Here is a 46,474-nt window from a genome sequence, read left to right on the forward strand (position 1 = left end):
AAAATCTACTTTGGCTCATTATTTGCTGCAAAGTTTTATTTCGCTTTTTCTCGTAAGGCTTATTTTGTCGTTACTTATGGCTCGTTTTATGGTTCACAATTTGGCTCATTTTTTCGTTCAAGTCATAATTAGAAAGAGTAAATTTAGCCAGTTATTGAGGTAGGTCATGGAAAACATTAGAGCAGCAATTATCGAAGACCATAATTTGACCAGGGTAGGTATCAGTAGTTGTTTAAACGAGCAAAAAAATATTCAAGTTGTAGGAGATGCTGAGAATGCTACTGCTGGTTTACAACTACTTCAAGATACAAAGCCAGATATTGCCATTGTTGATATTGGTTTACCGGACATGGATGGGATAGCACTGGTACAAAAGTTTCGACAATCTGTGCCATCAGCAAAAGAAACAAAAATCATTATGTTGACTTCTTTTGCTGATGAGCAGATGGTTTTAGCAGCGTTTGCAGCTGGAGCAGATTCTTACTGTATCAAGACTATTAAGTTTGAGTTACTGTTAGAAGCACTGTACATGACTTATGAAGGGTATTCTTGGATTGACCCAGTAATTGCGCGGATTATTCTCAAGAATATTCGTCGTTCAGTGAATACAAAACAAAATATTACTTCCAAAGCGATTATCTCTGCTGTTGAACAGGAGCAAGTAAGTATTTTGGCAGCAGATCCATTAACAGACCGGGAAATGCAAGTATTAGAGTTAATTGTCCAAGGTTTCGGCAATCAAGAGATTGCTGATCAACTGTATATTAGTTTGGGAAGTGTAAAAGTATATGTGCGGGGTATTTTGAGTAAACTTTGTGTTAGTGACCGTACTCAAGCTGCTGTTCTAGCATTGCGGGCTGGTTTACTCAATTAAGAGTGAATCATAAGCATTCAGCCGTCAGTAGTCAGCTATCAGCTAGAAAGAAGAAAACCATCAATTATCAATTGTCCATTGATAAATTGCTCTCATTAACACGCTGTGTAATTTTACAAAACGAGAGCATTCTTATTATTAACTCAATCTTTCTCTAGAGAATAGCTGTTAGCGTAGCGTGGCGTAGCCATTTACTGATTACTGATAGCTGAATACTTACTACTTACAGTGAATCTTTGAAGTCTTGAATTGCTGTCGCTGTTAAAGCATAAACAACCCGACGCTTACGTTCAACATGAGTACCATTCACAGGAATTCCTTTCTTCCAAGCGGCAATAATCGCTTTCTTATCTGCTGAGTAAACTGTCTTTTCTCTGCGATATTTTGCTGGTAATTTTTCTGCATCTACCAGTACATCACAACTCGGTGGATTTTCTTTAATTGTAATCCGCAATGAATTACCAATCATTTTTTCAGGTAAAATCCCTGTGGCATTTTGTTCTAAAATTGTTTCATCTAATTTCTGTCGCCACCGTTCTAGTCTTAATAGTGCTGATTGATGTACTGCTTTGAGATGTTCTAGTCGTTGCTTAATAGCTGTTATTTCTGCATCTAGTTGTAATGCTAATTCGGCTTGAATATCAACTGCTTCTGATTGTTCTTCTTGAGTGTCCCAAATCGCATTGATGATCTCAGCTTCTTCTTCAGGAGTCTGACAATTGGTTAATTGTTCCCAAAGATGAGCAGCAGTTTGGGATAGTCCGGCTAAGGATTGTTGAGCGAGTGTTATATTCATTATTACCACTTTCCACAAGTTTGATAGTATTCTTTTTCAGCTTCAATTTGATTTACAATAGCTAATGTACCTGTATCTAAATCAGTATCGAGGAATAAGTTTGCAGTTAGTTTTTGTGTACCTTGATGATTTGGCTCAGGACTGGCAGTAAGTTTAGGTTTCAGTGTTGTTACATTTTCTGTTACAATTACTGTTGGTTGTTGCATTGTTTGGGTTGCGTAACGCCATTAATTTGAGCGCGTTAGCGCATCTATTCATGTTGATATTCAAGTGACAATTCAAATTTGTGAGTTAACTTGTTGTCAACTATTTATTAGTTAGTCAATATCAAAATTTCAACCTAATACCAGATATGAAACTCATCAAAAAATCTGACAAGCTTCTTCAAGAAACACAAATAACAGAGGAAACAAAAGAGCAAAGTTTACAAAGTAACTTCAGTTATATAGAAAACCCAACAGGTGTGGAGCAGCTAAAACAAGATATAAAGTATCAAGAACCTAACTATGTTCCGATACGTGATAATCCTATAGTTTTATCTGTAGGTAATACAGGATGGCAGGTTTCTGAGATTTGGAAAGATATTAGATTGGATAATTTTTAATTATTACTTAATTGGTTGATTAAAAATTAAAATATTTTTTCTTATGTAATAAAAAAAAATGGATTTATGTCTAGTCCTTATTATCCAATGATTCTTTATCCACCTTTAGTAAGGCAGTTAAGAAATGGTAATTTAGAACAGAAGTATCTCAAAGCTCCGTTTCAAGGCTGCATTACATTACCAGATGAAAATAGTATAGCCCAACAAGGAGTGAGTGCAAAGGAGTTTTTTCGGCATCTACTGCCGGCCTTTCCTGGAAGTACAATCTGTCAAGCGGTTGAGTTTGAAATTTCCGGTTATCCTCTACATTACTCAACTGATTTTATTTTTTATCATCACTCATCTGGGTTAGCTTTGGATATTGAAATTGATGAACCTTATATTGGAAATACAGGTAAACCTCATCACTGTATTGATGTTGATGATGATAAAATTCGTAACCGATTTTTCTTAAAGCATAATTGGGGTGTAATTAGGTTTGCAGAAATTCAGGTGGTGCGTCATCCTTGGAGTTGTTGTAAGGTAATTGCTCAAACAATTGCTAAGTTAACAGGAGATGATAGGGTGTTCATGTTATTGAAAAGATTGGCTGATTTACCTTTACAAAAACGTTGGACAAGGTGTGAAGCTAGGTTGATGGCAAAGAACAATTATCGTCTATCTTATCTGCCAAAAATGTTAAAGTAGGGCTTGCTGAAAAAAAAGCAGACAAAAACCTTTACCTTACGCTCTTACTTAACTTGTGCGTAAGTCCCAAAAGTGTAAAAGGTTCGGCTTAAATGTGAACCGTGGGTCACAAAATCGAATAGCTCCCCCTAAACTCACTATTCCGGTTCTACTTTAGGCAAGTATAAAACCAAACTTCGCTTAACCTCATCATGAACCTCCTTCGGCAACACAGATATCAAACAATCCATTAAAAAAGCTTTGATTTCTCGACAAGCTGCATTCACAGCCTGAGAAAACCCCTTCCAACCAAGATGTTCAGCAAACGTGATCACCTGTTCAATCACTACTTCCGCTGATTCATTACCCACTTCCCTATCGTGTTTAAGAATAGGCAAATACTCATCAATCAGCCACTTTTGCTCTTGAGTCAAAATCTCTAGAGAATTATTACTACCCCTATATAAAGAGTTATATAGGAGCAGTAATAATTTTCTGAAACTATTCCACCCACCCCAATACTTATTAGCAATTTTACTGATCCATTCTTGAGAAATACCAGCAGCCTTACCCAGCATCTCCTGAGTAACTTTCTCCCACTCTGTCACCCCATCTGCTATCAATTGCTTAAACCCTTCAAAAATACCCCTGCGAGTTTGCTGTATCTGCGTTCCTGCTTCTGGGCAAATATCAAAAGCATCAGATTTAATAAACCTAGCATTAGGGTAGTAATCCGCTAAATAGGACAAATCTTTGTCACTAACCACATAAAAAGTAACCTCCTCCGTCCTGCGGTTAGCTCTAGTTCTACCTGCACACTGAATAACTTCAGTTTGAACCAAATGGTTAATTACATCTTGAAAAGCCTTATTTTCTTTACCAACACTTCTATCTCCTGTTAAAGTTATATAAACTTGTCCAGATGCTCCAATATCCTGATAAGGAGTGCCAAAACTGCAAATAGCTTGCTTATCTTGATAGGCATTACTGCCGCGATTGTCAGCAAACCAGTGTCCATCACCCTGATTTTTATGTGCTAAGTGGTCTATGTAAGCAATATTGCCATCATGACGCTGGTTTAATTCTTCTCGCAAAGCCGCAATTCGTTCTTTCAATTTGTGACCTCGGTCTTTATTCAGCAACCCAAAGCCTGTAATTTGGTGAATGGTAAGGTTACTGTAATCTGGTGGGATTTCCGAAATCACCAGTATTTCCTCTGGATTAATGCCCAACTGCATAGCTACATTGTCACGGTTAGCAGTAGCATCCATCAAGAAAACAAAGTCAAAAGCTTTGAGGACATCAACTTGACGGCTGTTTTTAGTAGCAATAATTAAATGTTTGTTTTTAACCCGTAAAGCCCCTGGTTGAATTTCTCCAATGACTTCTAGAAGGGGAATCAACCATCTCACGGGTAAATCGTTGATATTCCTGTAAGTCTCTTGGGCAGCTTGTTTATTGAGGTAACTACGGATAAATTTTAAAGTTTTTCTGTTGATATTTTCGCGATCGCTCTTATCAACCCCATCCAATGTCACACTATCAGCCTGTTGTACCAATTCCTCGATATCTGGAGCAATAGTTTCCAGTTCAGCGATAATTTCCGGTATATCTGTGGGAATTTCCCCTAATAAACCCCTGATTAACTCATCATTGTACCCATGATATGTTTCCTCAACAGGGGGAATTTCACCAGTTAGCAGTACCCGCAGTGGTAGAACTAAACTTCTAATTTTGTCATACACTGTCGGTAATTTAGTTTGCACCTCCATCATTGAGGAGTCAAAATCTCGTAAACTAACTTTAATAAAGTCAACTGGTTGTAGTTGTCTAGAAGCTTCGTCAACAAAAGCACCTGCCTTCATGCTAGTGATATCTGTAGCTTGGGGTAAGGAGTTGATATTGGCACGAATCCGCTTAGATGCTAGTGCATCCCTTCTATCACGTCGGAAGGTAGCACCATTGACTTTCGGGAGGACATTACCAGCAGCATCTCTACCCGCACAATTAGCCCTGAGTCTACAACCGTTACAGATAGGGTTGAGGCTTGCTTCTGCGGATGTTTCTTTTTTGTATCCTTTGGTTGCAAGAGCATTAAAAAAATCTGTCAGAGGACAAGTTCCCTCAATATTGGGTTCTTCCCCCAGTTGAGGCCAGTGTATTTGTGGGTTGCCCAGTGGTGTGAGTTTAGAATAGTCTGCTACTAATCCATTGTGGCGTACTGGTAAGTCTGTCCACTGTTCAATAGTTGCTACAGTGGGATTACGGTGTTCATTGCTGAGGTAAAAAAGTGTATGGACTCCCAACTGTTCTGGCATAAATTCACCCACAGTGTGAGATTTACCAGCACCTGCGTGTGATAAATCTAAGATGAATTTTTTACCGTAATTGGCAGCATCTAGGTAAGTCTGGGTGCGATTGTTCGGTTCAAACCAGATATCAACATCTAGGTTATTGGTTGGTAAAAGTATAGTTGGTTTTGGTTGGTAAACAACGTTACCTATAAAACGTTTGGCTTTATTAGCAACAGTGATTAAAGTTTGAAGGAATTCTTGAAAGTCTCTGTTTATACCGTATTTAGCTTGCCATTCTTGTTTGTTGATTGTGGGATCTGTTACGGTGGGATGTAGGTTATTACCAGAGTATTTTCTGCGGTAATCTTCAAATATCTCCCTTTGATAATTGTTTAACTCTTTTTGTTGGTAATCTTGGAATACAGCACTTTGGTAATTGTTTAACTCTTCTTGTTGGTAATGGAATATAGCACTTGGGTAATTGTTTAATTCTTCTTGTTGGTAATGGAATACAGCACTTGGGTAATTGTTTAATTCTTTTTTACGGTAATTGCTGAATCTCTTTATTTGGTGTTTGTTATACTCGTTATCCTGGTAATTACTATTAAAAGTTGTACCTTCAACTTTTGGAAATCTAAATCCATACTGTTTAGCAATGTGAAATAGCGTACCAATCGAAATACCAGAACGACCGCGAAAACTCTTAATTTTAGCTCTAATATTCCAACTCGTTCCCTTAATTGATGGACTCCACTGTTCTGCAATAATTTCTGCATCTACAGGTCCATAATGAGAATTGAGCGCCATTAATACCTGTAAGCACTCATGATAATTATTGCTACCAGGACTACGGGAAGGAATGTAAGTTAAAGCTTGTTGAATTAGCTGGTCAATATCCCAGTTGTTAGCTTCTGCACGCTCTTGAAATTGTATCCGACGGGCTGTAATTTCAGCTATGCGTTTTTCGTACTCAATTTTTTCTTGGTGAGCGGTGGTGACAGCTTCATCTATCCAAGATTGCGGTAATCTAGCGTTAGGGTTGATTAGTGGAAATGTTGCCTCTGTTGATCCGTAAAACACCCGTGAAGCATCTTTACAAGCGGGGTCATGGGGCAGGTGTTTCATTAAGTACCGTGTTAGCACTTCTACAGTTTCTGTACCCTGAACGTATTCAGGTAGTACGAAGACTAACCGGAATTTATGCCAATCTGGTTTATGGCTGGCTGTGGTGTAGATTAAAGCGCAATATTGCTTAATGAATGCGTGTTCTATTGCTTCGTCTAATGTGAGTTGATGTTGATAGATTTTCTGGGCTTGTCTGCCATCTGATTTTTCAATGACATTACCGTTAATGTCTACCCAAGCCTTATTAATTTTGATTGGTCTACCATTTTCATCTAGTGGATTGCCATTTTCATCTGTCCAAGTTGTGGAGTTGTCAATATCTAGTAGTACCCATTGAGAACCAATAATATTGGCTTTACTTCGCCATTGACCACCCAGTAAACCAGCACATAAGGCGTGTCCTGCTCTTACATGGCTGATAATGTCCCAAATAGTGCCTTTTGTATCTTGGAAGTTGCCTGCTAGTTTGCGAAAATCCCAGTCTTTATTTTTACCAGTGGCGTTAAAAGCGAATTTGATTTTGTCGTTCTGGATAGGCTCTGGTTGTAACCGTGGTGTAAATTGAGCCTGTTGTACGGTTGGTGATTGTAGTTTTGGCTGCTGTTTGAACTTGGTGGTAGATTCAACTTGTTGACTGGTTGGTGGTTGTAGTTCTGACTGGTTATGAAATTGCTGTTGATCCGTCAGGTGTTGCGGTTCTGACTGGTTGTTAAATTGTTGTTGTTCGGTTTGATGATGTGTTGCTAATGGGTTGTAAAAATGCTGTGGACTGCTTGGTTGCTGCGGTTCTTGTTTGATTTCACTGGAAAATTGAGTTTGTTGATCAGCTAGGTGTTGCTTCTCCCACTGATTGTTAAACTGCTGTCGAGTGCTTGTTTGTTGAAGGTTGGACTGGTTGTTAAACTGTTTTTGTTCAGTTGGGTGTTGCGTTTCGGACTGGTTGTAAAAATGTTGTTGCTCGCTTGGATGTTGTGATTCTGACTGCTTGTTAAATTGCTGTTGTGACATGAGAGCCAATCCTCCTAAGTGTGTTGGAGGAATTGAAGCTATCCAGCATTAGTAATCTTTTAGACGAATACTCAGAAATGTAAGAAGATAAAGATTCTGAATCGCTTTTTTATCTGTAAAATCAGTGTTCTTCTGGTTTTACATCTCAACTTTTTTGAGATAGGATTACTAATAGGGATATTTAAATTAGGCTTCGACAACCCAATACCCTGCTCCAATTCCGATGATGGAATGTATTTTGAAAACCTTGCTGTCCATACAGGACGTGGGGTTTTCGCCTTTTAATTTAGTTGCACGTAGCTAACCAAGATTTGATAAACTCAGTTACTTCATCCTCTTGAATAACAAACATAGTGCCTTTTCTCCTGAGAGCTAGAGTTTTCATGCTTTCCACCTCACTATAAAGGTGTTCATTGAGATTTGAAGCTTTTATAGTAGGATGCCACAAAACTAAAACTTTTGTGGTGCGTGTTTTTGTGGCCTCTTTTGAAGACATATTAAACAGGTTTCGGTTTTTGTTAAGCCACTTTTCATAATCTGCCAACTCAAGCAGTGGACAGGGTTTCCAAGTAGTTAAACCACCTTTATTTTTCTTTCTGACTTGGAGAATTTCTCTAGCTTCGTTGTATACTACCTCCCTATCTCCAAAAGAGCGAATGGAGATAAACAGGTGAGTTGTGCGCGGAAACCTGATAAACAAGTCAATAGGGTTCTTGTCTTCAACCTGAAGCACTGGAAAGACCTGTATTCCTTTGCTTTTAAACTCCTCTAAAAGTATGGTTGTTAATTTTTCCAGTCGTGCAATTTTTTCAACCCTGACCGATGGCTTGTAGGCCAAGCCAAAACGTGACCAACCAGCTGGACTTGTGCTTGTAGCGATTTCTGAATCACTAGCAGCTAGAACAGCAGGGTCAACGTTTTTCGCCTCCCTAAGCCCCTCTAAAGCCGCTTCGTTGTGCGGCGGTAGCTGAAAATCAGTAGGTGGGTCTTTCACGGTCAACATTGGCGACATCAACAATTAATGATGTGAAAATAGCACTTCCTTTTCAAATCCTAATGCCTGATACGACATTTTGAACCAATGGCTATTTAATGCTTAACAAAAACAACACGGTTAAATAAATATTTGCTGTCTGAACAAAGATTAATCGTAGTGAATTATTATCTGATGTTAGTAAAACAAGTAACAAGCTACTAAGCCTACATAAACTTAAAGTTCCCAATCTAGAGTTTGTGTAAATTGGTGCTTTGTGACTGGTTGTTTCCTGTCAGTCAACAGCTGATTCCAACCAGCTTGACCGGGAGACACTCTTTTGGCTTGGGGGAGTTCAGTCAATAGGTCAGATATCAAGTCTTCAACTTTTTCATGATCTTTAAAAGCGATGACCACTGTATCAAGCGAGTCTAAAAAATCTAAAGGTATTTGAGCGCGATCGCAAATCTCTTTGTAGGAATCGCCTTCAGCAGTGCGATCCGCGCGATCGCTGAAAGCGGGCGTTTCGCCATCGCCTATACTCCAATACAATGTCGGTTGTCGTTTTCTCTTGTCAATAGTTGACTCTAAAGCAATAACAGAAAGAACTTCAATAGGGTCACTGAGTAAAACTGCTCTTGTGACTGTGGTATCCGTAGCAATCCAAAAACTACCGTTTTTTGTTGTTTCAGAGTTGAGAGGAATAGCAGTAAAATCACCAGTAGGTTCTAACTGTTTGGCAAGAGTTGGAACATCATCAAGCGTGCGTTCTACAAAAATTGGTTGACCTGTTTGACTGGGATACAGCCAACCCTTTTGATACAGTTCATTGAGCAGAGAAACGGGTAAATTGTACTGCTGGTTTAAGTTTTGGCGTATTTGTTTCCAGTTTGCGGGTTTTGGTGTAGGTAAGTAATTTGTCTGTGTTGCAGATGGTGTGACATTTTCAGCAATTCGCTCTGTTATATTTTCGATATCCTGATCATCCCGCGCTACTTTTAGCGTTGGTGTAATATTTTCAACTGGTTGCCTTATTAGTTTTTGGATATCCTGATCATCTTTCCTTGCTTTTACTGTTGATGCAATATTTTTTACAGGTGGATCTAGAAGTTTTTGGATAAGCTCAATATCCTGTTCTGTTTCTACTGCTGATGTTGAAGGGTCAACAGTTTGTTGGTTTTGAATACGGTTTTTATTGTGTTTTTGAGAAACAACTGATATTGGAGTTTCAGTAGTTTGCCCAATTTGAAGCCGGTTGTTATCTTCTTGTAAAGAAATCAATGCTATGTTATTTGTTACATTTTTATCTGGTTTAATTTGTTGTTCATCTTGTTGAGTTTTGGTGAATGCAGCATTGACAGTAGTTTGCTTGGTTATTTTTTGCGTGTGCTTATTATCGTGTTTCTCTTGATTGGATGTAGTGTTTTCAATATTTCGCTTCATTAGTTCTTGAATGCGTTTATCATCCTGTTTAGGAATATAGCTAACACCACGATGCTTTTGTAAACCAGGAAAAGTGTATGCTTTACCTAGATGCGTACCACTGAAAGCTACTCCATCAAGTTGGTAGCTGATGCCTTTAACTTTACCTGTGCGAGTATAACCAACACAGACATTAATACCTTGTTTTTGCGCTCTTTCTATCAACTCTGGCATAGTTGGGCGGTCATGGGTTGCTTCATCGAGCGATCGCTGAAGTTTGACTCTAACGCTTTCTTCCCCAGTTCTAGCAAGCTGTCTGCGTTCACCAGTAGTAGGACTGTGTTTATCTTTTTCCCAACTAGGTTGTACTGATTGTAGATTGTATTCTTTTTCTAATTTACGGATGATAATTTCACTTCTGGGGTTGTCCCACCTATCAGAGACTGTAGTTCCATCTAATTGAATGCGACTGGCTGCAATATGTGCATGATCATGAGTGCGGTCAGTGTGTCGCACTACAATATATTGATTCATAGTGAAGCCCATTGCTTGTAGATATTTTTGGGCGATTTCATCCCAAGTGTCATCATCTAAACTTTCGTGGTGAGGCAAGCTGAGAGAAGCGTGATAAACAGCCCTGCTTACCTTCGGATTTAATCTACGAGATATACCAAATTCAGCCGCTAATTCCCGTGGGTTTGTTCCTTCCATATTCCCACCGATTTGTCTTGCTCCTTCTTTGCTAAAAAGGTAGTTTAGTAGTCCCCTGAAACTTTTACCTTTGATGTGTTTGCCGATCATATTAATTTCCTAGCAGTCTTTGTTTATACTTAGCTTGGCAAGTAAGTAACTCCAGAAAATAAAATATACAGATTCTGTAATCAACACAACTGTTTCTTAACCTGCTTCCTTATTATCAAAACAATGGGATATTTTTGATTTGGAAGTCCCTCAGTGGTGCTGAATTTACGCTTCATCCTGGATATCAGTAATTAAATCAACCTCCGTGATTTCTCGCCGCACTTGTCTTACCAAATTTCTCACCTCTTCTAGTAATGCTCGATCTACAACCACTGGTTCACCCATAAGTACCGATGTGTTGATAGCTTTAGCGATTTGGTTAAGGTTGTTACCGATTTTTCCCAACTCCCAATAAGTTTCACCTGCCACTTTAGTGACACGCCTGGGTAATCTATGTTTGATAGTCTTGGCACGAAATAACTCTGCCATCGTCAAACTGTTTTCCTCTGCCATTCGTCGCACCTGTTCTTTTTCTTCTGGTGTGAGGCAGATATGAAACCTGATTGTGCGCTCTTTTGGAGGCATGGCTGAATTGCTGAATTTCTTAGTGACCTTATGTTGTATTTCTAGTTTGAAATATTTAAGCTAATCAGTCATTAGCCAAGTGGATATTTTTTTCTTGTTTTTTATGACTGATGTTTAAACTGAATTCAGTTTTCGTTGAGTTTGATTTTTTTCGTATCGTCTCCCCCTCCGTCACGGTGGTTTACCTACTTAGGTAGGGGAACCGTGAAAGGAGGGCAAGTTTGTCGCTGTTTCCCTGAAAATTACAAAATTTTTTGTCATAGAGATGCACATTGCGACATAGCTTGCTACGCGCCAAACGTTTTTTTGGGCTACTCAAATCAAAAATTTGAGTGGCGTTCAATTGGCGCTCAGTTGGCGTAGTATTGGCGTGTACTTGGCGTATTATTTTATCAATAAGCTGTTTTATTGCAAGTAAATTATATACATAGTGTACTTATTTTTGTAGTATTGGCGTGTACTTGGCGTATTATTGGCGTTCAATTGGCGCTCAATTGGCGCTCAATTGGCGTATTATTGGCGTATTATTGGCGTAGTATTGGCGTTGAAATGCCACATTTTTCAAATTGAATTCAATAACATAAAAATAATTCGTTGATCAACGGTTGTGAAAAAAATAGCCAACTGGATAAAAATTTTGGCAAAAAAATAGTCAGTAGGTAGATAGGCATAATTTTTATTTGCACTTAACTTAAAAAGAAGTTGTTAGGCAAACCAGAATCAATGTCAAACTTGATCGTCAGTTTTGACCCTGGTGCTTCCTTGACCAAGATTGTTTATGAACTAGCAACTGAAGGCAAACCATGTTTGATGACAATGGAACCAGAAATGCTGAGGTTGCCGCAAAGTTCGATTGACGCTTATATGTCAAGTCGCAAGGGTCTAGAATCTTCTCATCCAGTAGATGAAGCCTGGGTATCTTGTACAGCAGATGGTGATACACAATGTACAGTAGTGGGATTTTTAGCACGTCAGTTTTCAGCATCCGCCAGACTAGATAAACTCAAGTACGAAACTTCCATTGACAAAGCTTTAGCGGTTGTTGGTGCGATCGCTCAACATAACAAATTACCCAACAGATTCTCCCTATCACTGACTTCACTGCTGCCCTACGGTGAATATCAAAATCGTCAAGCCTTTGAAGAACAGTTGCGGGTTGCACTCAAGGATTTTAGATTTCGGGGTCAAAGGTTGCGGGTGAAACTGGAACGATTCGAGTGTTTACCTGAAGGTGCAGGATTGGCCATGATTCGCCAACGCCAGAACGGTAAAGCATGGTTCAACGCTCAAACCATTGCGGTGCTGATGTTTGGACATCGCAATAGCAGCCTTCTCTTATTTGAACGGGGCAAGATGACGGCGGGTTATACCAATGGATTGGGCTTTCACCAAATGGTAAAACGAGTTATTGAACGCACATCTGGACAAGATGCCACTACTTTAACTGCTGCTATCTATGCTGCCGGTGCAGATATCACAGCAGATAATCCAGCAATCCGCGCTTTGGTCAAAAGCAAAGACCCGAAAAATATTGATTATGAGTTACAGATGATTGTTAATGCCATTGCTACTGCTAAAGCTGAGTATTGGTCTAGACTTTACGACTGGCTGGAATCCACTTTACCTGCGGTGAATGAAGTGATTTTAAGTGGTGGTGCAGCGTTGTACTTAGAGCAAGAATTACAGGAATGTTTTGAAGAGATTTCCACTTACTGGGGTACAGATTTACAAAATCAGGTACAGGAAGCATTTAAGAATGTCAATAATGATGATCACCATACATTTCGAGAGCAGGAAACTTTGTCCTTTAGGTTAATTGATGCTTTTGGTTTATTTATGCGATTTAGAGCGCAAATGGAGAAAGTAGCATGACTAACAAGAAACAAGGAAAAAATAATGGTAATCATAGAGAACGCAGCACTAATGGTAAGGGTAGATTGCCTCAAGAAACTGAAACTGACAAACAATATAAAGATTTGAATTATCGGTTTCGTGCTTACTCAAATACTTCCGATGGTAAGTTAATTACATACTTACAACAAGGTAATGGACTTAGTACCACCAAAGAAATGATATTGCAGGCATTAAGAATGTGCTGGTTGCCATTAGCATATAAAGCACAAGCAGATGCAGGTATTAGTGAGCAAGAAGTACGTCGAATAGGGTTGACTTGTTGTCATGCCTTGGAGCAACATTTGGCTTATTTACGAATGGAGTTAAGATTACCACTCAAATCAAGTGATGCTTTGCCTATACCTCTAAGTACAATGACTAATCCTCAAACCCTTGCTGCTATGTTTGGTTTGGATGTTGGTAATTCTAGTGATGAAGATACCACTAATAAAAATCAAGATAGCACCAATAGTAATAGTGGTAGTGGTAGTGAGTCACAAATAATTGATTCGGACTCTTTTATTCCTGGAAAAGGGTCTTTTCATGATGACGATGACGATATGTTCGCAGATATTTAATTAAGTTTTGCTGAGAAAGTATTTTCATGGAGGCAGGGAAAAGGGAACAGGGAACAGTTTTAGCTATCTGTCATCTCCAATTTTTCTGATTTATTCAACCCAAAATGCACACTTTTGAGGCTACATTCTTTAAAAACCGTATGGCTAAGGCCACGCTACTCTATCGGCTGACGCTCACGGCGAAGCCTTGTACCTACTTCCCTATTTATCAACCTCAAACCTTTTATTTATTTTGGGTTTGCATTTATATGCCTGACGGCACGCTCCGCGAACAGCCAGCCCTAATTATCTATTAAATCAAATTTAGTTAAATAATAAAGGAGGAAATAAAATGGCTGCAATTCACTTCATTGATGGTGAAAAGGGTGGTGTTGGTAAGTCTTTGTTTGCGCGGGTAATGGTGCAATATTGCATTGATAACAAATTACTTTATGAATTGGTAGAAGCTGATCAAAGTAATCCAGATGTCGGTGCATTTTACCCAGACAATCATAAAACAGCCGTTTTTAGTGAATCAGAACGCAAAGCTTATGAAGCTGATGAAATCTTTGATTTAGCACTGGACAATTCTGTGATTGTTAATTTACCTGCTCAAGTATACCCAGCAGTTACCGATTGGATTGAGCGCAATCAGATTTTAGAAATTAGTGGTAAAAACAAGGTCAAGATACATAAATGGTTTGTTTGTAGTGGAGGATATGACAGTTTACAGTTATTCATGCAGTCTTTAGAAAGATTTGAAAAGAAAATTAAACATATCTTTGTCCGTAATTTTGGTTTATGTGATGACTGGAAACACATAGATGAAAATCAGGAATTAAAGGATTTAATCAAGACTTACAAAGTTCCAGTAATTGATTTTCCTAAATTTAGCTACCGAGAGAGGAATATCCTTGATGCCAAACGGATAAACTTTTCTGAAGCTAAAAATTATAAAGATTTAGGAATATTAGGTAAACAGAGATTGCATAGGTTTCTCAAACAAGCTTTTGAAGAAATTGAAAAAGCTAAAATTTGGAATCCACCAGCAGCTTCAATTACTCCCCCATCCGAAAAAGTTGATAGTGCTAATAGTAATGGGAAAGTCGCTACTAAGAAGTAATGTAGGTTTTGCTAAACAAGATGAAAATTTAGGTTTGTGTAGCCTTTGCTAATAGTTCAATGCTTGCTTAAAATCTTGGATTGCTGACAGTTAAATTCTCAGGAATTAATCTACATGAAAACCAGTAAAGATATGACTCATTATCAGACTGAAGAACTCGATTTAGATGATGATTTTTTGGATTCAGTAGCAGCTAGAGGTAAAGGTTTAAGTCGCATTCCTTACCCTACTTTATTAGATTTAGCCATTCGCGGTAAAGATGATAATTTCAAAGCTAGGGTTTGGGAAATAGTTGTTCAAACTGGACTAGATCCTGATGACCCAGCATTTTTAATGATGATTGCTACTGGTAGACTGCAAGTGCTGTTAGAAGACAGTCCTCAAGAAATGGAGGCCATGTTTGACCAATGGCAAACCCAACTATATGACCATCTTCAAAGCTATGAAAAAGCAGCAGTCAAAGGTCAACAGAAAGCGATCGCTCACGCAGTCACAGCATTAATCAAGCGTACAGAATTTGAGCGTGCTATTCATTCAGTTCCATCATTAATTGCAGCTGGTGTTTTGTTATTAATTGCATCTTGTGTGGGTGGATTTCTGAGTATAGGTGCAATGCTTTGGTATCAATCTAGCAATTTAGATCCAACTGGTCCACGTCAACTGACTCAACAAGAAGCTAATACTTTAGCATGGGCAACTACTAATGAAGGTAAATTTGCTCGCAATTTTATGGAATGGAATCGAGATTTATTGAGCAGAGATAGTACCGGTCAACTTGCCTGTACTAGAGAAGTAAACCGCTTGGGAGTGACATTAGAAATAGGACAAAGCAACAGAAAAGCTGTATCAGGTTTTTGTACTCTTTGGGTACAACCTCCTAATCAACGCAAGTTTATTTCGCAGTAAGTATCCAGTCATCAGCAATCTTGTTTTTCAACGTATTTGATATTAGTTGTTCAATTGTAAAATAGGAGTAAATCAATGTTGAAGAGAAAAGTAAACTGTTTTTGGTTAATGATAACCGGAATAATTCTAGCAGCTTGTACTCCTGATACTGTAGATACAAATAGCAAAAGTGAAAGCAATATTGCCAAAGCACAAGCTCCCTCTATCCCCGAATATCCACCAATGTATAATGTTAAAGTAAATATTTGTGGTAATATCATTGCCCCAATTAAAGATGGTAAACGCTGTATCAAGCACAATCTGCGTTTGTGGGGACCAGTAGAAGAAGCGAAATTGGTTCAGACTGGTATTCCTCTGGCAGCCATGTCTGCTGTAGATCATAAATTAGCAATTAGCTCTAGAGGCTGTTATCCTGAATATTCTCAACCTTCTAATCAGCAGTTTTATTGGGCGGATCTCCTTATTTATGTGAATAAAACAGGAAAAAAACCAACAATTGAAGTAAACACAACTCAAATGTCAAACCAAGAAATTTTCAGTTTAATAAATAGTCGGTTTTCTACTCCAACAATTGCCACGTTTGGTGGTGTCGGCTGTAAACCTCTACCTGTTAAAAAATAGTTACACCGGATTCCTTTGTTATCAATTGATAATTGACAATTGATAATTGTTTAATTCAAGTTTAAAACCTCTCCTTTCAAGGGGAAAAACCAAAAAAATCTGCTTTTTCAATCCTCTGACTTTAAGGTAGAGGTCACAATACTGCTCGGTTTACGAAACTAAATAAGGCTGAACCCCTTGAAATATTGTTATTTGTGATGCCCAAAAATGCTTAACCGAGTAGTATTAGTAGAGGTCATTGTTGATTGTCCATTATTGAACTGTTCTCTGTTCTCTGTTCTTTTTTTTGTAACAGGATATTCTGTATTTTGAATACTTGCCGATAAACATCAAAACTCAAAACTGCTTTTTTTCAAGGCAATTTTGAGTTTTTATTTGGAGAATTGAAGAGATTATGCAAATTTTGTTTGTACTTTGTTCTGAAGTAAGTTGATAATTGCAGCTTTTTCTAAAATTCCGACTAACAACCCATTGTCACGAATTACAGTCAGTGCTGATAATTTTTGTGTTTCGAGTAACTGTACTACTTCTAGCAACGGTTGATCCGATTGTACAGTGGTAGACTGCTCAATTGGTTTCATCACTTTGAGGACTTGAGTTTCTGCCCACAATGTATTCGGGATAGTTCGCAAGTCATCAACTGATATCGCTCCTAACAATTGTCCTTGTTCATCTGTCACCAAGAAACGACGGTATTCTTGAGCATTTAAGAGTCGTTGATCTGCAAACTCTCTTAAATTCAAATTTGCTTTGACAATTGGGCTATCATTGGTTAAAACATCCGCTGCTGTTAAACCTGTGAGTTTTTCTTGCACTCTAGCAAATTGGGCAGCATTTCCAGCATTTTGTAGTAAAAAGAAGCCAATTAACAAGTTCCAAAAGTTAGCAAAACTACCCAACAATAGTAGAGGAATTAAACCAGAGGCAATCGCTAACCAACCAAAGATTTGTCCAATTCGGCTGGCAACAACCACTCCTTTATAGGATTTACCAGTAATTTTCCAAACTATTGCTTTAAGTATATTTCCTCCGTCCAAAGGCAAGCCAGGAATGAGGTTAAATAGAGCTAATGTCAAATTAACAGAAGCTAGTAGATCAAGGATAGCAGCCAATGGTCCAGATGCAGCAGTCGCAAAACCAACTGTTGTCGCTGTAGCAAATAGCATCAAACTAACTATTGGTCCGGCAATAGCTACCCAAAAAGCTGCTCCTGGAGTTGGCGATTCTTTTTCTAAGCTTGCCAGTCCACCAAATATAAATAGTGTAATTGATTTAACATCAATTCCTTGGCGAATAGCGACAAAGCTGTGTCCTAATTCATGAGCGACAACTGAGCCAAATAACAACAGTGCCGTGATCAATCCTAGTACCAAAGGTAATCCCCCACCTAATTGGGGAAATTGAGCCGCTAGTCCGCTGCTATAGCTCCAAGTTACCAAACCTAGAACTAAAAACCAGGAAGGATGTATATAAAAAGGTATTCCAAAAAGGTTGCCAACCCGAATTGTGCTATTCATGGTATTCACCTGTGACATGGGCATTGAGAAGTGTGTTCTTTCTCTCAATGCCCGTATCGTAACGAAATATTAAGTAAATTGAATCTGTGTAACGGTAGTGGTGTCCGTCCGTGCAGGTGTGGTTATGCGAATTTAGCCTCTAAAGTAGAGTTTTTATGGGTGAGGGTGGGTGGGTAAAAAGTTACCCCACTTAAATGTGGGGCTGCTGTTTTCAGTAGTAGATATAGCTGTAGCTATTCAGAAAAAGAACATTATTGATCCTTAAAACCTAATCATAGGAGGGGTTTCACTCTCAAATAAAATGCCCCGATTTTAGATAATTCGGGGCTTTGTAATTAGTCTTCAATTTCTAAATCTTCGTCATACTCATCTGATTCAAAATCCTCATCAGTTGCATCATCAAAATTGCCGTTTAAGCTATTTAATCCTTCGATACGTTTAGAACGAGCAGCTTTATGAGCAGCACGTCTATCTCGAATTTCATCCAAATTGTTTAATCCGTAAAGTTTGCGGGCATAATTCACCAATTCTTTTAATGGTGTGTTTGCATAATCTTTGCGGAATTGGTAATTATGTTTATCCCAATCAAATTCTTGACCATTAAATCGGGCTGCGGCTGCTAATTCTCTACTTGATTCTTCTCGTAATACTTCAATTACCATCAGGTGTACTTTTTCCTGATAGGTAGTGACTCGCTCTAAAGCTGGAATGTGCTTTTCAATTTTCCGTACTGTTTTGGCTACTTTGCGAGCGTTAACCATGAGAAATACTCCTTTCTATTTTCTATTTTTCTCATAGAAACCGCATCGAAAGATGCCATTTAAAATTGATACTTTTCAATTGTTAATTGACAATTATTTCCATAATTTCTTGTCGTTATGCTTATACAAAGTATATTTTCTGAAATTAAATTTTGGGATTTTCAAATTCAATAAAAAAATAACCTGTATTGTTGGTGGCAATACATGGTTATTTTAGATGATTATTCTGTCAATCTCTGAGAATCAATTATTCGTCGTCATCATCCTCATCTAAGTCGTCATCTTCATCCAAATCTTCATCGAGTTCTTCTTCGTCATCCTCATCTAAATCTTCATCTTCGTCTAAGTCCTCATCAAGTTCATCATCTAAATCATCCAATTCTTCCTCTTCCTGTTCTTGGAATGAATTGCGACGTTCCAAAGATGCACGGTTGAATTCAACTAAATCAGCTATTGCTTGTTCTGGGTCGGTGCTAATTGTGTCGTATAGCATACTCATGAAAATAGCAACTACTTCTGGTGGATATTTCATTGCATCCGGGTGTCCAAACAATTTAGGAAATAATTTGCTATTCCATTTCTGCCAATCAAACTTTTTATTACCGCCTTTCTTTTTTACTTGTGCTGCAATATCAAGTCCGAGTTTTTCACGGGCTGCATGACCGATTTTAGTAGAAATTCTTGAGTCCCGTAGCTGTAATTTAATCCCGTATTCTTTGAAGATTAAATTCCGCAATTCTTTCAATAAAGCTAATGCTTCTTCTTGTGGTGAAGCCGTTACTGTCTTAGATTTAGTTGCGGAAGTTGCATTATTTGTTTTTGCTGATGCTTTACCGTTAGTTGTATTGCGAGTGTTGCCGTTAGTACGAGTTTTGGCTGTTGCCATTTTACTTTCTTCCTTTCATGAAGTGAATTTTTCACTTCCTTGCCGCAGTCGCGGCTTTCATCTCCATTTATTTCCAATTTCATGATTGAAATTTCAAATCTATCTTTGCTGTCACAACCATTTAAACTACTCGAATGCCAGCAAAGTGCTATCATTTAGGTAATGATCTGGTAGTAGACCAGCACTAGCAAAGGAGGCAGTATGGCAACAATTACGATTCGCAATATATCTGATGAGTTGCTTGAGCGCATTAAACGCTTGGCGGCACAAAAGGGGGTTTCGATGGAGCAAGAAGTCCGCGATTTGTTGCAAAAACGTTATGGGCAAAGGGATGAAGTGCTTGCTCGTATTCGTCAACGGGCGGAGGTATTGCCGATGGAAGCAGAAAGTCGGGTACAGTCTTGGAAATCAGAAGGACGACCTTGATGGTAATTGATACGATGGTTTTCGCCTATGCCCTCTTGCACGTAGAGAATAAGTATGAACAGGCGATCGCTGCTTTAGAAAGTGTAGATCAGATTGTGGTGCCTGATTCGTTGTTTGTTGAGTTGGGCAATGTGATTTGGCAATGGATTCAATTTCGACAACTGCCATTGCAAATGGGATTAGATGCAATGCAAGATGTTGAGGCATTAGTTGATGTGATAATTTCCAGTTCTCAAATTCGAGATGTTGCTTTAAAACTAGCAGTTCAAGCCAATCATTCCTTCTACGATACGTTATTCGTGGCAGCAGCAATTCAATCTGATACTCAGGTGCTGACTTATGATCGGAAACTGGCTGCTAAGTTTGGTGATAGGGTTCTATTACTAGAATAGATATCGCTGTTATTCAGGTAACAAATATAGCCGATTGGTTAGCAATAATTGTCCAAAAGGCTAAGGCATTAGTAATCAATTTACTTTACAAGGGGAAGTAAGTTGTCCAAACAAGATTGGATTTATGAAATTGACAGACTGGCCTATTTTAGCTAACCAAAATACGGCAATTGTAGCTGTGGAATATCATACCCCTGACAGAATGCAGATTTTACAGCATTTTTACCATTGGGGTGAGGAGAGGTCTTTGTCAGTTTTTTTTTGGAATCCCGGTTACTGTGAACTACAGCAATTAATTCAGCATCAATGTCAGTATATTTTACAGCCAATTGACAGGGGTAAAAACCAGGATATTCTTGAGTATCTTTTGACAGATTATCAACCAGGTATTTATTTATTGGAAGGGATGCTACAGGAAGATGAAAATAGCAAAATTAGTCAAAAACTGAGTTATCAAATACTTAATGTTTATCATCAAGCTTTGTGGAGTCAGCAAGATATTTACTTTGTATTATTAGAAACTTATGTTCAACTACCTTTAGAATTACAGCCTTTCATTCCGGTGCTGTCTTATCCACTGCCAGACCAAGAGCAGGTACAACTGATTGTACAGCAGTTTTTTGATTGTTGTTCGCATTCGGTTTTAAATACACATTCAAATTTAGATACGCATTCAGATTTAGATACGCATTCAGATTTAGATACACATTCAGTTTTAGATACGCATTCAGTTTTAGATCCACATTCGGTTTTAGATAATAGTCATTCTTCATCAAATACAGTTTCAAGTTTTAACGGGAGTAATGCCAATTTTCAAGTTTCAAGAAACCAAACAATGCAAATGCTTATTCGTGCTTGTCAGGGTTTACCTGTAGGTGAAATCAGAATGCTACTAAAGCAAAGTTTAGGTTTTACAGAGCAACTTGAGAACATCGCTCAATTAGTTCTAGATCATAAAGTTAACAAATTAAAGGGACGGGGTTTAGAGTATATTGCCCAACCTGATATACCTTCAGCCGGGGGTTTAGATTTACTCTCAAAAAGGTTAGAAACTATTACTTGTTTACTACAACCAGAAGCACAAAAATATAACTTGAAGTTTCCCACAGGAATGCTGTTATGGGGACCACCAGGAACAGGTAAAAGTTTATCTGCCAAGTTAGCAGCTAAGAAAATGGGTTTGCCATTGTTAGCAGCTAATTGGGGTGTACTATTGGGTAATCCTCATCCTGACCGAGCTTTAAAGGAATTTATCGCTTTGGTAACATCCCTTGCTCCCTGCGTTCTCTACTGGGATGATTTTGATAAGGGTTTTGCTGGCTGGGACTCAAATGCAGATGGAGGTGTAGCAAGGCGTTTATCTGCGGCTTTGTTAACTTGGATGCAGGAACATCAAGAGCCTGTTTATACTGTTGCTACTATTAACCGTTTGGAAATGCTACCTGCGGAATTGGTGCGTCGTTTTGATGATGTGTTTTTTGTAGATTTACCCCATGAGGGGGCAAGATACGAAGTTTTCAATTTGCATTTAGCTAAGTATTTTCCAGCTTTCCGAGGTAATGATTCGCCTTGGAGTGATGAGCAATGGCGCAGGTTGTTAACTGAGTATAGGATTTGTACTCCCGCAGAAATTGGTAATGCTGTACGTCGTTGTGCTGAGAGGGCTTTTGCTCAAGGTAAACCGGGGCAAATTGATTTTGAGGATTTGTTGCAGCAGCGATCGCATTTTACCCCGGCTATGGAACGAGAATCTGAACAAATGCAAGCTATTCGCAATCAGGCTATTTACGCTCAACCTGTATCAAGTGAGGATTTTTCTCGGTTTGCTTATCAACATCGGGAGTTATTTGAATAAGCTGATTGTGTGCCTTTAGATTGAGTGTTGTAGAGGATGGTTAATAATTTTATTTGTGGAGTAGCCAAAATTAATCTAAAATCAATCCTCTTGAGAGAGAATTAAATTTAAAATATTCATTTCTTTCGATTGAAATATTTGATTTTCATTAAATAAACTTTTTCCTAATTTATTCATCGCTGAACTATTAAAGACTACATAGGGAATATTTTCATAATTAGAGTCAATTGGCAAAATATTGTATGCTAAAGCAAGTGTATACACATACTTTGCCAAAATATCTCTAAAAGATACATTAGATACTCTCCTTTCATTTTCAAAATAATCTTCTAAAGCTGGAAATGAGATAAATGTCTGTATAGGCAAGGCGTAATAACGGTCTGATGAACGTGAAGTCTGACTTAGTTTTTGAGAACGTTCTAACTCACTAAAAAGTGTTCTTGCTAAGTCTATTAGGGAATAAGCAGCACTAGTAATTTGTTTTGGATACCTCCCAGATTTGACCAAAAATCCAAGTTTATTGATAAAGTCTTCATTTCGCTCTGGGTCAATAATCTTTTCTAAATCGATATAATTGGTTTCCTTTACCAACTTTTCTGATAACGGTACAATTAGCAAACTTCCTCTAACATATGTTGGCTCAATTGGTGAGAGACTAAGTAATTTATCAAGACTAGTCTCCATTTGTGATAAAACGTGAAAGCCTATTGAAAAATAGGATACTTCTTGATTTTCCGAGAATGATTCTTTTTGAGAATAAGGAATAATTTCAGTTTTTTGAACAGAAAGCAATTCATATAAAGTATGTTCGATATCTTGTAACAAGCTATCTTCAGGTTGCTTTTTAAACTCCTTACGGATTTCCCTTAATAAAGTAGCCAATGAGCCAATAAATGTTTCTCCTGCTTGGCTAATTGATTTACCACCGATAGGAATAATAACATATCGCTCTCTGCCTATTTGTCCTGAACCCAAAATTCTGGTCATAATAGAGGCTTTGAGAATAATCAGAATGTTTAGTACATTCAAGCAAGCTTCTTGCAATGAAAGATTTGCAAGTTTTTCCGATTCATCAGCACTTAAACGGTTTCCGTCCTCATCAATTTTTTTAGGGTAATATATTGCTTTATCAGATAAGTAAAAAGTCAAAAATTTCTCACCTTTATCTAGTTCACCTCCTCTTCCTCGGTAAATTACTTGTATTATTTCCATCAAGTTTTGTTCAATTTGAAAACCTGGAATCTGTACCAGAATATGTTTAGTCTTGGGGAAAGACAAGCCACGAGATGCTGAAGCAGTCATAAAGACTACTTTTATTTGTTCTTGATTTTGATATCTCTGAATCTCAGCTTCTTCCCTATCTGACAAACTAGCGTGTATTTCCAGATACTCTTGATATAGCTTAAAGCTCGGTCTTTCTTTGGAAATGTTGCTAATTAATTGCTTAAGGCTATCCTTATTTTGAATATAAACTATAATTTGACCCTCATCGGCTTTCAGTAGCTGCAAAATATCACTTTTTATTTTTTCAGCAACATTAGCATCTAACTTTAGATTGTCATCGGCAACTTTTTCTGAGTTTAATGATTGTATAAACACTTCATAATTAATGGTCAGCTTTTCAGCAGGATAGGAATTTGCATTAATTAGAGTTGCAGGCTGACGTAAAAATTCAAATTCTTCAATTGATAAACATTGACCCATAGAATCTGCAACTTGCCTAACAAATATTTTGTCCCCTTGAACCTGGTTGTTAGCAAGATGACTGTTAACTACGTCTTGTATTGTCAGTGATGCGTCAGCAGTAATGACTTTAACATTAAAGCCATATTCAGGATTTAATAAATCATATTCTTCAATAAACTCTAAAATCCCATGCAAAAAAGCTACTCCTTCTTGGGAACCTGTAATTTCATCAATCATAATGAAAATATTTTTCATCCGACTAGCGATTGCTTTCATTCGGTTTTTGATAATTCCAGGTGGCTTGCTTGAGGAATTATAAGCACTGCTAAATATTCTGCTGAAATGCTTTAAAGTATTACCGTAGCGAGTTTCTTTAAGTGATTGAATTGACGCAGTAGCAACAATATTGTTAGGTAAATCCAGATTAATAATACAGGTATGAATCGCTTCACATAAACTTGCTAATACTCCAACTTTGTTACGTCTCTCCACTTGTATCAAGTTATCTGCATATCTAACCAAATCACTTGAAAGCTCAAATGGGTTGTCTTTTAAAGTATTAGCATCTAAGAATTGAACCTGTCCTATTGAATGATTTCCGTGAAGTTTATTGCTATGGTATTCAACAGCATAGCGCCCTTTTGCATAATCAATTATTCTTTTGTTTGCATTAATACAAATCAAATTATCGTCAAATAATTTTAGGTCTGGTTTTTCTCTAAACTTCTCGATAATATCCTTGTTTACCTGAATCCGAGGACTGATATATATCAGGAGCGAACCTTCATTTAGCTGTTCAATAATTTGCTCTGCAACTGCTGTAGTTTTACCAATTCCGGGATTCCCGGTTAAAAACAGAAATGCTATTCTAGAATCTGCCAGCGCCCGATGTATTAACTCTGCATGAGCATCTCTGAATTTTGTTTCTGTTAGTTGTAGGGATTGCTTTACTGATTCAGGTACAATACCAGCAGTATTAAAGAAGTGTTTTCCCGCCTCAAATACCTCAGTATTATGGATGTAGCTAATTGTATCCTTTCTTGCTTCAACTATATCTGTAACGAACCTTCTACCATCCTGAAAGTTTCTAGCCGCATTGCTTTTAATCACTTCAAGTACTTTGCTGCGGCTCTCATTAATATCTTTGAAACTTTTATCTTTGTAGATTTTGTAACAAGTTTTTAATATTTCTAGGCTATCTTGACCATCATCTTTTTCTTTAGTGAGGGTAATACCGTTAATCATCCTGTCACTATACCCAAAACAGTTAAACTTAACTGGATCTGTGTCGGATATTTTACCTGATGCCTGTAAAAATTTATAAAAGCTCCAGGCGTAACTACAGGCTTGGATAACCTTAACAGCTTCTTTATCTTTCGTCTTGAAAGCAGAGAAGTATTGCACCAATTCCTTGGAGTAAATCTCGTTAAGCTTATTGTCCTTGTCGCTACTATTACCAGTATCTATACCAAGTCCACAAAAGCTAGATTTGGAGCGCACATAGTTCAACTCGGTACGCAATGAATCTTGTAAAGTTTGGATATTATTTAAGTCAGTTACAGAATGAATAGCTGAAGTGGTAAAGGTGGATAAGTCTACAGCCAAGATTCGATATTTACCAAAATACCGAGTCAATAACAGGGTATCAGCTTTGAGAAATTCACCAGTCTCTTTGTAGCGAGTGATATCTACATTTTCAAATCCCTGGCGCTCCAAAATTTCTTTGTAGCAAACTAGTTCATCTCTGTCTAAAATACCAAAGGAGTTGTCGCCGTAGAAGCCACACTGAAAATAAAGAATTTCTATTTTGCTTTTACTAAGCCAGCCAGTTGCTTCTATATACTCTCGAATAAAGCTATAGCCTGAAGTCCAGCCTTTTTGGATAAATAACTTTACCCAGTCTCCTATAATTTCTTTATGAGATTTATCTATGTAATTCTTGGTAATAGCTTGTTGTATTTTATGTAAATATAAACTACTTAACGGTTTTAGATAAACATCGCCATAGGATTGTTGAAACTTGGAGTGTTGAAAATAAGTTAGGATGCCGATATTAAAGCTTATTTCAAATACCCGACCTAAATTAATGCCTAAATCATCTGCCATAAAGCGCACTCCTGATGCTAGTCAAAAAGGCTAGGTTATTAAATTTGACGTTTTTATTTGAATATGTGTAAGTAGAGATTGTACCGATACCTTCATCTCCAATTAGCTTACTGTAAGGGTTCAGCTTAAATGCTATATTTCGATTAACTTCGTATCTGGAAAAGTGAAATAAAGTAATGTACTGCACAATAGCTTGTTGCAAAGGTGAATTTTTATCCAGAAGACCTGCCATAATATCTCTGGTATCAGCAACATCATAAATATTTAATAAAGTACTGTAACAAACTACACTGTTAAAAATTGTGCGCTTTTCGTCTACAGAACGTCCTGTAAAAAGGTTAAGGAATACTCTAGTTTGTTGGCTTTTATCTTTAGATAACTTTTCTAATTCTTCAGTATCAGGAATGTAAAAAGAATCAACTGTTCCGCGAGTAAAATTTAGGGCGGGATAAGTATCCATAAATATTGGATACAGCTTAATATTTGGTTTGTCTTGTTTAAGATACTGGACTACACTCTGAGACATAAAGAATAATGAATCTGGGTCGGATTCCAATTTAGTTATACCCAAGCTTCTGCTATATGGAGCCTTAGCTATATAAAGAAAATGTTGATAACCTTGCTGTTAAAGTTTGCTATTATCATCTCTAATATTCTCTGGCGCTGTATATATTTTCGAGTGTGGTGGATTATCAGCACACGTTTTGATAGTTTCACTTTTTATTGCGGTATCAGATACCGTATTAATGACAATAACTTCCCCACAGATATTAGAAAATCTGGCTGTTTTGTCTTTCTCATCCCAAACAGCATCACTTAACCAGCTTGAAACTACTATGATTGCTAGTTTATCCAGTTGTGGTTGATAACCTCCTTTAAACTCAAAAGTTTTGGGGACTAAACCGTACATTGATGACAAAGCATTTCTTACACGGAAATCAAAACCTGTAAGCTTATTTTTATTTTGTTTTTTTTGTGATTTATGCTCTTCATAATCTTTAACGTTAATTCCTTGAGCATCAGCAAGACAATCTCTGCGTAAAATATGTGCTAATGCTTTCGATAAAGAGTTGAGAAACACTTCATCTTCTGTAGTATCGGTTTCATCTTTTATATGAAACCTAAATATAGGAATAAACAATTTTTCTTTTTGCTGAATATTAAGGTTTATTGCCTCTCGGCAGACACTAATGCACAAGTAACTTAGTAAAGTAAATACTTGCCGATATATTCTTGCTGCGGGCGATTGGCTATTTTTAAATATTATTTCTCTTACTTCCTTAATTTTATAATAAATAACAATAATATTTTGCTTTTCAAAGTAATCGTTATAAATTGGGTGACTTATGTATTTTATTTTCTCTACAGTTTCACCTGTCTCGTTTGTAGATTGAATTTTTTTCTCTCCAATAGGTGAAAATATTACTGGTAAAGTTTTAATTCCTGTGGTGTCATATTTCATAGAAAAATTTGGTTTATTGCGCTCTGTGAAATAGCGGACATCATCAAAAGTAAAAGTGACAGCCAGTGAAGTAAGAGATTGTAAATTAACAGTAGGTTGCACAACCTCAATATACCCTAAAGCCTCTCTAGCTTTCGCTTTTGCTTGTGATTGGTTTTCTTGGATTAAATCTATTTTAAAAAAATTCCGAGACTTGAGAATTTTTGCAGCATTTTTGTTGAGAATAGCTGTGTTAATACATAGTTGAACTGATTTGGATAAAGAAGGCAATCTTTCTTTCTTTTCAAGAAAAGTTTTTAGCAGATTTTTTAAAGATGCTAGCTTCTGTCTAACTCTCCAGCCATCCTGATTCAATATTAAATTTCTGATGTTGCATAACACATTCTTCGCTTCTTCATCAGAAGCACCTGGTTTCAATTTGTTTAAAACATCTGTCTCAAACTTGGGAATAGGGTTATAATCCTTATCAGCTACTTTGCCATCTTCATCGACCGCAAAAATAAAATAGTAGAGACAAGCAATAATTAAAACCTTTGTTTTAAAGTTTTTAGATTTAACTGGATCTTGCAATTGCTTTTGATGCCGCTGACTGTTAGGGTCAAGTTCAGTCATATAGTAATCAAGTACAGATTTTTCATCATAAGCATTTACGGAACCATTCAGCTTTAGCCTCAACCCCAAATTAAATTCTTTAATGTCTTTTTCTTTATCTATGCTTTCCCCTATCACTCCTTCATACTCAGGGACGACAGGCAACTTATCAAAAGCATCTGCTTGAGAAAAAGCTGTTCTAAGATTTATCGCTTGTTCCAATAAATAACTAACTTCAAAATGTGTATTATCTAAATTTTGTCCGTTAATGTAATCTGATAGCAATCTCAACCGATTAATTAAAGTCTCTAAACATTCAAAACCTTCTATGTTAGAGTTACGTATATTAGTTTTTGCACATTCTGCTCTCAAATAATCCAGATAGTCTATTTTGATATCACGTAACAGTCTGGGTAGAGATTCCGTATCTACTATTCTTCTAAGTTCAGTTAGTTCAGACTTTTCTCGTTGTGATATTTCTGTTAAAAGTTCCGTTACTTCTTGCCAATCATCGGTATCAGGAGTAGCTATTTTATCTATATAAAGTCTAAGGCTCTCTAACAACTTATTATCGAACTGCGATATGCCTTCAAATCTGACAATTAAATGATGAGCTTTGATGACTGATTCACTACCTTTGCGCCTCTCTTCAGCCAAACTATTTTCAATAGTTAAGCGTTGGGATGTGAAACTATAAGGTTGGTTAAAAGGATAGTTAAATGGTAAAGATGGCTCATTATCATTAAAATCAGACAATGAGCTACAAATATTTTCTAAGCAAGCTTGGCTTTGATTTTGTCCACAAGCATCATCAAGTTGTTTTCTTAATTCATCTCTAATGGTTTGAATTTTAGAGTAAAACTCTGTGTCTGAAATAAAATTGACAGTTGCAGCTTTAACACCTACTTCTTTGTTTAAAACATTTAGTGATTGCTGGTTTGAATTAATAGCAATTTCATATGCAATTTCATAAGCAGATATCAGTAGTTTATTTTTATCTGAAGATAACTTAAAAATTTTCTTTTTCTGAATTAATTGTATAATTTTGTCAAGCAACGGAATGTAATCTAGTTGTGGTAAGGGGTTTGAATTTTCCTCAAGAGTATGTTTTTATGTCATTGTGTAATCACCTATTAGAGCAAAAATTTAAACTTTCACTTATCCGGTGAATTATAGTATACTTGTACCAAAATAATCAATTGGTAAAAATTAAAAAATTATTGTGTAGTAAGTAGCAGATTTATTGAAGTGGATGTCCATGCTTTGACTGCTTGGCCTGATCAGACAATTTCTTGCTTATGTGTTCCCAGTATTTGGTTTATTTGTTCTACAAGCACATTTGCTCTATGATGCCTGCCACTACACTATCCCACAGCAGTCAATATTTTGTACTCTTATTGCTGATACTGTGGGTTTCATTCATCAAATTTACCATTTATTTCCTCACTTACCTGCGGAATGCGGGCTTGAATAATTTTATCGTCCCTAATCAGTTGAGGGGCTTGACGATGGGGCGGATCGTCTGCTGGACTGGAAGCAATCAATCGCCCCTGTATTCCCGAAAAACTTCTGTAAGGTTTCCTGAACAGCCAATTCCTGCACACATAAGCAGTAGATTTAACCAAGCTTTCTGAGACTGAAAAGATTTATCAGAATTTATGTTAATTATATGACAATTTTTGTCTAAGTACCGCTAACTTACCAAGAATCACCCACACTTATATCCACTACCACAGGCACAGGATTCAGAAACTTTTCAGCCGCAGCAACCATACATCTGTGTAAAATCCTGCTTACCTGTTCAATCTCATTCTCTGGACATTCCAGCACAATCTCATCATGAACAACACAAACTAACCTGGCATTAGTTCTACTTAACGGCTTAACCAGCTTCACCATCGCCAACTTATTAATATCAGCATTTAACCCCTGCACAGGATGATTGAGCATTTCAGCCAACCTTGGTTTATCAGCCCATCTCCGTCTTCTCCCTGCTAAAGTCCGACTTTCTTTCACACCCCGCAAATATGCTTTCTTAATCGTTTCATGCCACTTAGTCACACCAGAATAAGCATCAAAGAACCGCTTTCTAAAAGCCTTCGCTTCATCCAGTGTCATAGTCACACCATACTTAGTTTCAGCATAGATGCGAAGTTTAGCAGCACCCATACCGTAAATAAGTCCAAAATTAATCGCTTTAGCCAGTCTGCGGTCTTCCTCTGTCACCTCCGTGATCAGCTTACCAGTTACCAAAGCAGCAGTCAGTTTGTGTAAATCAGCACCTTGACGGTATGCTTGCCGCATCTTAGCATCGCCACTTAAACGCGCCACAATTCTTAACTCAATTTGCGAATAATCAGCTTTCAGTATTTGATAGTTAGGTGCTGCAATAAAACAACTTCTAGCAGCAGCATCACGGGGAATAGTTTGTAAAGGTGGTTGACGACAGGAAAATCTCCCAGACCTTGCTCCTAATTGATAATAATTAGGATGAATTCTCCCAGTTTTTGGGTGAATATGTTTAGGTAAACTATCAGTAAAAGTGGCAGTAATTTTAGCAAGGTGACGATATTCCAAAAGAGCCTTAATAATAGGATATTGCTCAACTAAAGGCACTAAATCTTTTTGATTAGTTGACTGTACTGGAATACCCATAGCTTGAAAAGCAGCTAAAACTTGTTGGGAAGAATTAGGATTAACAGTATCAGTCAATTCTGGTAACAGAGATAATTGAGATTTGCCCACCAAACGCAATTGTTTGAGTTGTTGAAGTGCATTTATTTTATCAGCTTCTAACTTTGCATCCAACTTATGCCATTGAGATAAATCAAACAACATTCCATTGAGTTCCATTTGGGCAACAACAGGCATACAATGAAATTCCAGTTGGGCAATTTTTAACAATTTCGCCTGTGTTAATTTTCTGACTAAAATCGGGTAAATGTCAAGTAAAATAGCAGCATCTAAAGCAGCATATTGTAATTGTTCTGAAGTCAGAGGTTGATGCCAATTGCTAGTTTGTAAGGTTTTATCTAGTTGGATACGTAACAGCTTACGAGTGACATTTTCTAAAGATGCACTGGTTTTAATGCCAGCATTTAAAACTTGGTAAGCAAGTTGAGTATCAAAGAAACGTCCAGCAATTTGCAGTCCAGCTTGAGTAAGGAATTGCCATTCAAATTTGGCATTATGAGCAATTTTCAAAGCGGAATTACAGAAGAGTTTGTTAAGTAGTAAATGACTAATGTTAGTGCGTTTATCTACAGTATTTTGTTCCACATTATTGCGTTTATAAATAGCTGGTAAATCAATGATAACAACCGGATAATTGGGTGCAGCTATTTGAATTAATCTAATTGTATCAGTTAAAGGGTCGAGTCCTGTAGTTTCACAATCTAAAGCTAGAACTTTTGATTTAAACAAAGGTTTGATAACGCTTTTGAGAGTTGGAATATCTTTAACTACAGTGTATTCTGGGTATTCAGGAGATTTTTGAGAATAGTTCATAAAGTTTATTGATTTGGTTTTTTAGATATGAATATTAAGTAGGTAGGTGGTGAAAAGTGTTATTATGACAAGGCAACATGAAAGAGACTTTCAGAAATTTTAATCTTTGTACTTGGTTTAGTTTTTTGAGCAGACTTACTTAGTTGACATTTGTTTGATAAAAAAAGAGAGATTTATATATAAAATCCCTCTCTTATTTGGTTGATTCAATTAACCAAATTGACGCTGATGCTTGTCTTTCTGTAAAATATGATAAGTTTGGATATTTTTGTCAGAATCATGAATTGCATTAGGAGCTAATTCTTGAATACTTGTTTGAACAATTTCTGGTGCGATTTCTAAACGATTTTTGATTTGTGCTTGCAACCAAGCTAAAGGAACGTTTTTACCATTGACTTTCTGTTTGATAATTAAGTCAGATTTAGGGTTTGTAGATTTTTTAATGGCACTGGCAATTTTTCTGGCTGTGCGTAAATCAATTTTGTCTATGTCAACAGTAATTGAATTGTTGACTTCGAGTTCTGATTGTAAAGGAGTGTTATCATTTGATTGATTACTATTGTTATTTTCTGAAGTGTTAGAATTATTAGATTGATTCACTGCTTCACCTTTGATTACATCATCATCTGATACACTTGGTTGATTACCATTGTCATCTTCAAACTTAGTAGAAATAGTAGATTGATTCACTGCTTCAACTTTGGTCAAATCATCATCTAATACACCTAATTGATTACTATTGTCATATTCAAGGTTAGTAGAAATAGTAGATTGATCCTGTTTTTCACCTTTGGTCAAACCATCATCTAATACACCTAATTGATTACCATTGTTATGTTCAATATTGGCAGAACTATGAACAACAGAATTATAATCAGCAGATGGATGACAATTTTCTTTTTCAAGATGAAGATTGGTATTGATTGTTTCACAAAATTCAATGTTTGATTGTTCAGATGTATTATTGGTAGTACCAACTTCAATTTGAGCAGATACTTCATGCCATAAATGCACTAATCCCCATCCAAAGTCAACAAGCATTACAGTAGTAAACGAGGCTGTAATTATCAGGCTTAGATAATTTAAAACTTCTTGAGTCTGTTGAATATTCATGGTGATTCAATTGAGATTCGATTATCAAAAACAACGAAGCAATAGCTTCCTTTTTACTTTCTTTAAACTTTCAAAATTTAATGATTATTGTCAATAATTCACAATCCAATTAATAATTGACTTCTCCCTTACTCGTAATAAGATGGGAAATAAGATTTTTACCAATAAAGGAGAAATAAAGGAGAGGTGAAAAACCTTGAATTAAAAATTGTCAATTAATTACAACACTTTCCGATGTCATGAGATACACTTTATTTTAAGACAGAAGTTAGAATCCAAAAACCAAGAAGATGAGACTGTATCTCATAACAAATGAATCTGCTGTATGAATTGTAAATTGTGAATTATTAATTGATAATACCTGTATCCTCAGTTGAAAATCAAAATTTAGAAACTGAGGATTTTTGGTAACTTTAAAACAAATTCATTTGTACAGATGAACTGGCTGAAGTTTCAACAGGATGAGTATTTTCAAGTGAGTCTAATTTAGACTTAGAATTAACACGACGTTTACCCCATCCTTGCTGTGCTGCGTGTTTAACTATGCTGCGTCGAATTGATTGACTAATATCGTGAAAATCATTCTTTACCTGCTGAAAATGAATAATGGATTTACTGCCACTATTACTGGTATTTCCATCAATAAATTCATAAAAACTCTGGCAATCTTTAGGTAATTTATTGTATTTAGTCAAAACTTCATTACCTACCCAAAGATAAAGGTTAGCGTAATCTCGATGTAAAGGTGCATCGTAAGTTGCTGGCATCATATAGGTGAGAACTTCTGTAGCTGTGGCATATTCACCAACTTGATTTTTTTTGTATTCATTACAAATCAGTTCTAACCTGTCTTGAATACAAGCAAACTTCAACCATTGAGGAATAGTATCACTCCAAGCATTGCCATAAATAACCAATGGACCTGCTAGGTAACGAATATGGTGTATAGAAAATTCGGCTATTTCTAATAAAGTTGCTAACAATTCTTTAGGAGTATCTAAACTGGCCAGAATTTTCAGCATTTTCAATGTATTATCTGGCAATTTAGCATTTTTATGATTCTTTAATTCCGTCACTACTTCCGCAGGAATCAAGTTTAGTTGTTCCATTTGTCTTCTCGATATGAGCGCATCACCAAAAATAGCCAATCGGCTAATAAATAATTAGCCAATCGGTTATTGCTATTACTCACTTAATTTTTTATGCTGGTATTAATTAGTTGATAGTTGATAATTTTTTGATTCAAGGGGTTAAACCTCTCCTTTCAAGAGTCCCTATTTTTCAATCTTCTCACGAAGGAGGAAGAGGTAATTCAATACTACTCGGTTAAGCATTTTTGGGCATCACAAATAACAATATTTCAAGGGTTTCAGCCTTATTTATTTCGTAAACCGAGCAGTATTGAAAGGTAATTATCAATTATCCATTGTTAATTGTCCATTATTGAATGGTATTGTTGTTCAGGTAATAGCGATGAATCAAAAACACGCATTAAATCAAAATTTTGAAGAAAATAATCAGGTAAAGTCTGTTAATGGTTATCAGTCGCCGGGTTATAGTATTGATGAATCTGATGATGAGGATAATAGTAATCCTTGGGAAACAAACATATTTGAAGATGGCTATCAAGAAAATGTTTTTGAAATCAACTTTGGCGATACAGCATATACAGAATCATCTGTAAATCCCAATCCCAAATTACCAGGATATGGTTCTAGTTTGGGTTATAAATCCAATAAAAATCAGCAGTCAACATCACCAGAACTAGAGTTGTAGCCCTGGCTTTTACTCCAACGTATACCTCAAAAGCAGCAATAAAATTTTGTTGCACTTTTAAAACGAAGTCCCTGTTAATTAGAGTTCAGTTTCCATAGAAATAATTCGTAATTAGTAATTCATATTAATGTGATGCGAAAGCAAACTACATAATTGCGATTATGGTGGATTATTTGATTGCGAATTATTAGTTATCTAAGAAAAGCAGAGGTTTTTTATGTTAATTTGAGGGTTTGTATGTAAGTTTTTCGACATCTACAGCACTTTTGCAGTAAGTGAGGTACACTAATTTCAGAAGGTAGTTATAACGCCTAAAGTTCATCATTTATTGTACCTTATCAATCTCGATTTTGCTGTATATACTCTACCAATTTGGTTGAAGAATTTTTAAAATCAAAGATTTAATAGTTTCCAATTAAAGGAAGTAGAATCTTCCTGTAATTCCCTTCTGCTTTCGTACTTCTGCCTTCTTTCTTTATTGTGTGCTGTTTTCAACCAAAAATTATGAACATTACCAAAAAATGGATATTTGTTCTAGTTGTCATCACTTTCATTATCTACAATGTCACCGTGCAAGCTGCCAATAATAAATATGAAAATGGCAATTTACCTACTAGAATTGTAGAAGTTACCAATGCTCAATCTCGATTACCTACCAACAAACTTTTACTACCAGACTGGAAGCAAATTTCTCTTAGTCAACTACCAGGAATCAATCAATCTGGTGCAATTGATGGTAGTCCCTATAATCAAATATTAGGTTATGACTTGAGTCGAACTTGGAATATAGGAATGACTCCCGATGAATATTTGAAGTTAGGAGATATCAGTGAAGCATTGCAAGCAGAACAATTTTCTTTACAAGCTATTGCAGATATTACATCTACTGATTTGAACAACATCGCTTTGAGCGAATTTCCTCTAATTGAAGAACAAACATTGAGTCATTTAGCTAAAGTTGTTCCTCAACTAGCTCAAACACCAGTCAAAGATATTCAACCTGTTGCTGCTTTACTACAAACCAAGGGAATTAACCCAGCAAATTTAACATTATCTCAGGTAATTAAACAGTACCAAATTGGACAACTGCAACTGCAAGAAATTGAACTGTCAAAGTTTTCCCTGACTTCAATTCCCAATTTAGAAACAGTACCAATTCAAAATTTAACCAATTGGATGAATAGTTTTGTAAAAAACATTCCTGGACTGGGACAAGTACCTTTAGGATTGATGCCTAATCCTATCATTGAAATTGGTAATTTAGTCATGCGAATTGATGCAGTTTATGGAACAGCAGAAAATCACCGTCAACACACCATTTCTGGTTCTGACGTACAAGGTTTTTCTGTACCCTGTACCCAAAAAGACTGTGCTTACGTAGAACTGGATAATTTGGAAAACATAGGAAAGAGCGATCGCTCATCTTTAGAAGGTAAGCAATGGATATCCGGTAAATACCAGGAAGTTGAGGGAGGTTGGGGGATACTCAAAGCAGTTAACAATGGACGAGAACCAACCGGACGTTTACCCTTTGGGAAAGCGTTTAAAGTGGTGGTAATGGAAGCAGATGAAACCACAGATACAGTAGATACTGCTTTATATTTTCGCTTCTGTGCTTGGAGGATGGGTTGCACACCTTATTTTATCGGTCCAATTCCGTTTTTCAGTTATAAGGTGAATGCGCTGATGTTTGTAGGTAATTTGGATAATGGGAATGAACAGAGTATAAATACTACTTCTACACCAACAGGTGCAACAAGAGAAATAAGAAATAATCCTAATCAAAATAGCACAAATAGTCAAATTAATCCTTGCACATTTACCAGCATTAATCGTTCAATTACAGGTCAATCTTTTGATGGTGTTAATTTGCAAATGTTGGGAAATGCAATTGCTGAAATTGAAAGTGCTGGTAGTGGAGATTATCAAGCAGTTGGTGTGTATACCTGTGCGGATAATGGTTTAAATTGTGGTCGAGGACTGGGACGTTATCAGTTCATGAGTTATAACCCCTATGCAGTAAATTTGATAGTTGGTAAACCGGGAGGAGAAGAATTTCTTAATCAGGTAAGACAAGGTTATCAACCTACTGAAGCTGAATTATTTGAGTTTTTTCCTCCTGCGGATCAGGATAAGGCATTTATGGCTGATATTGCTAATAAAATTCAAGTAACTCAAGGTGAAATTGACCCTATTACTGGACAATTATTTACTGGTGAACGACTGATTGAACGAGTAGCGCAAAAGCATTTTGGTGGTGATAATAGCAAAGTTGATGCAAATAGTTCCGATGCTTTTGGTCGTCTTAGTCTTCAAGATTATGGCAGAACTGTTTTAGCTTTGTATAGTACTAATAACAGCGATAATGGAACTTTGACTTGTATTCCTAGTTTAACTTCGAGATACATTAATGATAATTAAAGCATTGGTAATTAGATTATGAAATACAGCATAAGTCAGTATTTACGAATCATAAAATCAAGACGCTTAATATTTAATATCGTAGCTTTATTGATTGCTTTAAAAAAGGTGATTTTTAAGCATCCAGCCGTTAACTAACAGTTAATATCTACGCGAGCAACAAAATGTATTAAAAAACAAATACTCCGGCTTTTTATGTCTCTCATCAACTCTTTTTTAATGGTGTAAAATTATGTTTTATAACCAACTTGTCTATCTATATTTGTAAGCTGTTAGCGTAGCCATTAACTGATTACTGATGGCTGAATACTTACGGTGATTTTGTATTGAGTAAGGTGGTTTATATGACTAATTCATCTAGCAAATCTATATCTTCAGAACCAAACAAAAAGCAAAAACCTGATAGTAATTTGCATTCAGAAAAGGGATTTGAGCAAGCAATAGCAGAAAAAGAAGATGTTTCTTTATCAGCTTCTTTTACTCAGTCTACACCACTTAAAACAACAGCATATCAATTACCAGAACCTTCTATGAGAATACGTTACGGAGTGCATTGGTTTCGCATTGGTTTCAGTATATTTTTGCTGCTTTCTATGATTTTGAGTTTGGTAGGGTGTAGTTTAAATGCTGCAACTGTGAATTGGAAAAAAGCGGTTGATGTTGTTTCTACTCCTGTTTTAGAACAAGTGATTAGAGACAATACAGAATTAAATACCAAAGCTGCTGCTGAAAATATACTGGTTTGGGATGTGGGAGTAAAAGATGGGAATTTCAGACTTTTTAATTTTAATACTCCAGAAGTTTGTGGTGCTTTGGGTTGTCTGTATGCTGGTTATTGGTTTAAACAAAATCAACTTACACAGGTATTTTTGAGTTATCTAAATCCAAGTTTACCACCAGGAAAGCAATTATCATTCGTAGGAGAAACAACGAATCAATCTTTACCTTGTATTAAGGTACTGCAAGCAGAAAAACAGCAGTTACGGCAATTAAATTACTGTTTTAATGGTAATCGTTATCAAGTTGCAGATAGTCAACTTTTGGCTACTATGAATAAATCAGCTAAATAACAGTTTTTATTATTCAATAAACCACGTCTATGTCTGGGTTTTATAACTAGAAATCTACCATAGTGTTTGACTACAGTAGATTTTCTATTCAAAACAGATGATTCAATAGCATTAAACTACTCATCATCGTCTTCAAAAACGAGATCATCATCGTCCAACTCGTTTTCTAAATCATCATCTTCATCCAGGAAATCATCATCATCTTCAACCACTTGAATTTTCCGGGGTGGTTTAGTTGCAGTTTTGGATTTACGGACAGTTTGAGTTTTGCTTTTATTCTTGTTTGGTGGTAGCACTTCCACCTCTACAGAAGTTGATTCTCCTGGTAAAGCAGGTAAAGATTGTGGTTCATTGAAACCAGCGATCGCATCATGTTGTTGCCAAACTAAACTTTTAGCAGCGGGTTTACCTAAATACAGTTGTGGGAAATTTTCAACTGTGGGTTTGGTGTAAGCTACAGTTTTACAACAATTATGTTTATTCTTACCTTCACCTTCTTTAACTGCTTTAAACTCAACTTCCAGCACACCTAAACTGCGCCATTTATCACTTTTACCGCTAAATGGTACTTGGAAATAATCAGCAAAGGTTTTTTCTAAGGAACGATAAAACTCCTCACGTACTGATTTAAAACTCCAAAGAGCCACATTTTTAAATCGGACTACAATAGGAGTAGTATGTAATGGTTTGTTTTTGTCATCCAGAAACATAATTGCGTGTTCTGAACAGACATCCATTGTTCTTTTATCCAGACTATTTCTGTAGTCATCATAAAGTCCAACAAACGAACCACCCACATCTTCCACATCTGATTTATAGCGGATATATTCTGGTGCAAAAGCTAAAACCAGTAACCGACCTTCAGTAATTAATAATCCGGTAACATCTTCAGTTAAAGTGACAGTAGTTAAGTCATCTTCTGTTGGCATTTCTATCCAACCAGCTTTTTCTAATTGGTCTTCTGGAATCAAAAGTCCAGCAGGTTTATCGTTAACAACAATGCCATAGGGAAGAAGTGGTTTACGAACTTGGTTATAATTATCATCAAATAGTTCTGGGTCTATTTCAAATTCTTCTCCTTCAAAGTCATAAGCATCCGTGTCATTTGGTTTAGCTTTTGAAGTTTTAGGTTGAGAAGCAGTGGTTTTTGTGCTAGATTGATTAGGGCGATGAGAGTTGTTTGTAGCTCTTGATTTAACCATTGGATTGTATAAATAGGATTGTCCAATGTCTGAGGCGTTAGCCTCAAAATTTAGTTCTTTATTGTTAATTTATAGTGTGTGATTTCAAGCATAATATTGCCGCAACGGCAAGGTGATGGTTGAAAATAGCAACGGCAAGATGATGGTTGAAAAATAGATGCAATTAAATCTTTAACTCAACAATCATTCAAGCTGGGTGAAACCGAAAAATTTTTATCAATGCTGAAAAATTACGGCAACATCAAGTTAGAAAATTCTCATTGCGGCAAGGTTATGGTTGAAATGGATGTTGTCAGTGCCATTAAACTCATGTCATCATGAACCTTATGGCAACTAATGTGGCAAGGTTATGGTTGAAAAGACGGCAATTTTTTTGCCTGAAATCATAGATCATTATGGATTTATTTAAAACATATAATATTTCTTACAAATTCACTTTTTAATGTGAAAATATTAAGTAGAACCAACAAATTAAAGTAGAGAAACTGAGATTGAAATAACTATTCTTAGTGTAGCGTTTTATGAACAAAAATGAAATTAATGCGAATTACGATGAATCCTGGAAAGAAGCATTAAACAATTATTTTGATAGTTTTCTATCATTCTTCTTTCCTGGGGTTTATGAAGCAATTGACTGGACACAAAAACCTGAATCACTTGATAAAGAACTGCAAGAAATTACTGGGTTATCAGAAACAGAAACAAGAATTGCAGATAAACTTTACAAAGTGTGGCTATTGGACAAACAACAGATATGGATTTTAATTCATATTGAAGTCCAAAGTCATTATGACGCGAATTTTGCACAACGGATGTACATTTATAATTACCGTGCCTTTGATCTTTACCATCAATTTGTCGTGGGTTTAGCAATTTTAGGAGACACAAGTTCCACTTGGCGACCAAACAGTTATCATCAAGCTATGTTGGATTGCGAATTAAGTTTGAAGTTCCCCATTGCCAAACTTCTAGACTATGAATCACGGTGGACTGAATTAGAAGCCAGCAATAATCCCTTTGCTATCATAGTAATGGCACATTTAAAAACCAAAGCAACCACTGGTAATTTATCAGAACGGGAACAATGGAAATGGGTATTAATTAGAGGACTTTATGAGCGTGGCTTGACAAGAGAACAAATTGTTAAACTCTTCAAAATCATTGATAGAATGATGACATTACCAAAAGAATTGCAACGAGGATTAGTAACTAAAATCAAACATTTAGAGGAGGAAAAGAAAATGCCATTCATTAGTCCCACAGAAGAACTTGCAATGGAACGGGGTGAACAAAAAGGAATACAACAGGGAATACAACGAGAACAGCAACTCATTATCCGACTATTAAATCGGCGCGTTGGCGAAATTGAATCATCATTAATTGATACAATTCGTATCTTAGACATTGACCAATTAGAATCACTAGGTGAAGCACTCTTAGATTTTTCCTCTGTGACTGATTTAGAACAATGGTTACAAAATAAACCAGAGTCTTAGATTAAGCAAGAACCCCACTTTTTATGAACTACTGTGGGGTAACATTGACAAAAAAATCATCCCTAAAAAAATACTTGTGTCAGTAGAGAAATATCACCCTGACAATTTGGTAAGTAACATTGACAAAAAAATCATCCCTAAAAAAAATATCCAAAAGGTCAATACCCGAACTGTACCGTGATCACTAAAATTGCTGGTAAACCCACACGCAACTGCCATGAACCCTTACCAGCAAAACTTACCAAACCACCATTTCACCACTCAAACAGCACTAACTAACCTACCATCCTACCAACCGACACTAGCCAGTATTGACTTCAGTAAATTCCTGCAACAGTACAACAACCCCCAAGGCTGGACAATGATAGGTGGACTACTGGTAGTCCTAATTCTGCTGCAAATCAGTGGTACTGGTAAAGGTAAAATCACCACTGGTAAAGTCTGCGGTATCAGTGAAAAACTAGCAGCTACTAACCTCGCACTCAAGCAAATCAAAGAACACAAACACAATAAAGTTACCCTGTGGTCTGGTACACCCCGTTACTGGGCAAAAGGTAAGTGGCGGGGTTTAATGGCTAACCTCCAAACCATGCTGGGTGCTGCACCTACAGTTTGGTTTCCCAACGCTGAACGGGGAACACTGGTAATAGGTGCGCCTGGATCGGGAAAAACTTACTCAACCATTGACCGGATGCTAGAAAGTGCCATGCAGCAAGGGTTTCCGATTATACTTTACGACAAGAAGGGGGACCAAATGCGACTCCACGCACCTTTAGCTGCAAGATATGGCTACAAAGTGCGAGTATTTGCCCCCGGTGAAGCATTTAGCGGTGTTATCAATCCTCTTGATTATATGCGTGATGCACGGGATGGGGTAATGGCTGGGGAAATTGGTCAAGTCATTAACCGCAATGCTGCTAGTGGTGGTAAAAGTGACGAATTCTTTGCTAAAGCTGGGGATTTGTTAGCAAAAGCATTATTACAGTTAGTCAAAGGTTCACCTTACCCAGATATAGCGATGTTGTATGCAGTGTTGCGGTTGCCAAAATTAGTACAACGTCTTGATCATGCAGTACAATCTAAACGCTTAGATGAATGGGTAGCAACTTCGTTTATTCAATTTTTGAGTGCTAAGGACGCAGAAAAGACCGTTTCCGGGATTTTAACCACAGCCGCAGGTACTTTCTCATCTTTTATTCAAGCTGATTTGTTGCGGGCATTCATCGGTAAATCGGATATTCCTACTCAGCTATCGGGTAGAGAAATGGTAGTATTCAAGCTGGATGATGAACGCCGCAGTGTAGTCGGTCCCTTGTTAGCAGCTGCAATGCACTTAATGATTGTCGGTAATTTGAGTCGTCCCCGTAAAGACCCGTTGATTATTTCTTTGGATGAATTACCATCAATTAAGTTAGACCGACTGCCACAATGGATTAATGAATATCGTTCCAATGGTGCTTGCTTTATCTTGGGTATTCAAAGTTTAGAGCAGCTTTACGATATCTATGGCGATAAAATGGGGAGTGCCATTGCCTCGGCTTGTAGTACCCATGTTTTATTTAATCCTGGTAATTACAAAACAGCAGAGGATTACTCAAAACGTTACGGTGAAAAAGAAGTATTAATTAAAAATCGTACCACAGGGCGTTCTTTGGGGGGACAAATGAGCCGTTCCATAAGTTGGAGTGAGAATTTACAAAAAATGCCTGTTATCAGTGCCGATGAAATTCTCAAGTTTCCCCAAGGTAAATGTGTAATTACAAGTCCTGGTTACGGTTCAGGAGGACAAGCATCAATTCCTTATCCTTTAATTATTCCTGTGTCGAAAACAGATGAAAAACGAGCTAAAGAAAGTGAAAATCTTTGGGATAAACAAGTGAGACCTGCGTTAGAAAGTCAAGTGACAATTCCTGATATTAAAATGTTGACACAGGCATTGTATGACCGCATTGAGGAAGCAGGAAGGATGTTGCCATTACCAGAGGAAGATGTGGCGACAGTACAGGAGTCTAATAATCATCAAGAACCTGATGTTTTGGAGAATTTTGTACCACGAGTTTATCAAACTCCAGGGTTACAATGATAGAAAGTTGGTGGATTTTACAAAGCTATAGGACTTTTACAAAACTATAGGATACTTTGCCTATTTTATCAACTTTAATCAAGCAACTCCATATTTGGTGTAAGGACGTTTGTATGGGGGATGCAAGCCTAAAACAATATCTGTAGCTGGAACTCCTCTTTCCACCAACTCTTGAGCAATATCAGCTTCTGTCATATTGTGCTGAATCCAGATTTTGTTGTCTTTAATATCTAAATGAATGTAACAGGCATAAATGCGGTTTAAATCTTCCCAACCAACATCGAGAAGTTGATAATGATCATGTTCTGAATCAAAAATGAGTTGACATTCAATATTTGAATCATTTGGGGTAGCATGGGCGGTTAATAATTCCCGGATAATTTGACGATATTTATCTAGTTTGTCCATGCGATTATCTCCTCTGTATCGGGTTTATATGCTATTATTTTTAAGGCATACTTTGAAATTGCTGCTTGAGTAAAACGCTCCTGAAAAAAAGTATTAAAAATATCAATAGGAACGGCTAAATAGAGGACACGCTCTGGCTCTGTCATTTCCAAGGCAAGGCGATAATTAAGAAACTGACCTAGCGCATTATGAAAATCAGTAATTGCGGAAGTATTGATAAAGCTTTTAACTTCTACCGCAATTTTTTGGTCATCTTTTTCAGCCGCAAATACTTTTTCAGCAGCCAAATCAATTTCTAGTTTAACACGGTCAATCCGAATGATTAATGGGTCGCCTGTAATAGTCCATCCGTCTTTAATTAAAGCTTGCTTAACGGCTTCGTGGAATAAGTCTTTGGCCATACTGAAATATCTACAACTCTTTTCCAATACATAATGTACACACTACACTCTATCCTCTTGCTATGCAAATTTACGAAAGTACCCTACATTTCTTCATACACAACTTGCACAGGTAATTTGAACAGCACCAATACACATTTAGGACAAATATCGTTCGTTATTTGTCAAAAATGCTGTTCTAAACCTCTTTGATAAACTGTTTAAATTCCTCTACAATTATTGGTAAATCATTATCAATTTCTCGTTTTTCTTGTTCCTTAGTTATAGGACGAAACAACCGACGACCACGACTATCAAAACCAATTTTATCTGCAACTGCCATAAAGATAGGATAATCCTCTGCTACTGATAAATTACCACCTTTCCGTTTAAGAATCAAAAAGCTAGTGACAATTCCTAATTCACATTCTACTTGAAAGTTTTCTGGTGGTAACTGAATAGAAGCAATTAACACAGCCATTTCTTCTAATAACCATCTGCGAAAATATGCTTGCTGAGATGAAGAAAGAATTCCATTAGGTAGTAAAACACAGACTATTTCTCCAGGTTGTAATTGTTTTAAACATTGTTCTACAAATAAGCATTCCTGCTCTATTTTGTTTCTCAACTTGGATGTGATAACGTAACTGCCATTTTCTTGTTCTTTCCATTTGTACGCCATTTCAAATCGAGATAGTTCTTGATTAGCAGCAGAATTAATTTGGCAATAAGGAGGATTAGCAAGTGCTATAGTAGGTAAAGAAATTGGTAGAGGTGAATGACTAGCAGAGATTAGAAATAATTGTTTCCAATCATTAATTTCAAATTTCATCAAAATAAACTCCCTTGCAATTGATTTCCTGTATGATTCTTTTCGTATTTGATACCATTAATCACCAAACTATTAGATAGTGAATGCTGAGGTGTTGATGATGTAATTTCATAATTTAAACTTGGTCGGATAAAAGAAACACCGCTACCTGTTAGAGTATTACCAATAACCAAATCTCCACCCAAACTAGGAATAGGTAATGCAAAATAGGGAGCATAAAGCATAAAATTCCAACTTGCTATTTTTATTAGTAGTACATCCCATTCCCAACCTGTTAAACTAATACCATAGTTAGACATTTCCAACGCTAATCTACCTGTACCCATAGCTGGTTCATAAACATGAAAAGGAGGTGCAACAGTAGCACTAGAAACGGCTGTTACAGCCATTGCTTTAGCTGTCCAAATTGGGGTAGGATAAAATTTAGCTTTTGATTTTCCGTAACCTTCAGTAGCTAATAAATGTCCTAAATAATCAAATGGACAGGTGATTAAAAGCTTTAATTCTAATGCTTGAACAAGACGATTTTCTGCACCATTACATCCTTCTGGTTCTGGGGGATTTGTAGTAATGCTAGGATGTCCTAAAGCATAAAGTAAGTAATCTGTGAAGTAGGGAATAAATCGAGAATGACTACCCCAACTTCCTTGAGGAATAGCTTGCAGACAGTTTTTTACCATCTGTAAAGCTTGGGTATTTCCTAAATCTAAAAACTCAGTTTTTAGAATGTCTTTAGGTATTTCCCCTGTTTCCATTGTCCAACGCCATTGTTCCCATCTACCTTGATATTCATCGTCTAATTTAAGTAGTTCTGGTAGTAGCCATCCATGTTCAGAATATTTGAGTTTCATTGGCTTTTATCAATTGATACTTGACAATTGACAATTCTTTCATTCAAGTCCTTTCAAGCTGAGAAAAAATACTCTAACTTCCAGGTAAGGATAGGTAATTGTCAATTGTACATTGTTGAATGTTATATTTGCCAATAAGAGAGGCATTAGCCTCTTAAATTCTGATCTCAGGAATATTGTCTAAATTTATCATTGATGATGTTATTTCCTGATTCACCTGTTTTGATGTTAAATTATTATCTTGAGTTTGACTGAGTAATTTAATTAACCATCTTTCAGTTTGATAATGCAACTTGTTATTCCAATTTATATCTAACCTTTGGGCTGGTTTTACTGGGTCTACTGCTACAATTACAAGTTGTATTTGGTTAGGGTTAACTGAATATTGAACAGTTGTAGTCCACAACTTTACTCGGTCTTGCCAGCTTAATTTAGGATAACGCACCGCCCATTCATAAATTCTGGGAATACCTCGTTTAAATGCTATATTTGTGATACTTTGAATAAAGTAATTTTCATTATTTACTGTCAAAGGTGCAATGACTGGGTTATCAACTAATAACTTCTTGCGTGGGTGAAAAAGTTCGGGCGCAAGTTCCTGTAATTGATTAACTAATTGAGCAATTTGAGGATTAGCATTTAATAAAGGTTGTATAGGAAGTTGTAAAAACAATTGTTTCATCACCAATTGAAAGTTATCTGCTATGATATAATCAAAAGCAGTGTGATTTTGTTGGTGTTTTTGGTTAGGAAATAGAAGCTGTTGCTGTGTTTTGTTAATTTGTTGAATATCAGCAAGGTTAATTATTGGCATAGTCGGGAGAAAATTACATCTCTCCCATGCAGCGTTACGCTGCTACTGTCTTCTCGCTCAAATTTCGTCTTTTATCAAATTAATCCCACTGTTAAATAAATCCTCAATAGTTGCTGAATCTCTAATAATAACGCCTAACTCATCTCTGTATGTTAAACTAGGGTCTGCTCTAAAAGACAAAAAATTAAAGCTAGTGACTATCCCGAATTTATGATCACAAACTAAAATTTTTCGATGAGTATTTTTAACTTTTTCAAATCTTAAATTTTTGTACCGAGTAGATAGTACTTCTAATTTTTTAATTGAGTTAGGATCATTTTGTTGACTTGAACCTTTGATTCCATAAAAAATATAAACCTCTATCTTTCTGCTTAAAGTTGCTTCCAACGTTTCAAAAAATTGTTTATCTACAGCATAGCTTCTAATCCAAGGTGAAACTATCATTACTCTTTGTTTAGCTTCTTTAAAAGCATGAAATAAATAATGCCGATGGTCACAAGTATGAATAATTTCTGAAATCTTACTTTGTGTTTTAATTTGGTCAAGTTGTTGTTTTAGCTTTTTACGTTCTTCTTTAATTGATTGATTTTTAGAATCAGTTAAAAAATCAGGATCGTTAAAGGAGTTAATTTTTACACTAAGTTTTTCTAC

Annotated in this window: 39 protein-coding genes; 16 read left to right on the forward strand and 23 right to left on the reverse strand. The window is 36.6% G+C overall.

Annotation, left to right across the window (positions count from 1 at the left end; genetic code table 11):
* Nucleotides 1-166: 166 nt before the first annotated feature.
* Nucleotides 167-874: a response regulator gene (locus A0J48_RS13300; RefSeq protein WP_200323752.1), complete on the forward strand. Its 708-nt coding sequence runs from the start codon at nt 167-169 to the stop codon at nt 872-874.
* A 223-nt stretch (nt 875-1,097) separates the two neighbouring features.
* On the opposite strand, the gene A0J48_RS13305 is transcribed toward A0J48_RS13300, so the two are convergent.
* The gene (locus A0J48_RS13305) at nt 1,098-1,670 is read right to left on the reverse strand and encodes a siphovirus Gp157 family protein (protein ID WP_200323753.1); all 573 of its coding nucleotides are present in this window, start codon (nt 1,668-1,670) and stop codon (nt 1,098-1,100) included.
* Between the two features lie 2 nt (nt 1,671-1,672).
* On the reverse strand, nt 1,673-1,876 hold the full coding sequence (locus tag A0J48_RS13310; protein WP_200323754.1) for a hypothetical protein: 204 nt from the start codon (nt 1,874-1,876) through the stop codon (nt 1,673-1,675).
* A gap of 146 nt (nt 1,877-2,022) precedes the next feature.
* Between A0J48_RS13310 and A0J48_RS13315 the strand changes: the two genes are divergently transcribed.
* Both A0J48_RS13315 and A0J48_RS13320 read left to right on the forward strand, forming a co-directional pair.
* Nucleotides 2,023-2,274 carry a hypothetical protein gene (locus tag A0J48_RS13315; protein WP_200323755.1) on the forward strand — a complete coding sequence of 84 codons (252 nt, stop codon included), beginning with the start codon at nt 2,023-2,025 and terminating at the stop codon, nt 2,272-2,274.
* Nucleotides 2,275-2,340: 66 nt separating this feature from the next.
* On the forward strand, nt 2,341-2,961 hold the full coding sequence (locus A0J48_RS13320; RefSeq protein ID WP_200323756.1) for a PDDEXK family nuclease: 621 nt from the start codon (nt 2,341-2,343) through the stop codon (nt 2,959-2,961).
* Between the two features lie 137 nt (nt 2,962-3,098).
* Here A0J48_RS13320 and A0J48_RS26985 read toward each other — a convergent pair whose 3' ends face one another.
* From A0J48_RS26985 to A0J48_RS13345, 4 genes are all read right to left on the reverse strand, one after another.
* Nucleotides 3,099-7,367, reverse strand: a complete 4,269-nt coding sequence (locus tag A0J48_RS26985) for a PriCT-2 domain-containing protein (protein ID WP_234300906.1) — start codon at nt 7,365-7,367, stop codon at nt 3,099-3,101.
* Between the two features lie 286 nt (nt 7,368-7,653).
* Nucleotides 7,654-8,370, reverse strand: coding sequence for a hypothetical protein (locus A0J48_RS13335; RefSeq protein WP_200323757.1), 717 nt, complete (start codon nt 8,368-8,370; stop codon nt 7,654-7,656).
* A 207-nt stretch (nt 8,371-8,577) separates the two neighbouring features.
* A complete protein-coding gene (locus tag A0J48_RS13340; RefSeq protein WP_200323758.1) occupies nt 8,578-10,563 on the reverse strand; it encodes a relaxase/mobilization nuclease domain-containing protein in 1,986 nt (661 codons plus the stop codon).
* Nucleotides 10,564-10,728: 165 nt separating this feature from the next.
* Nucleotides 10,729-11,088, reverse strand: a complete 360-nt coding sequence (locus A0J48_RS13345) for a plasmid mobilization protein (RefSeq protein WP_200323759.1) — start codon at nt 11,086-11,088, stop codon at nt 10,729-10,731.
* A gap of 723 nt (nt 11,089-11,811) precedes the next feature.
* Between A0J48_RS13345 and A0J48_RS13350 the strand changes: the two genes are divergently transcribed.
* From A0J48_RS13350 to A0J48_RS13370, 5 genes are all read left to right on the forward strand, one after another.
* On the forward strand, nt 11,812-12,960 hold the full coding sequence (locus A0J48_RS13350) for a ParM/StbA family protein (RefSeq protein ID WP_200323760.1): 1,149 nt from the start codon (nt 11,812-11,814) through the stop codon (nt 12,958-12,960).
* Entirely contained in the window at nt 12,957-13,559 is a 603-nt protein-coding gene (locus tag A0J48_RS13355; RefSeq protein WP_200323762.1) for a hypothetical protein, read from the forward strand. The genes A0J48_RS13350 and A0J48_RS13355 overlap by 4 nt, the downstream gene beginning before the upstream one ends.
* Nucleotides 13,560-13,890: 331 nt before the next feature.
* Nucleotides 13,891-14,661, forward strand: a complete 771-nt coding sequence (locus tag A0J48_RS13360) for a P-loop NTPase family protein (RefSeq protein ID WP_200323764.1) — start codon at nt 13,891-13,893, stop codon at nt 14,659-14,661.
* 114 nt (nt 14,662-14,775) lie between these two features.
* The gene (locus A0J48_RS13365; RefSeq protein WP_234300907.1) at nt 14,776-15,567 is read left to right on the forward strand and encodes a DUF2207 domain-containing protein; all 792 of its coding nucleotides are present in this window, start codon (nt 14,776-14,778) and stop codon (nt 15,565-15,567) included.
* 75 nt (nt 15,568-15,642) lie between these two features.
* Nucleotides 15,643-16,188, forward strand: a complete 546-nt coding sequence (locus A0J48_RS13370) for a hypothetical protein (RefSeq protein WP_200323766.1) — start codon at nt 15,643-15,645, stop codon at nt 16,186-16,188.
* A gap of 392 nt (nt 16,189-16,580) precedes the next feature.
* Here the strand turns inward: A0J48_RS13370 and A0J48_RS13375 are convergent, their stop codons facing one another.
* From A0J48_RS13375 to A0J48_RS13385, 3 genes are all read right to left on the reverse strand, one after another.
* Entirely contained in the window at nt 16,581-17,705 is a 1,125-nt protein-coding gene (locus A0J48_RS13375) for a site-2 protease family protein (RefSeq protein ID WP_200323768.1), read from the reverse strand.
* Nucleotides 17,706-18,040: 335 nt separating this feature from the next.
* Entirely contained in the window at nt 18,041-18,466 is a 426-nt protein-coding gene (locus A0J48_RS13380; RefSeq protein ID WP_200323770.1) for a hypothetical protein, read from the reverse strand.
* Between the two features lie 247 nt (nt 18,467-18,713).
* Nucleotides 18,714-19,352: a primosomal protein gene (locus tag A0J48_RS13385; protein ID WP_200323772.1), complete on the reverse strand. Its 639-nt coding sequence runs from the start codon at nt 19,350-19,352 to the stop codon at nt 18,714-18,716.
* Nucleotides 19,353-19,553: 201 nt separating this feature from the next.
* Here A0J48_RS13385 and A0J48_RS13390 point away from each other — a divergent pair, with 201 nt between their 5' ends.
* The 3 genes from A0J48_RS13390 (at nt 19,554) to A0J48_RS26990 (ending at nt 22,025) form a co-directional block, all read left to right on the forward strand.
* The gene (locus A0J48_RS13390) at nt 19,554-19,778 is read left to right on the forward strand and encodes a FitA-like ribbon-helix-helix domain-containing protein (protein ID WP_200323774.1); all 225 of its coding nucleotides are present in this window, start codon (nt 19,554-19,556) and stop codon (nt 19,776-19,778) included.
* Nucleotides 19,778-20,170: a type II toxin-antitoxin system VapC family toxin gene (locus tag A0J48_RS13395; RefSeq protein ID WP_200323776.1), complete on the forward strand. Its 393-nt coding sequence runs from the start codon at nt 19,778-19,780 to the stop codon at nt 20,168-20,170. The genes A0J48_RS13390 and A0J48_RS13395 overlap by 1 nt, the downstream gene beginning before the upstream one ends.
* A gap of 124 nt (nt 20,171-20,294) precedes the next feature.
* Entirely contained in the window at nt 20,295-22,025 is a 1,731-nt protein-coding gene (locus tag A0J48_RS26990; protein ID WP_234300908.1) for an ATP-binding protein, read from the forward strand.
* Between the two features lie 81 nt (nt 22,026-22,106).
* Here the strand turns inward: A0J48_RS26990 and A0J48_RS13410 are convergent, their stop codons facing one another.
* The 7 genes from A0J48_RS13410 to A0J48_RS13435 all read right to left on the reverse strand — a co-directional run bounded on the left by A0J48_RS13410 (nt 22,107) and on the right by A0J48_RS13435 (nt 33,599).
* Nucleotides 22,107-25,817 carry a helicase-related protein gene (locus A0J48_RS13410; protein ID WP_200323778.1) on the reverse strand — a complete coding sequence of 1,237 codons (3,711 nt, stop codon included), beginning with the start codon at nt 25,815-25,817 and terminating at the stop codon, nt 22,107-22,109.
* Nucleotides 25,807-26,343 carry a hypothetical protein gene (locus A0J48_RS13415; RefSeq protein WP_200323780.1) on the reverse strand — a complete coding sequence of 179 codons (537 nt, stop codon included), beginning with the start codon at nt 26,341-26,343 and terminating at the stop codon, nt 25,807-25,809. The genes A0J48_RS13410 and A0J48_RS13415 overlap by 11 nt, the downstream gene beginning before the upstream one ends.
* A gap of 99 nt (nt 26,344-26,442) precedes the next feature.
* Nucleotides 26,443-28,926 (reverse strand): hypothetical protein, encoded by a 2,484-nt coding sequence (locus tag A0J48_RS13420; RefSeq protein WP_200323782.1) that lies wholly within the window; start codon nt 28,924-28,926, stop codon nt 26,443-26,445.
* Between the two features lie 359 nt (nt 28,927-29,285).
* Nucleotides 29,286-29,414: a hypothetical protein gene (locus A0J48_RS27440; RefSeq protein WP_267910304.1), complete on the reverse strand. Its 129-nt coding sequence runs from the start codon at nt 29,412-29,414 to the stop codon at nt 29,286-29,288.
* A 154-nt stretch (nt 29,415-29,568) separates the two neighbouring features.
* Nucleotides 29,569-31,377, reverse strand: coding sequence for a bifunctional 3'-5' exonuclease/DNA polymerase (locus A0J48_RS13425; RefSeq protein ID WP_200323785.1), 1,809 nt, complete (start codon nt 31,375-31,377; stop codon nt 29,569-29,571).
* A 210-nt stretch (nt 31,378-31,587) separates the two neighbouring features.
* Entirely contained in the window at nt 31,588-32,490 is a 903-nt protein-coding gene (locus A0J48_RS13430) for a hypothetical protein (RefSeq protein ID WP_200323787.1), read from the reverse strand.
* A gap of 413 nt (nt 32,491-32,903) precedes the next feature.
* The gene (locus A0J48_RS13435; RefSeq protein ID WP_200323788.1) at nt 32,904-33,599 is read right to left on the reverse strand and encodes a hypothetical protein; all 696 of its coding nucleotides are present in this window, start codon (nt 33,597-33,599) and stop codon (nt 32,904-32,906) included.
* Nucleotides 33,600-33,963: 364 nt separating this feature from the next.
* On the opposite strand from A0J48_RS13435, the gene A0J48_RS13440 reads away from it, so the two are divergent.
* The 3 genes from A0J48_RS13440 to A0J48_RS13450 all read left to right on the forward strand — a co-directional run bounded on the left by A0J48_RS13440 (nt 33,964) and on the right by A0J48_RS13450 (nt 37,757).
* Entirely contained in the window at nt 33,964-34,266 is a 303-nt protein-coding gene (locus A0J48_RS13440) for a hypothetical protein (protein ID WP_200323790.1), read from the forward strand.
* A gap of 504 nt (nt 34,267-34,770) precedes the next feature.
* Nucleotides 34,771-36,687: a M23 family peptidase gene (locus A0J48_RS13445; RefSeq protein ID WP_234300909.1), complete on the forward strand. Its 1,917-nt coding sequence runs from the start codon at nt 34,771-34,773 to the stop codon at nt 36,685-36,687.
* A gap of 344 nt (nt 36,688-37,031) precedes the next feature.
* A complete protein-coding gene (locus tag A0J48_RS13450; RefSeq protein ID WP_200323792.1) occupies nt 37,032-37,757 on the forward strand; it encodes a hypothetical protein in 726 nt (241 codons plus the stop codon).
* A 116-nt stretch (nt 37,758-37,873) separates the two neighbouring features.
* On the opposite strand, the gene A0J48_RS13455 is transcribed toward A0J48_RS13450, so the two are convergent.
* The gene (locus A0J48_RS13455; RefSeq protein ID WP_200323794.1) at nt 37,874-38,959 is read right to left on the reverse strand and encodes a DUF5895 domain-containing protein; all 1,086 of its coding nucleotides are present in this window, start codon (nt 38,957-38,959) and stop codon (nt 37,874-37,876) included.
* 521 nt (nt 38,960-39,480) lie between these two features.
* Here A0J48_RS13455 and A0J48_RS13460 point away from each other — a divergent pair.
* Nucleotides 39,481-40,455 (forward strand): DUF4351 domain-containing protein, encoded by a 975-nt coding sequence (locus tag A0J48_RS13460; RefSeq protein WP_200323796.1) that lies wholly within the window; start codon nt 39,481-39,483, stop codon nt 40,453-40,455.
* Between the two features lie 217 nt (nt 40,456-40,672).
* Complete coding sequence (locus A0J48_RS13465; RefSeq protein ID WP_200323798.1) at nt 40,673-42,538, forward strand: type IV secretory system conjugative DNA transfer family protein; 1,866 nt, start codon at nt 40,673-40,675, stop codon at nt 42,536-42,538.
* A gap of 78 nt (nt 42,539-42,616) precedes the next feature.
* Here the strand turns inward: A0J48_RS13465 and A0J48_RS13470 are convergent, their stop codons facing one another.
* From A0J48_RS13470 to A0J48_RS13495, 6 genes are all read right to left on the reverse strand, one after another.
* The gene (locus A0J48_RS13470; protein ID WP_200323800.1) at nt 42,617-42,946 is read right to left on the reverse strand and encodes a XisI protein; all 330 of its coding nucleotides are present in this window, start codon (nt 42,944-42,946) and stop codon (nt 42,617-42,619) included.
* Nucleotides 42,934-43,347 (reverse strand): element excision factor XisH family protein, encoded by a 414-nt coding sequence (locus A0J48_RS13475; RefSeq protein ID WP_200323802.1) that lies wholly within the window; start codon nt 43,345-43,347, stop codon nt 42,934-42,936. The genes A0J48_RS13470 and A0J48_RS13475 overlap by 13 nt, the downstream gene beginning before the upstream one ends.
* A 178-nt stretch (nt 43,348-43,525) precedes the next feature.
* Entirely contained in the window at nt 43,526-44,158 is a 633-nt protein-coding gene (locus A0J48_RS13480) for an N-6 DNA methylase (protein WP_200323803.1), read from the reverse strand.
* Nucleotides 44,158-45,009, reverse strand: coding sequence for a hypothetical protein (locus tag A0J48_RS13485; RefSeq protein ID WP_200323805.1), 852 nt, complete (start codon nt 45,007-45,009; stop codon nt 44,158-44,160). Before A0J48_RS13485 ends, A0J48_RS13480 begins: the two co-directional genes overlap by 1 nt.
* A 154-nt stretch (nt 45,010-45,163) precedes the next feature.
* A complete protein-coding gene (locus tag A0J48_RS13490) occupies nt 45,164-45,823 on the reverse strand; it encodes a hypothetical protein (RefSeq protein WP_200323807.1) in 660 nt (219 codons plus the stop codon).
* Between the two features lie 57 nt (nt 45,824-45,880).
* A partial coding sequence (locus A0J48_RS13495) for a phospholipase D-like domain-containing protein (RefSeq protein WP_234300910.1) occupies nt 45,881-46,474 on the reverse strand: 594 nt, incomplete at its 5' end.

It is taken from the genome of Sphaerospermopsis aphanizomenoides BCCUSP55 (genome assembly GCF_001586785.1).
Lineage (GTDB): Bacteria > Cyanobacteriota > Cyanobacteriia > Cyanobacteriales > Nostocaceae > Sphaerospermopsis_A > Sphaerospermopsis_A aphanizomenoides_A.

Bases quoted from the DNA above. Each gene is read 5' to 3' on its own strand.
- A0J48_RS13300 (WP_200323752.1), top strand. From the start codon at position 167: ATGGAAAACATTAGAGCAGCAATTATCGAAGACCATAATTTGACCAGG.
- A0J48_RS13305 (WP_200323753.1), bottom strand. From the start codon at position 1,670: ATGAATATAACACTCGCTCAACAATCCTTAGCCGGACTATCCCAAACT.
- A0J48_RS13310 (WP_200323754.1), bottom strand. From the start codon at position 1,876: ATGCAACAACCAACAGTAATTGTAACAGAAAATGTAACAACACTGAAA.
- A0J48_RS13315 (WP_200323755.1), top strand. From the start codon at position 2,023: ATGAAACTCATCAAAAAATCTGACAAGCTTCTTCAAGAAACACAAATA.
- A0J48_RS13320 (WP_200323756.1), top strand. From the start codon at position 2,341: ATGTCTAGTCCTTATTATCCAATGATTCTTTATCCACCTTTAGTAAGG.
- A0J48_RS26985 (WP_234300906.1), bottom strand. From the start codon at position 7,367: ATGTCACAACAGCAATTTAACAAGCAGTCAGAATCACAACATCCAAGC.
- A0J48_RS13335 (WP_200323757.1), bottom strand. From the start codon at position 8,370: ATGTTGACCGTGAAAGACCCACCTACTGATTTTCAGCTACCGCCGCAC.
- A0J48_RS13340 (WP_200323758.1), bottom strand. From the start codon at position 10,563: ATGATCGGCAAACACATCAAAGGTAAAAGTTTCAGGGGACTACTAAAC.
- A0J48_RS13345 (WP_200323759.1), bottom strand. From the start codon at position 11,088: ATGCCTCCAAAAGAGCGCACAATCAGGTTTCATATCTGCCTCACACCA.
- A0J48_RS13350 (WP_200323760.1), top strand. From the start codon at position 11,812: ATGTCAAACTTGATCGTCAGTTTTGACCCTGGTGCTTCCTTGACCAAG.
- A0J48_RS13355 (WP_200323762.1), top strand. From the start codon at position 12,957: ATGACTAACAAGAAACAAGGAAAAAATAATGGTAATCATAGAGAACGC.
- A0J48_RS13360 (WP_200323764.1), top strand. From the start codon at position 13,891: ATGGCTGCAATTCACTTCATTGATGGTGAAAAGGGTGGTGTTGGTAAG.
- A0J48_RS13365 (WP_234300907.1), top strand. From the start codon at position 14,776: ATGAAAACCAGTAAAGATATGACTCATTATCAGACTGAAGAACTCGAT.
- A0J48_RS13370 (WP_200323766.1), top strand. From the start codon at position 15,643: ATGTTGAAGAGAAAAGTAAACTGTTTTTGGTTAATGATAACCGGAATA.
- A0J48_RS13375 (WP_200323768.1), bottom strand. From the start codon at position 17,705: ATGAATAGCACAATTCGGGTTGGCAACCTTTTTGGAATACCTTTTTAT.
- A0J48_RS13380 (WP_200323770.1), bottom strand. From the start codon at position 18,466: ATGGTTAACGCTCGCAAAGTAGCCAAAACAGTACGGAAAATTGAAAAG.
- A0J48_RS13385 (WP_200323772.1), bottom strand. From the start codon at position 19,352: ATGGCAACAGCCAAAACTCGTACTAACGGCAACACTCGCAATACAACT.
- A0J48_RS13390 (WP_200323774.1), top strand. From the start codon at position 19,554: ATGGCAACAATTACGATTCGCAATATATCTGATGAGTTGCTTGAGCGC.
- A0J48_RS13395 (WP_200323776.1), top strand. From the start codon at position 19,778: ATGGTAATTGATACGATGGTTTTCGCCTATGCCCTCTTGCACGTAGAG.
- A0J48_RS26990 (WP_234300908.1), top strand. From the start codon at position 20,295: ATGAAATTGACAGACTGGCCTATTTTAGCTAACCAAAATACGGCAATT.
- A0J48_RS13410 (WP_200323778.1), bottom strand. From the start codon at position 25,817: ATGGCAGATGATTTAGGCATTAATTTAGGTCGGGTATTTGAAATAAGC.
- A0J48_RS13415 (WP_200323780.1), bottom strand. From the start codon at position 26,343: ATGTCTCAGAGTGTAGTCCAGTATCTTAAACAAGACAAACCAAATATT.
- A0J48_RS13425 (WP_200323785.1), bottom strand. From the start codon at position 31,377: ATGAACTATTCTCAAAAATCTCCTGAATACCCAGAATACACTGTAGTT.
- A0J48_RS13430 (WP_200323787.1), bottom strand. From the start codon at position 32,490: ATGAATATTCAACAGACTCAAGAAGTTTTAAATTATCTAAGCCTGATA.
- A0J48_RS13435 (WP_200323788.1), bottom strand. From the start codon at position 33,599: ATGGAACAACTAAACTTGATTCCTGCGGAAGTAGTGACGGAATTAAAG.
- A0J48_RS13440 (WP_200323790.1), top strand. From the start codon at position 33,964: ATGAATCAAAAACACGCATTAAATCAAAATTTTGAAGAAAATAATCAG.
- A0J48_RS13445 (WP_234300909.1), top strand. From the start codon at position 34,771: ATGAACATTACCAAAAAATGGATATTTGTTCTAGTTGTCATCACTTTC.
- A0J48_RS13450 (WP_200323792.1), top strand. From the start codon at position 37,032: ATGACTAATTCATCTAGCAAATCTATATCTTCAGAACCAAACAAAAAG.
- A0J48_RS13455 (WP_200323794.1), bottom strand. From the start codon at position 38,959: ATGGTTAAATCAAGAGCTACAAACAACTCTCATCGCCCTAATCAATCT.
- A0J48_RS13460 (WP_200323796.1), top strand. From the start codon at position 39,481: ATGAACAAAAATGAAATTAATGCGAATTACGATGAATCCTGGAAAGAA.
- A0J48_RS13465 (WP_200323798.1), top strand. From the start codon at position 40,673: ATGAACCCTTACCAGCAAAACTTACCAAACCACCATTTCACCACTCAA.
- A0J48_RS13470 (WP_200323800.1), bottom strand. From the start codon at position 42,946: ATGGACAAACTAGATAAATATCGTCAAATTATCCGGGAATTATTAACC.
- A0J48_RS13475 (WP_200323802.1), bottom strand. From the start codon at position 43,347: ATGGCCAAAGACTTATTCCACGAAGCCGTTAAGCAAGCTTTAATTAAA.
- A0J48_RS13480 (WP_200323803.1), bottom strand. From the start codon at position 44,158: ATGAAATTTGAAATTAATGATTGGAAACAATTATTTCTAATCTCTGCT.
- A0J48_RS13485 (WP_200323805.1), bottom strand. From the start codon at position 45,009: ATGAAACTCAAATATTCTGAACATGGATGGCTACTACCAGAACTACTT.
- A0J48_RS13490 (WP_200323807.1), bottom strand. From the start codon at position 45,823: ATGCCAATAATTAACCTTGCTGATATTCAACAAATTAACAAAACACAG.